Below are 57,671 nucleotides of genomic sequence, written 5' to 3'. Positions count from 1 at the left end.
CGCCGCCACGACTACTGGTTGCCCTACAAACGGCAACTGGTGCAGGAAACGGTGCTGGCCCTGCCCGATGGCTACAAGGTGAAATCCCTCCCGCCCGCGCTCGATGTAAACCAGCCCAACTACGCATTCAAAGCCACATACGAACAGCAAAACGGACAAGTCATTTACCGGAAAGAAATCATCATCCGCAATACACGCCTGCAACGCAAAGACTTCGCAGCCTGGAACGCCGGCATCAAAAAACTACGCCAATCCTATCTCGAACAAATCTCCCTTACCAAAAAATAATTCACCGATGAGGACCACCATTGCCATCATTATCTGCCTGTTGCTGTTCATCACCGGCATGGTAGCCCAGGAGCGGAAGCCCGAGCCCTGGGACGTGCAGGCGGAAAAAAAATATAAAAAACGGCAGGAGGAAGTGAAAGAGGAAGTCTGGAACATCAAACAGGCCGGCTTCCGCAACCGGACCGTGCCTCCGGAATATGCGAAGGAATCCGCCGTGATCCTGGCCCGGTACGTAGACCTCATGACGCCGCAGAAAGCCGTGAAACTCCATCGCACGGAGCGCAACCTCGTGGCGATCAATGATAAAGCAGCCCTCGAACGGTACTCCGACTTCGAGTTCAAACAATACGAAAACTACGACGACAGCTACCAGCTGGAGCCGTTCGATAAAATCACGAAAGTCGTGTACCTCGGTGTCCGGATTTATAAGAAAGACGGCTCCACGAAGGAAATCTACGGAGATGAAGCCGTGGTGACCGACCTGGTGCGCAACCGCTACAAATCCCGCAAGCTCGCCATTCCCGGCCTGCAGGTGGGCGACCTCGTGGATTACTATTTCCGGGAAGAATCTTTTGTGATCGGCGCCAACAACTTCTCGCGCGAGCTTTTCGTGTTCGGCGAGGAAGAGCCGGTTTTGGAATATGCGATCCACATCGGCGCGTTCAATGAATGGTTTTCGATGGAATACCGGTCGATGAACGGCGCCCCCAATTTCAAGGAGCGGTACGACGATCATCTCATTCACCTGGACATGCTCGTGCGCAACATCCCGCCCCAACCCGTCAACCTCTGGATGAACCCTTTCCGGCAATTGCCCATGGTGCGCGTACACCTCCGGCCCGGCGCCCGTAACGAAAAAGCCGGCCGCAGGAAAGAAGGGATGATCTACGCCAACCCCAATGCCACCAAAATCCGTGACGAAGCCGTCATGAACATCGCGCCGCTCCGTAACATGAAAGCCGTGACCACCCTGCCCTCGTACGATGAAGTGAACGACCGGGTGAAACGTTTCAAAAAGGAAAACCCCAACGCCTCACAAGCCCAGCTGGCGGAATTCATTTACCACGTAGTACGGTTTGTGGTCGTTTACCACATCTGGCCCAACGATCCCATCGTGGTGGACCGCCGCCGCAATTTCAACGCGCTGCGCGAAGCGAATTTCCTGCTCTATGTGAATTATGTGCTCGATAAATACGATGTGCCCGCAGAATTCGTCTTCACGACGGTGAAAGACGGCCCGGCATTGGCGGACGTATTCGATTCGGACGATTTCCGCATGATGCTCCGCACCACGGGCGACAAGCCCGTCTTTATGAGCGTGGACGGCCTTTTCGCGACCACAGACCACATCCCGGCCGATTTCGAAGGGCAGAAAGGGGCGCTGCTGCCGCGAAACAGTACGCATATAGACGGGCAGTGGGACATCCCCGAAAGCTCCGCAGGCCAGAACCGGCAGACCAACCTCATGAAGATCGGCTTTGCGAAAGACAACCTCCAGCAGCTGGAGATCGACCGCGAAACGACGGTTACCGGCCATTTCAGGAAGCGCACCCAGCAGCAGCTTTTGCTGTTCGAAGATTATTACGCGGAGGAAAGGAAGCTCCTGGGGATAGAAACGTCGTTCATGGACGATTTCAAAAAGAGCCGGAATACCCGTGCTCTGCATGACGAATACCTGAACGCCTTCGACAGGGCCCGCCGCGCGGTGAAGGATTATTTCCGGGAAGAAGTGCAGCAGCAGTTCGAAGACGCCATCCCCACGCTCGATACCTTCGGGATCAAAGCGATGGGCCTTCGCACCGAGAACCCCGACCTGGTGTACAATACCCGCTTTTCGCTGGATGGCCTGGTCAAAAAAGCCGGCGCCGACTACATCCTGGACGCCGGCCGGCTCATCGGCGGACAGGTTGCCGTGAAGCCCTCCCAGCGCAAGCGCACCGCGGATATCTATATGTCTTTCGCCCGGTCGTTCGCATATGATATCGAATTCGACGTCCCGGAAGGGTATGTGGCCGAGGGGATAGAAAAACTTCCCAGGCAGGTGGATAACGAATGCGGCAGCTTCATCGTGAAAGCGGAACAAAAAGATGGAAAGCTCCGCCTGCAGATCACGAAAACATATAAAATGGCCCACGCCGCCGCCGCAAAATGGCCGCAGCTGCTGGAAATGATCGATGCGGCGGAAGCCTTCAAAGACCAGAAGATACTCTTCAGAAAAGCGGGATAACAAAAAGAAAATCCAGTGGAAACAATTTTTTAATAAAAAATATTGCGAAAGAAAAAAAATAATTTTCTATCTTTGTTGACGTAAACAAACGCTAAATAACAATGTCACGCAATTGTACATTTAAGATGAAGGTCGCAAAACGCATGCAGAAGCAGGCGGGTGGCCATATGCGGGCAGGTTATAGCAGGTAACGAAGCAAGAAGTTATCCGAAAGATATAACAGAAGGGTCCCGCAGAAAATGCGGGACCTTTTTTTTAGTGCTGATGGACATACAACTGAACAAAACAATCGCGCAAGTGCGACGCCGGGCAATGGCGTACGGGAAGTGCCTTTCATGGTACCCTCCTGGCGGGACCGTTATGTATTGATGTGAACGTAATGATTACGAACGTTATTCATAGCCCGGTCCGCCGCCCATAGCCGACCGGGCTTTATATTTTAAGCCCCAGCAACGGAAACGAACATATAATATAACATGGTAAGTGCTTTTTAGAGAAAAAGTGATTTGCCCCAAAACGAGACCCAATGAGAAACGTTGTACAATTTGTAAGAGAGGCCCTGATCAACAATTTCCGGGAATTGGACCAATGGTTCCAGGAAGATTCAGTATTACTGCATTTTAAACCGGAACGCGACAGCTGGAATGCGCGGGAAGTGATTGAACATATATGCCTTACCAACTATTTTCTGCTCCTGACCATCAATAAAAGCACCCGCCGCGCGCTGGAACGCAAGGTGGAAGGGCTGCACATCATGCCGGGATCGGATTATGAAGAAAAATTCCGGCAGATCGAGGTCGTGAGCAGCAAATCCTTCGGATGGGTAAACCCCGCTCACCTGGAACCCTCCGGCACCAGGGACCTCGATGAGATCCGCATCCTCCTCAAACAACAATTTGCGCAGTGCATGTATAATCTCAGCCTGCTCAAAAACGGGGAAGGAAAACTCGTCAAAACGATGATGACCGTCAATAACCTGGGGAAACTGGATATCTATCAATATATCTTCTTCCTCACCAAACATATCGAACGCCACATCGCCCAGTTACACGAACTGCGCGACCAGTTCGAAGAAAGCGCGGTAATGATCTGAACGATTTATACAAAGCAAAAGAAAAGAGTCAACCCCGGCTCCCGCTTTTGCGGGAGCTTTTTTTAACATTTAAAAATGCCAACGATGAAAAAGAATCACACATCCACATACCAAAACCTCAAACCGGACCGCGTAGCGATCCTATCCACAAACTATAACATCAGGTATGATGGACTATACGACGACGGCGGAGGAAAGCTGCTCCTTGCGCTCCTTCCGCATACGGTGCCCGCGCTCCCGAAAGCGCGCCGTGCGGGCCGACCGGGAAAAACGACTGATTAAGCTGGAAAATGAAAGAACGAAACTATGGTACATCAAATACCATGAAGTCGTTTATGTGCCGCTCGATCCACCCATTCAACGCGGTTTTAAACGCAGTTTCGTGCTCCGTGAAGATGTGGCCCGCTCGGCCGGTGCCGCATTTTACCAGGGAATCCTGGACAAGATCAACACCACGCTCATTCAGCCCGATCGTTTTTTCCTTAAAAAAGTAAGAAAGAACGGTAAGAAGAAAATACCCATACCGCAATACTTGCTGGAACCGGATACCCAACGGTTCCTCAAGCTGGCTTTCACGGAAAAGGAAGCCAGTCTTTTTTACCTCGGTATTCCCTCCAACCCCCGGCACAGATGGGACCAGGAAGTCTGGAAGTTCAAAGAGCCCTGGCGCTTCCGGCTGAAAATCCGCCCCAATTTCATTACGGAACAGCGGGTGGAAAACACAGCCGTGGAACAACGCCTACAGGAAATCGATCAGATACAGGCCGATCCAAAAATTTACGGCCGGATGGAGAACCTGAAAGGGCGAAAGGTGAGAATTTGGGGATCACGAAAGTGGCCCCGGCCTTACCGCTCCCGGACTACAACCCGGCAATGGCTCATGGAGCTGGAAAAGGAACTATTATTTTAACAAATCTTATCCCTACCACGGTACCGTGGCATAAAAGATGCTGCGGTATCGTTAACTTGTCTGTCAGCAGACAGACGTTTTAATTCATCTATATGTCAAAACTCAAACTTCGCGGCAAAGACCTCCGGGCCATCGGTTACCCAGAATCCCCGGTGATCAGCGTCGCGATCGGTGTCATGGAGAAGCATTACAAGCATCACTCGCAAGACGCCGCGCTGGCCCTGCTTTCGCAGGTGCTGCAAGACCCCGCCGCTTTCGCGGCAGACGAGCATCTCGGTAAAATCGCCGAAAAGCTCATCGTGGAAGAGCCCACGGAAATCCCGCTGCTGGAAGAAGCGCTTCCTTACCGGATTTTCGGTGAAGAATTTATCGACGATTCGGCTCTCCGGCAAATGAATTACGCCATGCGCCTGCCGGTTACCGCCGCCGGCGCGTTGATGCCGGATGCGCACCACGGCTACGGCCTGCCCATCGGCGGCGTGCTCGGTGTCCGCAATGCCGTGATCCCTTACGCCGTCGGCGTAGACATCGGCTGCCGGATGTGCCTGTCCATCCTCGATATTCCGGTTGCGGACCTCGAGAAAAACGCATCGCAGTACAAGCGGGAACTGATCGCCCAAACGGCTTTCGGCGCCGGAACACCGTGGAGAAAGCGGGAAGACGACCCCGTGCTGGAAAATCCGGCGTTCGAAGAAATCGGACTGCTGAAGCACCTGCACGATAAAGCCGCTGCACAGCTGAGCACTTCCGGCTCCGGCAACCACTTCGTGGAATGGGGCGAAGTAACCATCACCGACCCCGCCAACGAATGGGGCCTGGAACCGGGAACTTACCTGGGTTTACTGTCGCACTCCGGTTCCCGTGGCCTGGGCGCCCAGATCGCCGGGCATTACACCAAAGTGGCACGTGAGGTTTGCCAGCTTCCGCGGGAAGTGCAGCACCTCGCCTGGCTGGATATGGATTCCGATAACGGACGGGAATACTGGATGGCGATGAACCTCGCCGGAGATTATGCTTCCGCGAACCACCATCACATCCACCGCCGGCTGATCAAGGCCATGGGCGCTACTTTGCTGGCAAGGGTGGAAAATCACCACAACTTCGCCTGGAAAGAAAACCATGGTGGGGAAGACCTTATCGTTCACCGGAAAGGCGCCACACCGGCGGGTAAAGGCGCGCTCGGCGTCATCCCCGGCTCCATGACCGAACCGGGATTCATCGTCCGGGGACGCGGCTTCGAAGCTTCGCTGGATTCGGCTTCGCACGGCGCGGGGCGGCAGATGAGCCGTTCCAAAGCCACGCAAACCTTCACGATGCACGAAATGAGCCGCCTGCTGCGCGATAAAGGTGTGACGCTCGTTGGCGGCGGGCTTGACGAAGCGCCGGGTGCCTACAAAGACATCCGCGCCGTGATGGCCGCACAGAAACCGCTGGTAGACGTGGTAGGTTCTTTCCTTCCGAAGATCGTCCGCATGGCGGACGGCGGACCGGGAGAAGATTGAACATCCGTCCACCGGAAAAAAAACGGGGGAGACAGTACGCTGTTTCCCCCGTCGTATTTTCAGCAAAGGCTGTCCTGTCAAGCCTTTTGCAGGAATTTTTCTTCATACACCTGCCTGATCCCCTGTTCCAGCGGGATTTGCGCTTTCCAGCCGAGGCTGTGGAGGCGGGAAACGTCCATCAGTTTGCGGGGCGTGCCATCGGGCTTGGTGGTGTCGAAAACGAGTTTCCCTTCATAGCCGACGATCTTTTGTACCATGCGGGCCAGGTCGGCGATACTGAGGTCTTCCCCCACACCGATATTGATCGGGCCGGGCTCGTTGTAGCCCTGCATGAGGAAGAAACAGGCATCGGCCATATCGTCTGCATGGAGGAATTCGCGGAGGGGCGAGCCCGTTCCCCAGATCACGACTTCGCTTTGGGCGTTGGCTTTGGCGTCGTGGAATTTGCGGAGGAGTGCGGGCAGCACGTGCGAGTTCTGCAGATCGTAATTATCGTTGGGGCCGTAGAGGTTGGTCGGCATAACGGAAATGAACTGGGAACCGTACTGGCTGCGGTAAGCGTCGCAGAGTTTGATGCCGGCGATCTTGGCGATGGCATACGGCTCGTTGGTCGGTTCCAGGGTGCCGGTGAGGAGGTATTCTTCCTTCAGTGGCTGCGGCGCCAGTTTGGGATAGATGCAGGACGATCCGAGGAACATGAGTTTTTTCACGCCGTTGAGATGGGCATGATGGATCACGTTGTTCTGGATCATGAGGTTATCGTACAGGAATTCCGCGCGATAGGTGTTGTTGGCCACGATGCCGCCCACTTTGGCGGCGGCGAGGAACACGTAATCGGGTTTTTCTTCCTGGAAGAAAGCCGCTACGGCGGCCTGGTCGCGCAGGTCGAGGGTGTCAGAAGTGCGGGTCACGAAGTTGTGGAAACCTGCTTTCTGGAGCCTCCGCGTGATGGCGGAGCCCACCATGCCACGGTGCCCTGCGATGTATATTTTGTCGTTCGGTTGCATGCGTTATTCGAATTGGTTCAGGACTTTGTACCCTGCGTCTTTCAGGAGCTTTTCGCGGCGGAAAAGTTCGATATCGGCCTGCATCATGTCTTTCACGAGGCTATACAGGTCGTGTTCCGGCTTCCAGCCCAGTTGGGTTTTGGATTTGGTGGGGTCTCCGATGAGGAGGTCCACTTCCGTGGGGCGGAAATACCGCGGGTCCACGGCTACCACTTCCGTTCCGGGTTTGAGGGGGAAATCGGGATGGGTGGCGGATTTGACGATGCCTTTTTCTTCCGCGCCGGCGCCGGTGAATTCCAGTTCCACGCCGATCTCGGCGAAGCTGAGACGGATGAAATCGCGCACGGTATTGGTTTCGCCGGTGGCGATCACGTAATCTTCGGGTTTATCCTGTTGGAGGATGAGCCACATCGCTTTCACGTAATCTTTGGCATGGCCCCAGTCGCGCTTGGCGTCGAGGTTGCCCATAAAGAGTTTATCCTGCATGCCGAGGCCGATCTTGGCGACGCCGCGGGTGATTTTGCGGGTCACGAAGGTTTCGCCGCGGAGGGGAGATTCGTGGTTGAAGAGGATACCGTTGCAGGCGTACATGTTGTAGGCTTCGCGGTAGTTGACGGTGATCCAGTACGCGTACATTTTAGCGACGGCGTAGGGAGACCGGGGATAGAACGGGGTTTTTTCGGATTGGGGGATTTCCTGCACCAGGCCGTACAATTCAGACGTAGAAGCCTGGTAAATGCGGGTTTTTTCCGTCAAACCCAGCAGGCGAACGGCTTCCAGGATGCGCAGAGTGCCTACGCCATCCACGTCGGCGGTGTATTCCGGCGTTTCGAAACTTACCTGCACGTGGCTCATGGCGCCGAGGTTGTAAATTTCGTCTGGCTGTACTTCCTGGATGATGCGGATGATATTGGTGGAGTCCGTAAGGTCGCCGTAATGCAGTTTCAGGTGGACGTTAGGTTCATGAGGATCCTGGTACAGGTGATCGATCCGGTCTGTATTGAACAGCGAGGTGCGGCGCTTGATGCCATGCACTTCGTACCCTTTCTTCAGGAGCAGTTCCGTCAAATAGGCGCCGTCCTGCCCGGTGATCCCTGTAATTAAAGCTTTTTTCATCTGTTTGGGCGGATTTTATCCCGGCAAAAATAGCATTATCCCGGGGATCGGCGGGGGAAAAATGAAACCGCCCGGACAAATCTGCCGGGCGGTCCGCAACTATCGGTCGTTACACACGTATATAAATTTTCTTTCTATCCATCCACCATCCTACGAGCCATAGCAGCAGCACATGGAACAGCGCGAAGGCTAGGGAGCCCGGGTAATCGCCCAGGGCCGGCTGGAAAATGTGATGGTACATCCAGCTGTAAAGCCCTTCATGATCAGGGCCGAGCCGGAAATAGGTGTAAGTGTCTACCAGCATGCCAGACAGTACGTAAATGAACAGCGGGTTTTTCCCGAACACTTCGAAGAAGTAGGTCCCTTTGCCCTGCCAGCCTTTCATTTCGATGAGGTAAATGAGGACGGAAAGCACGAGGGTGGCCAGGCCTACGGTGTAAAGCACATAGGAGCTGGTCCAGATCTTCTTGTTGATGGGGAAAACGGAGCTCCACAGCAGCGCGATGGCGATGAGGGCCGATCCGGCGATCACCAGTTTGAGGAGCATGCCGCGGGCATGACGGTTCTTCTGAACATACGCACCTACCAGGAAGCCGAACACCACGTTCCCGACGGCGGGCAGGGTGCTGAGGAGCCCTTCCGGCTCGAAAGCCACGCCTTCGCCATGGTACATGTGCGATTCGCCGAGGATGGCGAGGTCGATGGCCTGGCCTGCGTGGCCGGTCATGCTGTAAGGGTCTCCGGGTGCGCCGAAGAAATACATCACGGCCCAATAGCCCAGCAGAATGAGGACGGTGGCGATGGCGGCGCCCTTTGGTTTCAGGTAGTGAATGAGCAATGCCCCGATGCAATAGCACAGCGCGATGCGTTGCAGCACGCCGAGAATGCGGAGGTTATTGAAGTCCAGGAAATTGAAATGCCCTTCCGCGTCGTAGCGCCCGAACGGATACATGTTCAGGAACAGGCCGATGAAGAAAATGAGGGCCGTCCGCTTGAAGATCTTGCCCAGCACCTGCGCATTGTTCAGGGTGTTGAATTTCTTCATGGCAAAGCTCATGGCGTTGCCCACGGCAAAAAGGAAGAACGGGAACACCAGGTCGGTAGGCGTACAGCCGTTCCATTTGGCGTGGTTGAGCGGCGCATACACGTACTGCCAGCTGCCCGGTGTGTTCACGAGGATCATACAGGCAACCGTCAATCCGCGAAATACATCTAAGGATAGAAAGCGTTGATTTTGGTTCATTGGCACGGGTTTATCCGTTAAATCTAAACCAAAATCCCGAAAAATGCTAGTCCGTTAACGTTACCGTCAGCCCGCCATTTCGCTGAGCTCCAGCCATCGCATCCCTTTTTCGTCCAGCAGCTCCATGACTTCTCCCACGCGTTTGGCGGCCTGCTGGAGCTGGTCGTACGACAGCGACCCGGTGGCCATCTGATCGTCGATCGATTTTTTCTCCTGTTCCAGCGCGGCGATTTCTTTTTCGAGGAGCTCCAGTTCCCTTTTCTCCTTGAAAGACATTTTTTTTCCCTTCTGTTCCACGGGTTGAACGGGCGCCGGGGCGGCGACTTCAGCGGGCTTGGCGGGAGCGGCCTTGATTTTTTCCTGGTCTTTTTCCCATTCGCGGTACTGGGTGTAGTTGCCGGGGAAGTCCCTCACTACGCCGTCTCCCTCGAAAACGAAGAGGTGATCTACCAATTTGTCCATGAAATAGCGGTCGTGGCTCACGATGATGATGCAGCCCTGGTAATTGAGGAGGAAATCCTCCAGGATGCTCAGCGTGGGCAGGTCGAGGTCGTTGGTGGGCTCGTCGAGCACGAGGAAGTTGGGGTTGCGGAAGAGGATGGAAAGGAGGTGGAGCCTTCTTTTTTCCCCGCCGCTGAGTTTGGATACGTAGGTGTATTGTTTTTCGGGGGGGAAGAGGAAAAGTTGGAGGAATTGTGCGGCTGAAACCTTTGTTCCGTCTGCGAGGGGGAAGTTTTCGGCGATATTTTTCACGAATTCGATGACGCGCATGTCTTCCTTGATCACGAGCCCTTGCTGGGAGTAATTTCCGAAAACCACGGTGTCTCCCACGTTGATTTTGCCGGAATCGGGCTGTTCGGAGCCGAGGAGCATGTGGAGGAAGGTGGATTTGCCGACGCCGTTTTTGCCGACTACGCCGACCCTTTCGCCTTTTTTGAAGGTGTAATCGAAGCCGCGGAGGATCTGGAGATCGCCGTAGGCTTTATATACCTTCTTGAGTTCCAATATCTTACCCCCGAGCCGGGTCATTTTGACGTTGAGTTCGAGTTGTTGTTGTTCGAGTCGTTTGGCGGCTTTTTCCTTTACGTCGTAGAAGGCGTCTTGCCGGGATTTGGATTTGGTGGTGCGGGCTTTGGGTTGTTTGCGCATCCATTCCAGCTCTTTGCGGTAAAGGTTGCGGGCTTTTTCGGTGCTGGACCGGTCGGATTCCTCGCGGGCGGCCTTTTTCTCCAGGTAGTTTTCGTAATTCCCTTTATAGATATAGAGCTCGCTGTTGTCGATTTCCATGATCTCGTTGCAGACGGAGTCGAGGAAGTAACGGTCGTGGGTAACGAGGAGGAGGGTAACGTTTTCCTGGTCGAGGTAATGTTCCAGCCATTCGATCATGGAAACGTCGAGGTGGTTGGTGGGCTCGTCGAGGATGAGGAGGGTGTGTTTATGTTCGAAGCCGATATCGATGAGGACTTTTGCGAGGGCCACGCGTTTCTGCTGGCCGCCGGAGAGTTTGTCGACCGGTTGGTCGAGGTGGTGGATATTGAGTTTGCCGAGGATTTGTTTGACTTTGGCGTCGAAATGCCAGGCGTTGAGGGCGTCCATTTTCTCGATGGCGGCGGAGAGGGCGAGCGCGTCGGGCTCGGGGCCGTCTTCATCGGTGAGGGCTTCGTAGTCCTTGATGGCGTTGAGGATGGGATGGTCGTGGTCGAAGATGTTTTCGAGGACGGTTTCTCCGGGTTTGTGCCGGCTCGATTGTTCGAGCATAACAACCGTAACGTCTTTATGGATCCATACTTTGCCTTCGTCGCCGTGTTCGGTGCCGGTGAGGATCTTGAGGAGGGTCGATTTTCCCGTGCCGTTGAGGGCTACGAGGGCGATTTTATCGCCTTCTTCGATATGGAAGGAGATGTTTTCAAAAAGGGGCTTCTCGCCGAATGATTTGGAGAGGCCCTCCACCGTTACGTAATGCATGGTGCGAAGTTAAACCCTTTTCAGAAAATTGGTTTTTTCAATATTTTTTTCGTATATTCATAAAGGGAATAACAGATGGGATTTTTTTCGATGGGAACCTTATTACAGCCTTCCAGCAATACTATAAGAATCAACTCATACAATGGCATCCCGTAATTGCTTCGGGTGAAAATGATATAACAGGGGAGCTCCGGCAGAAGCAGGCTCATCCATCGCTTGCCCCAGACACGGCCTTTTTCCATTTTTTTGTGGTATCTTTTGTTTGTCTCCCCTGGTTGAAGGAGAATAAGAAATCCTGCCTGTATGGGCGGGATTTTTTTGTTGGGGGGGTGAAGGGAAAGGAAAAGCCTCCCCTGGAGAGGGAGGCTTTAAATCGATTTTGCTACAGAAAATGATGTTTAGGTTAGGTAGGGATTACCGGGCTTTTTCCACCTTCTTCATGATCCATGCGAAGGAGAAGAGGCCTACGAACACGATCCCTCCGGAGAGAAAATTCAGGAACAGGCTAGTCATGACAATTAGATTAAAGTACTGTTCCTAAGATAGGAAATATCGGGACAATGTTATAACACCATTTTCGTGTTATTTTTTGAAACAAAAAGAAAGCCCCTCCGTGCGGAGGGGCTTTCATATATTTTTTAATTCCAATTTTTAAAAATCGTAATAGAATTGACGGAAGGTGCTGCGGAGGCCGAAAGAAAAGATGTATTCATTTCTCGAGTATAGTATATTTTTTTGTTGACGGGCGGCCACGGAAGCCTCAATGCGCAGATGATATTTCGGGTTGAGGATAAATGCTATCGTGCCTTGTGTATAAAGCAAATTGTTTTTTAACCCCTGGCCGATTTTATTGCTGTAGTCTTGCATGTGGGTGTCATATGACTTGAAAATATCCCCCCCCCAGTTTTCAGTTGCATTTTGATCAATACCTTGTTGACTGTAGTTCAGCTGTCCACGGAAATACCAACGTTTGAAGGTATAAGAGGCGATTCCTAATATTTCTTGAAAATTTGCGCCTAAGGGATGAGCGAGTGATTGTCCATAGTGAGCGTAATTCGCCAGATTGTTTCTAAAGCTGTAAGTATATGGGCGAACGATATTGTATTCTGCCTGTAGATCAAGTTGGCGAACTTTAAACAGGTCAAACGATCGAAAACCGGCTTGAGCAGCCCATTTATTAGCCCACCAGCCATTGCCTCCTACAAATTCTTTCAATTTGAATTCGTCGAGTACAAATTGTCCGTATACTGTCGTTTTAGGTAATAATTTGTACTTGATATTCGCGCCAAGAATCGAATTATCTGAGGAGCCTACAGAATACTCAGAGGGCCTGAGGAAAATTATCGGGTTTAGATAACTCCAATCGAAGCCTCGCTTCCTTCCGGAAGTGTCGATATCTCCCCATATAATGGCATCAAAGAGGCCTATTGTAAGTTTTTTTGATGCATTCCAATCAAGAAAATGAAATACGCCCCATTTTTTAGGATACCCGATCCCCTGATATGCTTGGCTAAAGGTCCTTTCATGAGTATCCATGAATTGTGTCCACATTGAGGTATATTGGAATTGTCCAAGTTTGCCGGTAATGCGGAAGTAGGGATAACTAAATCCGATATCAGACAGAATCAAGGAGCGGTATCCATCCCCGAAGAAGTTCGTGCCATAACCCAAGGTAAAATTTACGTATTTGCTTGGTGTATAAGAAAGAAACGAATTCACGTAGGCGAAATCATACCTTTTGCCAACTACATCGTTGTTTTTAATCATACCCTGGCCAGGAATAACACGATGATATCGAACAAAGGTGTCAATATATGCAGGAAAAAGGCCTTGATTTTCATAAAATGAAGATTCAAAATAGAATTTGGTGCCGATATTCGCCTGTACTTTGACGCCACGTGTATTTAACCAGAGGTTTTTATTACGGCTACTTTTACCAATTTGGAAATCCGGAAGAAAGTCTATAAAAACGTTGAAATCTTTTTCACGGAATTCAAAAAGGTGCTCTTTAAAGAGCTTCCGATGGATCCATGTGCGTTTTATACTGTCTTCGCTAGCAAAATCATACGTTGAATCTACGTGTAAAATACTTTTCAGGGCCGTATGATGATTAATTGTATCTATGTATAATTGCCGGATATTCAAATGGTTAAATGGAGCGATGACAGGAGTTTTTTCCTGAGCACCGGCTGAAATTGCCGTCAACAACAGTGTAAAGAAAAGCGGCAAATTTTTCATATGGGATTAATTTGGGTTCCGGTGGGCAAAAACCATGCCCGTAAAGTGTTTGCGGGCATGGCGGTAAAATTATTGATCGTATTCGGAAGGGCGCTTGGGAAGATCTTTGAACACTGTATACACAATTTGTGATTCGGGACGTAAAATCACCCAACCTGTCATAAACATGATCAGGAAGTCAGTAATAACACCCTTACGACGATTGTACCACATTTCCAGTTCGCCTTTATATGGTGCGATCATCTTTTCATAATACTCATGCGGGGGCATTTTCGCGTTGGAGATCAATTTTTCTTCATCCCGAAAGACGATGGAACCAATGCCTGTGATGCCTGGCTTACTGTTGTAGACCTTGTCTCTGATTTCTACAGGATAAGCATTGAAAGTTCTGTCTACCAGAGGGCGAGGACCAACTATACTCATATCACCTTTCAAGACATTGATTATTTGCGGCAATTCGTTAATTTTTGTCTTCCTCAAAAAGCCGCCTATTGGTAATACCCTCGGGTCGTTTCGAAGTGTGATCGAGCCTGTACCGATATTGGGACTGTTCTTCAACATTGTTGCAAACTTCCAGATGAAGAAGTAGCGGTTTTTATAGCCTATCCTTTTTTGGAAATAGAAAACTTCTCTTTCTCCGGTAAATAGAAGAATAATGGTAACAGGAAGCAAAACGGGCAATAAAATAATAAACGCCAGCAGCGCGAGAAAAAAGTCGATGATTCGCTTTAAAAAATTATACATATTACATTCTTTGATCTAAACCTTTTCCTTTTTCAATATACTGGAAATTCGGCAGGTAAGATTGGAGTGCCTGAACTACTTCGTTTTTTTCTACCGGTGCATCGGTTTTGTCGAAAAGTAAGCGCAGGTCTGTCAAAATCTCTTCCAGGCGTGAAGCATCATGTGTGGCCTGGCTGTTTTTGATAACGCCGAGATTGGGGAAAGAAGTCAAATCAAGTTCTTCGTCTGAAGTGTAGAACTCCTCAAATGATTTTTCGCCTGAGGTGTCTGAATCGAAAAAGAATATCGGGTACTTTTTTGAATCGTCGGTGAGGTTTGCAGCTTTCTCCTTCGCTTCCTCTTCGCTGACACAAACATCCGCTTCATATCCCAGCGCTTTGAGAAAATCGGTTGCGATATCTGAAAATGCTACAAGGCCGTTTTCCATGTCCAGTTTCGGAAAAAAAATATCGCCGGATTTACCTAGGATGGAGGCTAGTAAACAGATTTGACCTGATTCGTCGGGAGAAACGAAGTAACGCTTGATTCCCAAAGGGCAAGACAAGGGTTGCCGCTTATTGATGCGTGTAAGAAAGCCGGCTGGCAAACTGCCATTGGAAAATGCCACATTTGCGAAGCGCGCGGTTTTAATTGGGAGTTTATCTGTATAAGACAAAATAACGTCTTCCATCAGTTTTTTGCTGGCCCCCATGAGATTCACGGGGTTGGCAGCTTTATCAGTCGATACGCAAAAGAAATGCGCAGGCGGTCTTTTTTCAAGGAGCTCCAACAGGTCCATCGCTTTGAAAACATTATTGTCCACCATCGCCTCAATCGAATATCCATCTTTTTCACTACGAACGTGCTTATGCGCCGCGAAATTAGCCACGACATCGAATGGGCCATGATAAAAGAACAACTTTTTAAACACCGGATCGCCGAAATTAATGGGGTAGGTCTTCAAATCGTCGGGAACAAGTAACTCACTATTACTACGGATATCCCTTACGAGTTCTGTCAGTTCATTTTCATTTATGTCAATTACAACGAGTTTACGGATTTTGAATCTCAGCAATGCTCTTATATACGATGAGCCGATGGTGCCTGCACCTCCGATCACCAGGCAGGATTTGCCGTCAAGCTCTTTACGCAGCTCTGCATCAAATTTCCGCAGATCTTCAGCAAGCAGGCTTTCCTTCCTTTGTATAATATGATCACGAATAAATTGAGCTGTGTTGAATTGAGGAATCATATGTTTAGGTTACTTGTCTTTTTGTGATTATTTAATTTTAAATCCTTGGAGAACCGGTGTGGGCTTCCAACCCAAATGGGTTCTTGCACGGGTGTCTTCGAAGGTTAAATCTAGGGTTATTTTCCTGAATTTCAATGAATTGATGGGAAGGCCCCCTCCGGTTAAATCGCCGGCCAGCGATAGTATCCTGGCCAACCAAAAGGGGATGGTGGGTACTTTCCTCCGGCCCAGCTGTTGCGCGATATGCATGCTCAGTTCACAGAAAGTTGGATGGTATCCATCGGTCAAATTATATATTCCGGGATTTTCAGCGGCGGTAGCGATAATGGCTGCCACGTCTGATGCCAACACGATGCTCTTTCTCGCGGAACCATTCCCAATATTGGCATACCTTCCTTTTTGAATTCCGTTAATCATTTCATTGAGATTTCCGGGAGGGTTTGGGCCAGCAACCAGCGGAAGCCGCAGGATACTGCATTTTACGTTCCTTTCCTCACACCAGCGTCTGACGGCTTTTTCTGCTTCGATCTTGCTGCTGCCATAAGGGTCCGAGGCGAGCAGAGGGGCATCTTCAGAAATGTTATTGCCTGTGTCCACACCATACACCGCTACAGTGCTGATAAGCACAAAAGCCGCGGGAGGTTGCGAGTCCAGCGCACTTAACAAATGCATTGTTCCCACTGTGTTTACTTTTCGGAAGTCCTCGGCCGGATGTGCGGTTGAAACTGCAACATGAGCTTTGCCTGCTGCATGAACGACCAAATCGAACGCTTCGTCAAATCCAGGAATCTCGTTAATCAGATCGAAACGGTATTCCGAACACTCGGATCGTCCCAGTGTCGCCACCCGAAAGCCACTCTGCTCGAGCGCTTCCGATATCCATCTGCCCAAAAAACCGTTAGCGCCGGTAAGGAGTGCTTTTTTCATATAAAATATTCGGACCTATGCGTTTATTGCCTCTACATATTTTTCAGCAAGGATTTTAATCGAATGCTCTTTCAGCACATAATCCCGGCCTTTTTCTCCCATTTTCTTTCTTTCTTCCCGTGTCATGCCATGAAAAAGAAGAATGCCTTCCTCAATAGCGCGGGTCGAGTCTGGCTTAACAATAATGCCACAATGGCAAAGCTCTACAGGATCCTTAATATAGTTGATGGAATCCAGGATCGGCTTGCCCGCAAGCATGTAGTCAAAATACTTATTTGCGGAAATTCCATGTTTGTATAGCGGGGTATCATTTCTTCCCACAAAGCATACGTCGAATCTGCCAAGCATGTTCTGTACCTGGTCTTTTTTGATTTTTGGAAGAAAGTGAATCTGGGGGCAACCTTCGCTTGCCTTCATCAATTCCTCTTTCAGATAACCGTCGCCGACCAACACATAGTGTATGTCGGGATGGGTGGCGGCAACATTGCGTGCCGCTTCTACAAAGTACTCCAGCGCATTCGCTTTCCCCAACGTTCCTGTATAACCAATTATCATACCTGCGTTCTGGGGCAGCAGCGCCGCTATTTCGTCTGGCAGCACCTCGTCCTTTAATTGGTCAGGGTCTATTCCGTTAGGTATATATTCAAAATTTACAGGACGTTTAGCTACGTTTTCAATATGTTCCCTGGCATTAGGCAGCAGAGAAACCACGATATCGGATTTTCGGTATCCAAATTTTTCAAACCAGCCGATAAAAAGCGCAAGAGGATGGTATTTAGAGACGTTTGCAAGCTCAATTAGGGATAATGGCCAGATGTCACGAATTTCGAATAGGAGCTTCCTGCTTTTGTATTTTTTCTTCAAGAAGTAGCCAGTCAAGACTGGGAAAATCGGCATAGACGAGACGATAATGTCATCCGGGGTTTGATGGAGGTGTTTTTTTAAAAACAGTACTCGCCAGGCGAAAACCAACATTGCGAAAAATCGTTTAACCGATTTGGGATCATATTTGGGGGTGTTCACCCAGCAAAACCTTATTCCGTTATATGTTTCGATTTTACATAAACCTTCCACTTCGATCGTTTTCCGAAACATATGGTTAAAAGATCCTGAGATGATTGTCACATCATAACCTTTCTCCTGCCAATATTTTGCGAAATAAAAATGACGCTCGCCCCAACCCGATTCGGGGGTACCGGCGAACTGGTTGATGACCCAGATTTTCTTATTCATTGTTAATAGATAGCTTCGGGTTTAGTTGGTTCGAAAAACGCTATTATTAAAAATTCCCAGCGTTTTTTTTGAGTATTGTTCTACCTGCGATTCTTGTTTTACTTTTGTATCCTTGCTGATCTGGCCCGCCTGGTACTGCCTGAATGCTCTTTCTTTATCGCGCACGAGGATATATTCGTTGTTACGAATGTTTGATTGCTGTTGAGGCACACCGCGGATCCGGATCGCCGGGCCGGAAGTTACAAAGAACAGATTGTTTGAAATTTCGACTCTGTCGCCTGCCAGCTTTGCTCCGTCTTTACGCATGGCGCTCCCATGCATATCAAAAATATGGCTTTGCAGTGTGGAGTGGGGCAGTGCAATATTGTATGTTGCATTGTAGCTGGTTCCAACAGCTCCGGTACCGGCAATGGCATGGCGATTGTAATCGAAAATATTGGCGGTAATATCGGCATTACTGCCGTCCAGGCAAATCCCATATCCAAGGCCATAGCGTTGATTATGATGAATGTAGTTATGGTGAATGTCGGCAGTGGAGGATGGGAGCATGTAAATGCCGGCATGACTCCAGTTCCAGATTTCGCAGTTGTCCACAACTACATTTTTCCCATTTATTTGGATGCCACGGGAATTGGGAATTCCATATACAGTGAACTGGTCTTCATCAATGATCTTAGCCGGAGATTTTTTCCGTACCTCCAGTTTTGCTTTTTGTAGTTCCTTGGTGTTGACGGCAAGGCCATCGGGCCCCTTTATCCTGATTCCCGAAATCCGAGCATTGTTACCGTTTACATATAACATCGGAATCGTTTTCAGTGTATTTGAAAAGACCAGTGCGCCTTTACCTTTATTCAGGCCTCTTCCACTAAAAAGCGTTACTGATGCCGGAATTAACAGAGGCGCCTCGCCGCTGAGGTCAAAAGTACTATTATCGTCAAGATAGATTTTATCGCCTGGCCTGGCCGATCTGATTGCTTGTTTCAATGATGCGACTGTATGGACCGTAACTGTTGGCGTGCTGATACCACTTTTATAAACGGTAAAGGAGGCCGGATCGAAATTATTAAATCCACCGATGAAATTTCCGTCTACAATGCCATTTCCAATACCCGGCCTTGCGTCTCGGCCGTCCTGACGAGTGGCACTGTAAGCGTTAGTGCTGGACGATAATAGGTTTAGACCAGCAAGTATTGTAATGAGTAACAGTTTCATAAACTCTCAGTTTATCTTTGATGATGAGCCAGCAAGACGTCTATGATCCTTTCTCCTGTATTGCCCTGACCGTATAGCGGCAGCGAGAAATCAGCTTGCCTGGACTGAAGTGAGTGATACTGCCGGATTATTTCATCAAAATCTGCGCCAACGAGAAAATTTAAGCCGTTTTCAGTAAGCTCAACCCATTCGGTCTGATCTCGCAGCGTTAGGCAAAATTTCTTGAAGAAAAAGGCTTCTTTTTGAAGTCCGCCGCTATCTGTCAGCACAAATGCGCATTTCTGCAACATTCCGAGCATGTCGAAATATCCAAGTGGATCGATGGTATTAAAATGTACCGGAGTTCTTAATTGATTGATTATGTTACGGGTCCTGGGGTGGATTGGCAGAATTACGGGAATTTCTTCGTGAATGAGGTTCAATGCACGCACGATATTTTCCAGTCTTGAAAGATCGTCTGTATTTTCTGCCCGGTGTAATGTGCAGAGTGCAAACCCATTCTGCTGATATTGATTTGCGATTCGGGCCCTTTCGGAGATTTTTGAAGAATAGTACAATACAGAGTCATACATAATATCGCCGACTTTTTCTATTTGATGTCCTGCTGTATTCATCCCTTCGGCTATCAGGTTTTGGACTGCGGTATCGGTCGGGCAAAACAAAATATCACTGATGCGGTCTGTAAGTATCCGATTGATTTCTTCCGGCATGCGCATGTTGAAAGATCTCAATCCCGCTTCGACATGTGCAACTTTGATGTGTAATTTTTTGGCCGCCAGTGCACCGGCAAGTGTGCTATTTGTGTCTCCGTAAACAAGGACCCAATCTGGTTTTGTTTCCAATAGGATTTTTTCAATTTCTTCCAGCATTCGTCCCGTCATGGCTCCGTGAGATAGACCATTGATTGACAACTTATGGTCAGGTTTGGGGATTTCCATTTCGTCGAAGAAAATATCGCTCATGTTGCTGTCGAAATGTTGGCCGGTGTGTACGAGTACTTCTTCGATGCCTTCCCTTTTCGCAATCAATCTGCTTAAAATAGCAGCTTTCACAAACTGGGGGCGTGCCCCAACTACAGTCAGAATTTTCATATTACGTTTGAAACCTGTTTATTTACCTCGGAGGTAGGTGAATCGAAATTGTATGCTTCTAATAATTTTTTCTCCTCAATCTGCCAGTTAATTTCTCTATAAACACGTGCGAAATTCGGTTTAACTGCTTCCAGCGCGGAGCGATCCAAATCTGATAAGAGCTTGCCGAGGCTTTCAATGTCCGGATTTACCGCCCATCCGATTTTATAGGTATTCACAAAATTACTCATTTCGGGGAAATCACTGACGATCAAAGGAACGCCTGACATAGCATATTCAAATACTTTGTTGGGCAGTGAATAGTAGTAACTCAGGCTGACATTTTCAATCAATGAAATGCCGCAATCCGCTGTCCGCGTGTACGCAATGAGCTGGGCAGGAGGCACCGCGGCTTTGACATGTATGTTTTTGCACCGTCTTTCATATTCAGATATCATATTTTGATAAGGCCCATATCCGATGAAAACCAAGTGTTTATCTGTATTTTTCTCAAAAACGCTGAGCATTGTTTCGATGCCGCGGCCCCTGAAGAAACCGCCCTGATACACAAATAGGAGATGGTTTTCTGGGACGGCGAACTCCCGCTTTAGATTTGCATCGGGAATTGACTCCGCAGTGATTGTATCGGGCACGTTCCGGATGACGGTGATCTTACCCTTAAGAAATGGATAGGCCTGTAAGTACCATTCCGCGATTTTGTCACATACTACAATGATCTTATCACATCTCCTGATCAGGGACCGTTCGAGAATTTTTGCCAGCTTTTGCCTATAACCATGCACGCCGCTGCGTTCTGTTTCAAGTTCGTGGGCGTCGTAAATCAGGCGTGAGCCGTACAAAATTTTAAAAATAACCCCGGCAAAAAGTACCGAAAGGCTGTGACTGTTTACAATTTGAGGCTTGCGTTTACCACTATAGCGTAAGATAACCTGTACCATAAATGCCAGGTATCGCAATATATCACAGATGCCGCCTTTTGGGAACCGATTAAATACGGATTTTTTTCGGTTGACGACAATATTGTCCGTTATTTGCTCTGATTCTGGTAGTCCTTTTTCCCAAGTCGCGGCTATCAGGATCTGATTCGCAAGCCCCAGGGAGAGAATGCTTCGTGCCTCTCGTAGAATGCGGCTTTCGTTCTTAAACGCAGAAGGGTATATATGCAGGTTCCTGATCATGTTCTTATTTTGAGAATAATCCTTTTGAGCGGAGAAGATTAACTCCTTTGCGCATCAATTGGATCCAATATTCCAGATTGGGATAATCCTGATATGACTTCACAGGTAACTTCATGATTTCATCAAATTCCTGCCGTGAAATCTGAAGTTTTTTCGTTGTGAATTCGATATCTTCGGCTATAATCTTGGGATCACATGTCGGCTTTTTGAGCTCTTCCAATGCTTCATCACGGGTGACCTGGCCTGATAATATGAGGTTGGACAAGTGAGCTCTGCGCTTGTCGATGTTAAATTTTTCAGGAAGTACATATGATTGGTAAAAGCGGGTATAAACGGATTCATAGTGTTTGCCCCCGTAATACTTCCAGCCGAGTTCGTCTTGCAGAACCCGCATTACTTCGGTCTTTTTATAATCGATGTAGTTGAGGATCGAGATATACTTCGTCCTTTTTATTCCCCATGCATAAAAAAGGTTTCCAATAGTAATATGCGGGAAAGTGCGTAACGGTTTTCTACCAAACTGTTTGTTTACCGATTTTACATACCTCCAGTCAAGGTGACCTTGCGCCCATGATTTTGGCAAAATCGATTCCGTCCTGTAGTTCATCCCGGTAATAATATGTTTAATTCCCCGCTTTTTCGCCTCCTTAAAGAGCAATGCGAAAATTGCATGGTCGGATGGGATTTCGCCATCTGGAGTAGATGCTTTAAGAAATGCCAACTGAAGTGACCTGAACTCCTCCCAGTTAATCACATACGTGTAGAGGTCAATGTTCATTTTCGTCAGCACGTTTTCGATATTTTTTACGGCCAGCTCGGAGTTCCAACCGTTGTCAAGGTGTACGGCTAAGGGCCGCAGGCCCAGCGTTTTGACTAGGTATGCCACATATGTACTGTCAACACCGCCACTAACACCGATCAAGCAGTCATAATCCTTTCCTTTTCCATGGGCCTTGACTTGTGTTACAAGTTGTTCGAGTTTTACTTTGGCGGTTTCGGGGTCAAAAACACGATCAACAAGTGACTGTTCATATTTATGGCAATGGTTGCATTTTCCGTTATCGTCAAAAGTGATATCAGGGTCACTGGTATCCATTACACAGTTAGTACAAATTCTGTAAGCTTTCATTATATGCCGAATATTTTATTTAACGCTTTCTTTTCCGGATAATTAATAAGGATGCCTTTCAGTCTTCCATGGAATACGAACATACTTCCTGCGGAAACAGCTGACGCACCGGCCTGAATGGCCTCCCCAAAATGCTCGAGTGTACCTGCTCCGCCATTAGCAATGACTGGAATGCTGACGGATTGGGAAACGGCTTTTAACATTTCTATGTCGTAACCACTCATCGTTCCTTCCCTATCAATGGACGTGAGATAAATTTCCCCGACACCTAGACTATCGAGTTCGCGGGCGTAATTTATTGGATCAAGACCCGTATTTTTTGTGCCGTTTTGAGTGAAGACTTTTACTTTTCCCCAGAGATTTTTTTTATAATCTATGGAGACTACGACTGCCTGGCTTCCAAATTGTGCTGCGAGTTTGCCGATAAGCGATGGATTCTCTGCTGCAGCGCTATTTAATGCGATCTTATCCACACCGAGACGGAACAATTGCCTGGCCTGATCAACAGTTTTAATACCGCCGCCATAACAAACCGGCATGAAAGACTCACTAACAATCCGCTCAATTAACTGATAATCAGGCTCATTTTTCTGGCTCGTAGCTTCGATATCGATCAAAATCAATTCATCCACTTCTTTCTCATTAAAAATGCGAACAGCATTAGTGGGATCTCCGATATAAACCGGGGAATTAAATTTTTTCGTTTTAACCAGCCCGCCATCTTTTAATAACAGCGTTGGAATGACACGAACAGATTTCACTGATATAGATTAATAAAATTTTCTAATATTTTCATGCCGAATTTATGGCTTTTCTCCGGATGAAATTGAATTCCAACAATATTTTCCTTCTCCAACGCCGATACGAATCGGTATCCATATTCGGAAAAAGCGAGAATTTCGTCGTTATTTTCCGTTTTCATATGGTATGAATGAACGAAATAGAACCTTGGATCTTCATGCATATCCGCAAAAATCTTCGACTTGCGGTTATATAGTTCAACCCCGCTCCATCCCATGTGCGGAACTTTTATGGAAGTTGAAGACGGTTTAAATCGAACGGTCTCAGCGCTAAACCAACCCAACCCAGGAGTTTTACCTTCCTCGCTTCTCTGGGTGAAAAGCTGTGCGCCAAGGCATATACCCAAAATTGGTATCTTATCTTCCAGGACGCGTTGATTCAAAATCGGGATAAGGCCAGTTTCGATCAGATTTCCCATTCCATAATCAAAATGGCCCACGCCTGGGAGAATTAATTTGGTGGCCTTTCGCACCAGATCAGGGTCTGATGTTACTATAGACTCGCCTCCGATCTTTTTTATCATGTTTTGTATCGAGCCGATATTGCCGGCGTTGTAGTCAATGATGGTGATCATGGTATTTCCGGTTTAATGTTTTTGCCACGGAGGGAACGATCGCCTGCCGCAGTGTTGAGAAATTGCGTTAGCCCCCAAACCAGGAGAATAGGCATATATGCAATGATGACATCAAGTGGATTAAGATTGGTGAAGTCCACTTTGGGATATAAGGCAATAAAAGTCAGAGATACGATCACAAGCGCCACGTAATGCCAGAAGTTACGGGATCGTATTACAAAGGAGAACCATAACTTTATCAGCATCCCGACGGCGAACATACCCAGGAATACTCCCAACGGACCGAAATTCATATACATTTCCCCTACCGCAGTTGTGGGCAATGCTCCGCCTTTCGCTACATTGGAATACCACAGGTCGCGAACCATGAAACTTGTGGCGTTTACATCATCAGGCCTGATTGCCGATGGTAAATTGTTCAGGACTCCGGAATAAAGCGATTTGCCAAATATATAACCATGGTCCACGGACCATGCATCAATGATTTTCATAAAAACGGCAACATTCGGGGTATTGCCTTTATCGATGGCATAAAATCCGAGCAAATCCGAGAAATTGCCCATTATTTCAACGACGCTGTCGTCCGTCGTTCCGCCGGCTATCATACCGCTGACTATCCGGAGAAAATAGAATGCAAGACCGATCAGGGGCAACGGGAAAAGATACAAAACGTATTTCCGGGTATTGGTGTTCCCGGTTTTAAGATAGCGAACATAGTAGAATATTGCCACAAAGGACATCAGGTAAGCCAGGGTGGCGTAGATACGGCCAGAGCTAGCCATTAGCAGTACTCCACCCAAAATGACACCATATAACAACAGTCCTGCCTTTCTTCCCAAACGCACATAGTGATACGTAATCAAGTACGAACCCATGTAATAGAATTGATAGCCCAATGCCGTACCTCCTTCCTGAAATTCTTCTTTGCGCAGGGCTACATTGCTCATATAACTGATAATATTTCCGCCAGCGAGCGAGAATACATTGTAGACGAAATTTAAAATACCAAGGCCTAATAAGCCAGCGGCAACGATCAGCAACACATATGAATTGATCGTCCGTTCGGAACTGAATTGAAGGGGCTTTACGGGGGGCTGCGCTATAATTGCGTAGCCGGCCAGCAACGATAGCAATCCCGCCAGGTAATAAAAAGACGCCATTTCAAAAAGGTAAACATAATCATGGTACATGCTGATCCGTTCCATGAAAAGTGCACTTTCGAAGTCAGTAGCGATATAGTAAAAGTTGGTGAGCGGCACGGTAAGATAAACCAGACAAAACATATTGACCGGCGAAAACAAAATAACCTGGCGTTGAAGCCTAAAATGGGCATAGATAACAAGGATCATTGACCAGGAGAAGCATCTGACCAGGTAGAATTTATCGCCATCCATCCAGCAAGACAGACAATAACATGCCATTACGATGAATGGCATCGTAAGTTCTATGATAAGTCTGGTGCTTGTTTTCATTTTCCGGAAGATTATTTTATTTTACTTCTAAGGCTGCGCTATTTACCGTTTTGACCAGTGTTTGTGCCTTTTGAAGTACAGATACTTTGCTGTAAATTTGCCTTAGTTTCTCCCTGTTTTGTCGTATTTCTTCAGCGGTTAGCGCTGTTGCCAGTGCTTCTGCCGTCAGATCAGACTGGAAGGAAAATATATTTATACCGCTTCTGCGGAAGAACGAATAAACCGGACTTTTTTCAGACAGAAATACTTTACTGCCCAGCCAAATCAGCGAAATCAAGTTACCAACGGCCTGTTGACGTTCATGGTTCATGATGGCGACGTTGCATTTCCGTAATAAAGATGCATAGTCCTCGGGTTTCATGAGTTGTAGTATAGGCTGGAAAGTTTGTGGAAACCATTCCTTGCCTTTTTCAAGTACCACTGCCCTGTATTCAAGTCCTTCCCCATAATTCATGGGCAGGATCAAATGACGGTCCAAGATGTTCAACTGTTTGAGTTTCAACAATACGTCAAGATGATTGGAGGTCGCATCTATGGAATTCCCGATCAGGATTGAATTCCCGTCGACTGTATCTTCCGATTTGATATTGCGCAGATTATCTTCGATGGTGGCATATGCGAAAGGAATTTGCTTAGCTTGGAAAAAATCCCAGTTCTCCTTAAGCATGTCGAATTCATCGGGGATGACGGTCGCGCAGAAATCCACTTTTGCCACCGCCTTACGGTAGGAGGTGGAAGCAGTTGCCCCTGTGGAAAAAAAGTAAAATACTTCCCGGAGGAAGCTTTTAACGTTGCGTTTCCACGCGGGATATAATCGTCGTACTATTTTATCTGTTTCTGGCTGATACAGCTTTCCGGAAAGTAGGGCGCCGTGTATGTCCCCACCCCAGGCAAGCCAGATCAGCAACGGATTTTTCTTTAGTTTGTTTATAGCCACCGCCTTAAAATCATGCAAGAAGTGAACGATCAGAACATCGTAATGGGCATGTTGGAGGAAGTCATAGTATCCGACCGATCTGATTTTACGAACATGCACATTCTCGCCACTTTTTGAATGCCGGAGTTTCCCGCTATCGTCGTTTATCCCGATCAGGTATTCATTTTGACCGGGATTAACTTGCTCGAATAGCTCGAAAACAAAGTTCGTAAAAAGTGAATCGTTTATCAGGTGCAGATACTTCATATTCATATATATTACAGCCTTATTGCAGGCTTTTCCTTGATTTTCCTTGCAGGTGCTCCCACAACCACCAAATTATCCGTCACATTCGTGGTAACGACTGCACCGGCCCCCACTGTCACATTGGTGCCGATCTGTATTCCGGGCAACACAATGGCGCCTGCTCCAAGACAGCTATACGCGCCGATTTTACTGCCACCAAGTAACTGGCTTCCGGGCGATAATTCTACATATTCTCCTACCATGACGTCATGATGCAGTGCCGTTGCTCTATTGATCAGGGCGCCCTTTCCAATAAAAACAGAATTACTGATAAAGGCAGAATGCATGATGTTTACACCTTCACCCATTTGCACTGCATGGTTTCCAATTATGGCGTTTTGGCTGATAACTGAGGTCAGCACTCCTCCGATCGATTCCAGCTCCAGGGTAAATTTCCTGCGAAGCAAAGGATTGCCTGTCCCCAGCACAAACTTTTTGTCTTTGGTAAAAAGCTCCATAACTTCTGTCAAAGTTCGCAAAATTGGAAATTGGCCATACAGTATAGTTTCCAGATTGATATTATCGAAGAAAAACAGTTCTTCTGATTGGCCGTTCATTTCCAACACTTGTAATATCTCTTTGGCATGTCCTTTTGCGCCTGTTATCAGCATGGATTTATCAGCCTTTAATATTCTTGATAATAACTTTGGCGATCATATCCTGATCTTCCTTCCGCAAAGTATGATACAGCGGAAGACATAGAATTCGCGGTGCAATCGACTCAGAATGTTGGCATGCGGCCCGATCGACGAATGACAATGTATTCAACGAGGGATAGAAGTAGCGACGAGGGTAAACATACTGAAGGTTCAACATTTCCGTTACTTTTGTCAGTACCTTTTCGCTTTCAAGTACGATGGGGAAATAAGCGCCGTTAAAGGTGCAGCCATCGGTAATTTTCAGCAGCTGCAGGTTTTTCTGTCCGGCCAGCAATTCTTTATAATGTTGCCACTGTTCGGTCCTTTTTATCATTATTTCTTCGATATGATCAAGGCAGCACAGGCCCATCGCGGCGTGAAACTCGGAATTTTTGGCATTTATGCCTATGCTTCCGAAGGTGACGGGGGAGGTATGGCCGAAGTTCCTCAGCAATCCCATTTGTTCCATCAGTTGATTATCAGTGGCAAAAACTGCTCCTCCTTCAGTTGTATGGAACAGCTTGGTTGCATGGAAACTGCACGTGCTGATGTCTCCATACTCAAACACGGAGCGTTTCTTGTATTGCGTCCCAAAACAATGTGCAGCGTCATAAATAACTTTCAGCTGATGTTTGTCGGCTATTGCCTGAATGGCATCGATATCACACGCATTTCCAAAAACATGGGTTGCCAGGATGGCGGAGGTATTTGGAGTTATGGCCGCCTCGATTTTTTGAGGATCGATGTTAAATGTAGCTGGATCAATATCAACGAATACTGCTTTGCAATTTTCCCAAAGAATGGAGGATGTAGTGGCAACGTAAGAGAAAGGGGTGGTGATGACTTCTCCTGTTAAGTTCAGTGCTTTTATGGCAATCTGGATCGCAACGGTCCCGTTGGATGTGAAAAGTAAATTGCTGACTTGCAGGAGTTCCTTTAAGCGAGCTTCCAGATCATTAACGAGTGGCCCGTTGTTGGTTAGCCAATGTCTTTCCCAAATATCATTCAGATATCGGTTGTATTCTTCTTTTGAAGGGAGGTATGGTTTAGTAACAGGTATCATCGTTTTAAGATTAATTGTCTAAAATCATTCAGGGCTGGAACTCTTAAAAGGAAACTAACCGACAGATAAAATATAGCGAAGGCCGCGCTATTAATAATTATTCGCGTTACATCGTGAATGCCGGTATAATAATCGATCAGAAATACATCCAGACGCCAGATGCAGAGGCCCGATAAGAATGCCATCCCATAGAGAGGAAGGATGTCCCTCAGCTGTTCCATGACGGGATAACTGATGAGCCGACCGCTGAAAAAAGAATTTATAAAGAAAGCAAGGATGGAAAAAAACACCTGGAAATAGAGGAGGCCATATATACCATAGCGGATTGATAAGGCCACTCCAATCCCAATAATTATTTTTTTAATGACTTCCAGTTTTAAAAACAAATCACTTCTGCCAAGTACATTAAGTATATTCAGATTGTATAACTGTAGAGGGTAAAGGATGCCTACGGCGCACAAAATCCGGAAATACGGTACTGCAGGGATCCATTTTTCGGTAAGGACAATCCTGAAAAGCGGCTCTGCGATAATGGCAAGAAAAATCATGAGCGGTGTTAACCAAAATACGACCTGTTGCATGATTTTTTTATAGGCGTTTTTCAGTTTCGACAAGTCATTTTGAATTGTGGCAAACATAGGGTAGGTCACCTTGTTCAGCGCCGTCGATATGTTCTGAACAGGGAAGAGTTGCAGTGTGTCTGCCCTATTGTAATATCCGAGTTGAGTGGCACTGAAATACTTACCGATAACCAGGTTGTAAATATTGGTGAAAACCGCATTTAGAATAGCGGCTAACGTTAATTTATAACCGAATCTGAAATGATGTTTAAGTTTTCGTGTATCTATTATGAATTTGGGGCGCCATTTTGATCGGAGCCAATAGAGGCAGACGAGTATAAAAGTTTGAGAAAGGTAGAAACTGACCAGGCTCCAGACTCCGCTTTGCAAATATGCCAGCGTAACTCCTACTATACCTCCGACCATAACTGCGGGAAGCTGCATAAGCATCTGGGCTTTAAAATTCATTTCTTTCGTCAGACGGGTGGCTTGCACTGCCATTAGGGCCTGTAGAATAAATGTGATTGTATAAACCCTGATTACAGCTGTCAGTTCCGGCTGCTCATAGAAAGATGCTATTCCTGGGGCACTGACGAATATTACGGCATATATGACGATGCTGCTGATCAGGTTGATGAAAAAAACAGTTGTATAGTCCGTCTCGTCGGCTTCGTGCGTCCTGATCAGTGAAGAGGTAAGCCCGCTATCCACTAGTGCATTACCAACGGAAATGAATACGGTCAGCATGGCGATGAGGCCGAATTCTGCGGGCAAAAGCAACCGGGCCAGCAGAATTTGTACGGCAAAGTTTATTAATTGCACGCCAAACTGCTGGCCAACGGTCCAAATAATTCCTGAAACAGTTTTTTCACTAAGACTTTTCAACGGCTATCTTTTCAAAATATGCAAACTGTTACGTCCGGCTTATCCTTTAATGTTATTGCTGCTATAAATCCGCTCTATGATATCAACGACTTTAAGTCCTTCCAACGCGTTTGTTGTAATGGCTGTGCGACCTTTCAACACATCCACCACGTTCTCAATCACGTAATGATGGTTTGCAGCCGAACCTTTATAGGCACCGTAATCATTTCCGGGATTCGTTGGCGCCAACTCGGGCATTACGTAATCTTTTATATGACAGTATTCAACCTCATTCATGTATTGCCCGCCGATTTTTACCGAACCGTTTTCTGCAATAATTGTAAGTGAGCTTTCCTGATTCTGGTTCCAAATGGCGGTAGAATAGTTAAGGCATCCCATTCCTCCATTAACAAAATTAAAGTTGATCAGGCCGGAATCTTCAAAGTCGGTAAGCGTCTCGTGGTTGAAGTCTGCGAATCGTGTCTGGATATTCTCTATATCCCCGAACAGCCAGTACATTATGTCAATGAAATGGGAAAACTGGGTAAAAAGCGTGCCACCGTCCAGCTCTTTTTTGCCATGCCAGCTTTCCGGTTTATAGTATCTATCGTCGCGGTTCCAGTAACAGTTAAGTTGAACCATGAAGATTTTCCCGAGTTTTCCGGATTCCACCAGTTCTTTGATCCATTGCGAAGGAGGAGAGTAACGGTTCTGCATTACAGCAAATACATGTTTATGTACGTGCAAAGCCTGATAGATCACCTTCTCCGCATCTTGTTTGTTAAGGGCCATGGGCTTTTCGATAACAACATGCTTCTTTGCATTGAGGGCATCGAGCGCCTGGCGGGCATGAAATCCATTCGGGCTTGCAATATTGACAACATCTACGTCCGGTGATGTCGCCAGGTACTCTTCCAAGGAGGAAAAGAAAGGGACTTCATACTTTTCTAAACCAAGGCTGCTTCGTTCCTTTATGTCGATCAATGCGACAAGTTCAGATTCCGAATTACGGTTAATCATTTCTGCATGCCTTTTCCCGATATGCCCGCATCCTACAACTGCGAACTTTATTTTTTGGTCTTTATCTACCATCTACTTGATTTTTTTAACAACATTATTCTCCAAAATGTATTCTTGCTGGCTTTCATGGCAAATCGCCCTGCCATTTACAAACGTAAGCCTGTTTCCATACTCGCTCATCCAGCCAATTTGCTTTGCGGGGTTTCCTACAACGAGCGCGTAATCGGGGATATGCTTAGTTACTACCGCTCCTGCACCGATAAAGGCATATGCACCAATGTCATGCCCACAAACAATCGTTGCGTTGGCGCCAATTGATGCTCCTTTGCCAACATGTGTTTTAAGATATTCGTCCCGACGTTTGATTGCGCTACGGGGATTGGTAACATTGGTAAATACGCAAGAAGGCCCGAGGAATACATCATCATCGCAAATAACACCGGTGTATACCGACACGTTATTTTGAATTTTAACATTTTTCCCCAGGATTACTTCGGGGGAGATTACGACGTTTTGTCCGATATTGCAGTTCTCTCCGATTTTACACCCAGGCATTATATGGGAAAAGTGCCAGATTTTGGTTCCTTGGCCAATTTCTGAACCATCGTCTATTACGGCGGTAGGGTGAGCAAAATAGTTCGTTTCCATAATTAGTTTTGGGAGTTGAAGTAATTTTTTATCGCTTCCACGATGTATTCCTGTTGAGGCTTATCGAGTTCGGTATGCATGGGGAGCGACAAAACAGACGCGCAAAGTTTATGGGTAACCGCTAAACTACCTGACACTTTGCCTATTGCCTGAAATGCTTCCTGTTCATTCAAAGGAACCGGATAGTAGATCATCGCGGGGATACCTTGTTGTTCAAGGTGCTTCTTCAGTGAATCCCGGTGCCCTTCCGCTATTTGCAACGTGTATTGATGGAAAACGTGTGTGGACTTGGGGTCGCGTATTGGCGTTTTCAGCTGTGGGATTCCCGCCAGAGCTTCGTCGTAATAATTTGCGGCCTGCAACCGGGCATTTGCATATTCATCAAGATGAGACAGTTTGATATTCAGCACGGCAGCTTGAATTGAATCCAAACGAGAATTGACCCCGATATATTTGTGTACGTACTTCTTTACCTGACCGTGGTTGGCAATCATTTGAATCTTTTCGCCAAGCGCATCATCATTCGTATACAGCGCTCCGCCGTCTCCATAACATCCCAGGTTTTTTGATGGGAAGAATGATGTACATCCTATATTACCGATCGCTCCTGCTTTTGTGCGCCTCCCGTCTGAGAAGATATAGTCCGCACCGATAGCCTGTGCCGTATCTTCAATAACAAAAAGATTATTTTTTTTCGCAATAGGAATGATGGCTTCCATATTTGCGCACTGGCCGAAAAGATGCACAGGTACGATGGCTTTGGTTTTGGGCGTAATAGCCGCTTCCAGCGCCGCTATATCGATATTGAACGTATCCGGATCGGCATCAACCATAACCGGTGTGAGTTTAAGTAGGCCTAATACTTCGGCTGTGGCAACATATGTAAATGCAGGAACGATGACTTCGTCTCCCGGTTGCAGATCTAATGCCATCATGGCAATCTGAAGTGCATCCGTACCATTTGCGCAAGGAATGACGTATTTTACATTCAGGTAGTTGGCCAGCCCGGCGCTAAATTTTTTAACTTCCGGCCCGTTAATAAAACTGCCTTCCTGAATGCACGCGGCAATCGCGCTGTCAACGCGGTCCTTGATTTTTTCGTATTGGGACTTAAGGTCCACCATTTCAATTTTTTGCTGGATCATAAACGAGCGTCTACAAGGTTTCTGTCGATGAAGGATTTGGTATCAAAAATTACGGTATTATGCCCGTTGGCGAGTTTTTTAAAGTCAATCTCCTTAAATTCTTCATGTGCTACTGCGAGAATGATTGAATCGTAGTTGTTGCCTATCTCGTCTATCAGCTGGATATTGTACTCGTGTTGGACCTGTTGATGGTCGGCATGAGGGTCATACACCTCTACTTTTACACCAAACTGCTCTAGTTCCTGGTAAATATCAATTACGCGCGAGTTGCGGATGTCCGGGCAATTTTCCTTAAACGTTATGCCAAGGATCAGCGCGCGGGAGCCGTCTACTTTATGCCCCTTTTTGATCATCAGCTTAACAACTTTATTCGCGACGAACATTCCCATGTTATCATTTACACGGCGACCAGATAGAATTACCTGCGGGTGATAACCCAGGGCTTGTGCCTTATGGGCAAGGTAATATGGATCGACCCCTATACAATGGCCTCCAACCAATCCAGGTTTATACTTAAGGAAGTTCCACTTGGTGCCGGCGGCTTCGATAACATCAGTTGTATCGATGCCGATCCGGTCGAAAATCAAGGCAAGCTCGTTAACAAAGCTTATATTAACATCCCGCTGTGCATTTTCGATGGCTTTCGATGCTTCAGCTACCTTTATACTGGAGGCTTTATGTGTACCTGCCTCAATAATGCTTTTATACAGATTGTCTACAACATCTGCAATCTCGGGAGTTGAACCCGAAGTTACTTTTCGGATTTTAGTAAGTGTATTGATTTTATCTCCAGGGTTGATTCTCTCCGGAGAATAACCGCAGAAAAAATCAGTGTTGAACTTTAAGCCTGAGACCTTTTCCAGTACAGGAACACAATCCTCTTCCGTGCAGCCCGGGTATACGGTAGATTCATATATTAATATGTCGCCTTTCTTTAAAACACTGCCTAACATTTTGGACGCTTGCAGAAGAGGGGTAAGATCAGGGGCTTTGAATTGATCAATCGGTGTGGGTACTGTGACAATATATACATTGTATTGTCTTAATTCTTCCGTATTACTGGAAAACCATAAGCCTTTTCCGGTCCCCCGCTTGGACGTTGCTTCCTGCAATCCTGCCTGATCCGCTTCTTTGGTATGGTCTTCACCGCGCGACAGCTCCGAAATTCTATTTTCATTAATATCAAATCCAAGAACGTCGTATTTTTTGCCGAATTCTATAGCAAGGGGTAATCCAACATAACCTAGGCCAATTATGGCGATTCTGTGTTCTGAAGACATAGATGTAGTTTTGAACTTAATTCATTATTTCTTTATAAAATTTTCGGACCAGCAATATCATTACAATTAAAAAGCCTCCTAAAAAACCACCGATTATCAGACCTTTTAACTTCCCGAATTTGGATATTTCCAATGGCAATATTGGGGTATCAATAATTTGAATGATAGGTGTTTCCTGGGCCATTGCCATTTTGCTCAGCTCCAGGTTTTTGATGATTTCACCGTACATTGTAGATAACACCAGTTTATCCCGTGTGATAAGCTCTGACGTTACGCTGGTTACGCTACGAGCCGGATTAAAATTCAGGTCCTGTGATTTCGCGGCAGAGTAGGTCTTTTGGTTCAGCAGTCTTTCAACAGAGTCGGCTTTCAATTGCAATTGATCTACCGTGAATTTTGAACGCTTCGTTCTGGTTTCAACATAAAAAGCAGTCGCTTCTCTAACCAGGTTTTCGGTGAAAGCTTTAGAAAAAACTTCGTCAACAGACTGGGTTTTAACCAAAATGAAACTCAGCTTTTTATCTGGTTTCGTTACAATAAGTTTTTCTTTTACAATATTTGCATAGAATACCTGTAAGATGCTGTCCTGGATCAAGGTAAACTTATCCCTCCCCAGATTAGCAGGAAAGGATACCCCAGCCAGCCGAGGCTTCTTATTCCATTTCTCGCGGAGATCATATGCGTCCATGAAGCAGTCGGCCAGCGTCACGGACTTTCCATTTTTGTTTACCACAGTTAGCAGGGCTTTTTCGACCATGAGTCGTGACTTAAGGAATTCCACAATATTGTCACCCGAAAAAACCCCATTTTCGCTCATCGAGCTTAAGTCAATTCCGAACTGGCTGGCGATCCCTGCATATGCCATCATCGGCGACGCTTTACTGTCTTCAAGTACAAAAGTCAACCCTGCGACATAATCCGGCTTTTTAAGCAACGAATACGTCAGGCCCAATCCTGCTCCAATCACGCCAAATATGCATATAATTATCCATTTTGACCAAAGGTACCTTATCCATGCCCCAAATGTAAGAATCAGGTCTTTCATGGACACCGTATTACCTGATTGAGATTCGTAAGATGGAGAATTCATAAATGGGCGCTTTGTCGTTTGGTACTTTTTTAGTTATAATTATTTATTAAGAATTGTCACAATAATTAAGGCCAGCGATGCAATTCCTGTTGATAAACCAATGATTTCCTGCGTATTCATGCCTCTGTGATCGCCTTTTTTAGGAATATAGATTTCTGCACCTGCCTTTACCTTGGGGTAGCTATTAAAAAACAGAATCCTTCTGGTCGCCTTAACGTCGCCATTCGCGTATACAATATAACTCCTCCTTTTCAGGGCAGACTTTGTGAATCCTCCTGCGCTACGGACGTAGTCCCGGAAACGGATTGATTTATCAAAGCGGACTTTTTTGGGGAAGTAAATTTCTCCGAAAAGTTGAATGGTCTGGAGCTTCTTGGGGATAAAAATCTCATCACCTTCTTCGAGATAAAGATCATATTTGGAGCCCGGTTTCCTAAGTATTTCCGGGAGGTTAATTCCCAGTAATTGGTGTTGCTGGGAAGCTGCATATTGAATATTTGAAATATCGGAACTATCTTTTAGTTTGTTTATATACAACTGAAGCTTATTGCTCAGCAGTATACTGTCTGTTTTATTGATGAAAGTTTTACGCCTGAGTACGGCACCTTCCAGGTATGCAGTATTCATTAAACCGCCCGCGCGATTAAGGAGATCGGATATTTTTTCTTTTTTGTTGTTGATAGAATAGCCCCCAGGGTAAAGGACCTCACCGTTGATCGTAGTATTAACCTGAGTCTGGTAAGCAGGGGCTTTACGGACCGTCACTTCGTCAAAAGGTTGCAACACAAAGTCTGCAGCATCGCCTAAATCTTTTTCAACATTGAAATATGCTATGATGGTAGTAGTAGAATCTTGGGGATTGAATTCCTTATCTCTGATCCTTCTTGCTATCTCGATTTTTTTCATGGAGGCAGCATCCCGGAACCCACCTGCCATAAGAATCAAATCTTCTATCTTGAGTGAGTCGTAATAATTAAAGTATCCAGGGTTATTAACTTCACCGCCGATTTTTAACTGATATGGTTCCCGAAGTCCGAATTTTGAATATATGACTACGGAGTCTTCCCGAATAAGTGGTAATTGGCTGCGTCCGGAAAGCACATCCTGAACATCAAAGCTGAGCGTCAACGGAGTCAGGTCTTCACTTAATCTGAAAACGAGTGCGCGACCTTGAAATGCTTCTTCACGTACGCCATCTGCTTTTTTTATTAAATCGGACACATACATGTTTTTTTCCAATGCATATTCTCCCGGGTGAAAAACTGATCCTGAAATCATTACGCGGTTAGAAAACCTGTTGAGTATTGCGTCGATAAAGAACTTATCGCCCGAACTCAGTTGAAAGTTGGGCACTTCAGCCGCATTGACATTTACTACTGCCCGTTCTTTGTTATTAATTCGGTAGGCTCGGATAATGTCTTTATACGCAATATCAGTATACCCTCCTGCCAAATCAATGACATCTTTCAGGGTTTCATCGGCCTTTACCTCAAAAATAGCCGGGCGTTTCACTTCACCGGTCAGTTCCACCCTCTTGTCATACGGGTTTATTTTTACGATATCCTGATCTTGAAGGACAATATTGTTAGTTAAGTCCCCGCTGCGGAGGAAATCATATAAATCGAAAGTTGTTATAATGGACCCGTTACGGATTACTTGAATTTTACGAAAGGACCCGTTATTGTTCGGGCCACCGGATACATAGAGAGCGTTGGCGACTGTCGAGAGCGATGTTAAAGTATAGGTTCCCGGGCGCATGATTTCACCTATCAGTAGAATCTGAATACTCCTTATATTACCAAGTGATACCTGAACGAAAGTTTTACCTGAATTAATACCACTATAAATGGTCGATAACTGTTTCGATATCCTGGTTTTCGCTTCTTCCATGGTCAGGCCACTTACATATACGGGCCCTAATAGAGGGATGCGGATATAGCCTTCCGGCGATACTTTCAGCGTATGTTGCACTTCAGAATAACCATACACGTCTATCATCAGTTCATCTCCTGCTGCCAGCCGGTAGTTCGGAGGCGTAGGCATACGAAGGTTGGGCTCGAATGTGAGATTTTTATTACTAAAGAGTTCAGACCCAAATACTCGTGAACGAGCGATTCCTCTCTCGGTTAAAGCGCCTGCATCCTCCATTTTCACCGTATTTTCATCATTCATGGAACGATCGGCAGTAACTTGTTCAGCAGATGACACGTTTTTATACCGAAGCTCTTTCTCCAAATTCAATGCCGTGATGCGGTTTTTTAGCTTGGAAACTTCTGTAGACGGAATCCCTTTTTGTTGCGCTATGGTGCTAATTTCGTTTAACCCCACCCTGTTTTTTTTCATTTCTTCGACAATTTGCCGAACTTGATCATCCGTCAGATCATCAACTTTAATTTGTTGTACCTGCATAGGACTTATGACCTGAGCATAAGTGCCACATATGGTCATTAAAACAAGGATATGAACGAATAAGATCTTCTTCATGTAATAATCTGTAAAGCTTTCTCGAATTTCTGGGCATTTTATGCAAACTCCCTGCCAATAAAGGGTTTACAAAAAATGATCGGCAAATTTATTAAAAATAACATATAAATGTTAGCCAACTGGAAATCAGCGGCCAATCCGGGGCCAATTTTTTTTGCGAAATTACAAACCATCCTCCATACTTATGCGTATATACTTGAGTCGCACGTGGACTTTTTGTGTTATATTCCTATAATTATATATTTGTTTTAAACCTGAGCCTTCTTTGATTAAACAGTTTTCTCCCCGTTGACCAGTAAAGTATTGTGAATGTATACTCCCGTTTCGTTGCTAAATGCTGATTATTAAATTGTTAATGTCGTGGTTTTTGTTGCCTCAACGAAAAAAAATCGCAGAAATTGTTTGGAGTAACGTCTTATTTTGTTTAAATTAGTCTAACAAAAATTAAACAATATGTCATCCGCTGAATTTAACACCCTATTGCTCAGCAATGCTGACTTCCTAAAGCCCTTCGCCATTACGTTGACCAAGGACGCCGAATCCGCCAAAGATCTTTATCAGGAAACCATGTTCAGAGCGCTTTCAAACCAGGAGAAATACCTGGCAGGCACGAACATCCGCGCGTGGCTCTACACCATCATGCGCAACATCTTCATTAATAATTACCGGCGGAAATCCAAACAACACGTTTGTTTCGACAATTCAACGAACGACTTCCTCCTCAACACACAGCAAGTGATCATCGGGAACCAGGCCGAAAGCGGTCTCCGGATCAAAGACATTCAGACTTCCGTTCACAACCTGCCCGTCATTTTCAAGAAACCCTTCATTTTGTACCTCGACGGATTTAAGTATTTCGAGATCGCAGAAATTCTGGAAGAACCCTTAGGAACCATCAAGAGCCGTATCCATTTCGCCCGTAAAATGCTGAAAGCCCAGGTAGCCCGCTATTAATCGCTGTTTTGTTCGAGTTTCCCTTTTCTACCACGATATCCGACTGAGCCCCGGATATTATCCATCTGAACCACAATCCCTTTTATACCTCTGATTATTCCCCGCCCGCTAAAACGGTCCCGGAGAAGCTATGTCCCGGCGCGAACACACACCCGCCCATCAACGCTTTCCCGTCCAGACCGCCGCCCAGGCGCAGGAAACCCGTTCCCATATTCGTTCCCCCGCTGCCGGTAGGCCGCAGTAGGGCACGCCAAACCCACCATTCAACAAGAATGCTGTCAAAATGCAAGGAACTTGCCCTAACTTGAGGGCCGAACCATTTCCGGCATCAGCATGTCTTTACCTCCCGTCATCCTCGTCAATGAAAAAGACGAGCCCGTGGGCACCATGGAAAAACTGGAAGCACACCAGAAAGGCCTCCTCCATCGCGCATTCTCCGTGTTCGTCATCAACGACAAAGGGGAAATGCTCCTGCAACAGCGCGCGGCGGATAAATACCACTCCGGCGGCCTGTGGACCAACACCTGCTGCAGCCACCAGCTCCCCGGAGAAGACACGCCCGCGGCCGCACACCGCCGCCTCGCCGAAGAAATGGGCTTCGATTGCCCCCTCGAGGAAATTTTCAGCTTCTCCTACCGCGCCGAATTCGATAACGGCCTCACCGAAAACGAGTTCGATCACGTGCTCCTCGGCACGTATAACGGCCCCGTCCGACCAGACGCCGCCGAAGTACAGGCGCACAAATTCCTTTCGCTGGACCAAATCCGCGAAGAGCTCATCGCCCATCCCGGTATTTACACCCACTGGTTCCATATCGCCTTCCCGAAAATCGCGGCCTTCATCGAGGCACGGGGTAACGGTTGAGGCCCAGCCTGAAACTGTCTGCCGCCTGGCGGACGTACCGGATGAAATCGTAATCGGATGCTTCCAATGCAAATTTGTAGGACGGGGGGTAACGGTTGATGAAGAAAATGAGGCTGTCGCCCCGGAGCCCCGTATACCGCGCCACCAGCGTATCGCTGAAACGCCCGCTGGTAAACTGCGCCTGCTCGTATTCGATCAGCCTTCGCCGGAACGTGGCTTTCGACCGGTTATTGGAAAAGGATAACGCTTTATATAATTTATGGATGTTGACGCCGATGCCCGTGGGCGTGATCATGACCACTTCCCGGAACTTCGGCCGCCGGAAATTGAACCCCGCCCGGAAATTCTCCCGGTCTTCCAGCGAATCCACCCGGCGCTTCCGCTGCCGGACCTCCACCCCTGCCAACTGCTCGATCTTCGGGTACAGGTAGATAATCAGCGCGCCCGTGCGCACGGTCACCGACGAGGGCAAATGCCCCAGCGCCTGTATCAGCAGCGTATCTCCGGGAAGTGCGGCGATGACGAAGCGGCCCGCCTGGTCGGTAAGTATGGTGACATGATTGCGGATATTGGTAACGGCCGAGCCCGGCAGCGGCAGCGAATCGTGCGCATGCACCGTGCCCTGCGCCTGCTGCGCGGAGGCCAGGCCTGCGGGGAGCAGCAGGATCCCGGTACACCAAAGGAGATAGAAGGGCTTCATCACCGTAAGATATTCCACCCGGTTCTAAGGAAAAGTTAAAAACGCAAGGGGTTAAGCCCCGCGGTCGGACTTCAGCGAACGGATCATTTCCCCGTAGTTCATCCGGCGCTCCAAAGCGTTGAGCGACGCGGCGATGCGCTTCGCCCTGGTCTCCTCCGTTTTGGCATCGTCTATCCATTTCGAGAAATAGCGGCGATGGCTTGGCGCCAGCGATCCGAAGAATTCCTGCGCGGCCGGCAGGTCTGCCAGGCAATCGGCGAAATCGGCGTTCATCGCGTAAACCTGCGTGTCTTCTTCGAGGCTCAGCTGTACGGATGCACCCTGCTTCTTACCGATCGCTTTGCGCATACCGGCGTTCACGGGCAGGATGAAAGAGCCGTCGCCGGCGGGTAAAATTGCCGTTTGGGCGATGGTGTGTTGATCGATGCGCCCTTTCACCCGGTAAGTTTGCTTCATGCCCGGCTTCAGTTTCGCGGCGATTTCTGCCGGGATCTCCAGGTACGTCCAGCCGGTTTTGTCTCCGGCTTTTGCAAATTTTTTCAGGATTGCGGTGAATCGGGTCATGCCCCAAATTACGTCAATTCCGTCAGTAACCGTATCGTTGCCGGCGGTATTGGCCTGCGGTGTCTGGCTGGTGGCGGATCTGGAGCTGCCCGCCTTTCACCCGCCTGTCGAACTTCCGGTATTCCACGATGCTGGAATCTTTTTTCGTGAAGATGATCTGGCCGGTCAGGTCTACCCCCACGGTGGTTTCGCGGTTCACCGGCGCAACGTATACCGGGTAATGCGCAAAATCGATGACCATGGAATCGAGGTACTGGTAGGAAATATAGAGATAGTTGAAACCCGCTTCCCGCATAGACTGCATGCCGGTCCGCGTGTAATCGCTATAGTATTCGAATTCTTTCAGATCGAAAGGGAAATGGCCTTTTTCTTTCGTGTACCGCTTCACGGCACTGGAAAAAGCATAAGTGGGATAGATTTTCCGTTTCTTTTTCTTCTTTCCGAACGGCAGCACGGACGCGGGTTTCGAAGCGTCGAACGTATGCGTGGAAGAAGTGCAGGCCGAAAAAAGGAAGCAGCCCATACCCAGGTATAGCACGTATTTTTTCATCATGTGGGATTAATGCCACAATATTAACATATGAACTGTTAACTAAAATCCAAAATGGTCATTGCATGTGTGCGAGGTGGCATGGGTCGCTCCCAAAGTGCCGGATATAGGCGCTGCGAAGTGCCGCCGGCGTTTCGAAACCGCAGCGGATGGCGGTGATGAGCATCGATTTGCCGTTACGGTGAAGCAGGTGGAAGGCGTGGTACATGATCAGCATGTGATGGTAGTCTTGCGGAGAGATGCCGAATTCCTGCAGGAAACCGTTCTGGTATTTATACCGGCTGAGGTGAAACTGTTCGGTGAGCATCTGCACGTCGGTCAACAGGCCCACGTCTTGCCGGGCCTGCGTGAAAATATCGTGCAGGGCCACTTTATCGGCCGGGGTGAGGCGTACTTGCCGTTTGATGGCGGCCATCCTGTTTTGCATAGCGGCGGCCAGCAACAGGTCTATGCAGATGCGGCGGAGGAAGCATTGCGCCACGTCGCCGATGTAGCTGCAATGCAGCACCTGGGTCAGCAACATGTTCACCAGCTCGTTGGCGCGAAGGTCCACCGCGGGCTGTGCGCCATGGAGCCAGGCGGCGGCTTTGCCGGCGAGGGTAGACAGTTGCGGCCAGGTGGCGGAGAGGCGGACGAGGTCTTCCGGCCGGATGTCTGCCCGGAAAGCGCAGTAATACACATCGGCGGAAAGACGGTGGAATTTTTCACCTGGGTCTTCTTCCTGGTACATGCCGCATCCGAAGAAAGCCGTTTTTTCAGCGTGCTCGCAAGGCATGACCCTTTGCAGTACCTGGATGGAGCAGCAGGGCTCCTTTGGTTCTTCCGGGCTCAGCTGCAGCGGTTCGTGGGTGATGACGTCGTGGATCCGGATGGTGAACGGCGCTACGCGGATCACCTGGCTGATACGGTCGTGGGAGCTGTCGCGGAAAAAGTGCTTCAGCGCGCAGGGGATTTGCAGCGGCCAGTAATCCTGCGGGACATGGCGAAGGTCTTCCGTTGCCACGGCGGCCGACAATACCGGCAGCGGAATGGCGCCGGGCGGTGGTGGCGCGGGGATCACCGTTTTACGGTGGGGCCGTGTTTCGTGGAGGAAGTAACGGTATATATTCCGCATGTTGAGCCGGAAGTGGGGCGCCCGGTAGTGGCGCGCTTCCAGGAGGTACATCATGCTGTAGCGTTCGTGCCGGAAGAAAAGGTCTTTGAGCCGGAGGTATTCGGTGAGGGAATACCGCGGGGCGGGGCGGATATCGCGGGCTGCCTGCCAGGTTTTGAGGAACGAGGGCACTTGCCCTGCGTCGGTGAAGCCGGGCGGGAACACGGCGGGCAGGGGGTGGAAAAGGAGGTCGTGCAGCAGGATGGCGATGTATTGTTTGACGGGTTTGTGCTTGCGGCGGTCTTTTCGGGAGCGGGGCCGGCGTATCCAGCTCCAGAATTTCAGGCACTGGAGGGTGTGCAGCCAGGCGGCGTGGTAATGTTCCCGGTATTGCAGGGCCATGGCTTCCAGCCAGCGCTGTTCCATGTCGGGCAACGTGCCGGGTGGGATGAAGTTGCGGAAGCTCCCTGCGCCCAGGCCCAAAGAGGTGAGCAGCGAGCTCCCTTCCGGGGTGATGCGCATCCATCCGCCCGTTTCCTGCAAAAGATAATGCCTTTCCAGTTGTGTGAGGGCCGCCAGCGCAGGTTCCGGCTGAAGGGCACTCCCCGCCAGGGCTTCTTCGCGCGTGCACATGCCGCTCCGCTCCATCCAGGACAGCATCCGGACGTGATCCTTCGACAGCACGCCGGCGTAACGGCCCGCCAGTGAGCTACCGGAGGTTTTCATAACGCTGGGTTTGCGGGTGGAGGAACAGGCACATACTTCTCGATTGAAGGGGTCAGCAGGTGAAAAATTTCGGTTGATACATATAATAGATGCACCCCGGGCACGATGGGGGTAAAGTGACCGGGGCTTTTTTACTGACAGGATTTGCACAAACTGGTTTGCCTACTCTGCGGTCTCCTCCGCCGATTTCAACCGCAACTTTTCCTCTTCCAGATCCAGCAGCCCCAGGTATTTCCGGATCACCCCGTCGTCTGTACTATACGACGCCGCATTGATCTCCAGCAAATAATTCCGCTGCACCTCCAGCAGCTCGAACGCCACTTTGCGGTACACCTCATGATCGCCGTCGGCCACATTCCCCCGCGCCAGTTCCTCCGCCACGTACCGCGCCCGCAGATGCTGTAGCGGAACGTTGTTCGCCAACTCGTTTGCGTAATGTTCGTCGAGATACCGGATGCCGAGTGCCGCCAGTTTTTCGCGGACGATATGGTCTTGCTCTTCCACCGGTTTGGGATGGTCCGCATCTTCCATGTCCAGTTTTTTCACGAGCCAGGGGAGCGACAGCCCCTGCACCACGAGCGTGAGCAGGATAACGGTGAACGTGATGAACAGGATGAGGTTGCGCTGCGGGAAGGAGAACGGCAACGAAAGTGCCGCCGCCAGCGATACCACGCCGCGCATGCCCGCCCATCCGAAGATCAGCGGGCCTTTCCAGCCGGGGCTGGGATCCGCCGTGGTGATGAACCTGCTGATGAACACGGTGAACACGGAAGCGAAATACGTACAGGCCAGCCGCGTGACGATGAGCACCATCGTGATAAGCACGCCGTAACCGATGGCGCTGCCCAGCGAAACGGGGCCCAGGTCGCGGATGACGACAGGCATCTCCAGCCCGATGAGCAAAAACACCAGCCCGTTGAGCACGAAGGCGACGGCGCTCCAGACCGATGTGCCCCGCAAGCGGCTGCCGGCCGACAGGAATTTGTGGCTGCGGTAGGAAAGGAACAATCCCCCGCTCACCACGGCCAGTACGCCGGAGAAATGGAACATTTCCGCGGTGAGGTACATCACGTACGGCGCGGTGAGCGTGAGCACGATGTCCATATTCGCGGAAGTGGGGAGCTTGCTGTGCAGGAAATAATAGACGATGGCCACGGCGATCCCGATGGCGATGCCCATAAAGATCACGGTGACGAAACTAATGGCGGCTTCCTGGAAAACGAACCGGCCGGAGTCTACCGCCACGAGCGCGAAGCGGAAGACGATGAGGCTGGATGCATCGTTCAGCAGGCTTTCCCCTTCGATGATGGCCGAGAGCCGTTTGGGGACTTTTACGTATTTGAGCACCGAAGTGGCGCTGACGGCATCTGGCGGCGATACGATCCCTCCCAGCAGGAAACCCAGCGCCATGGTGAATCCCGGGATGAAGGAGCTGCTCACCCAGGCTACGATGAAGGAGGTAACGATCACCATGATGAAGGCGAACGAACCGATGACGCGGCGCCAGCGCCAGAGGTCTTTCCACGAAGTGTACCAAGCCGCTTCATATAATAATGGAGGGAGGAAGATGACGAAGATGTACTGCGGATTGATGGCCACGGCCGGGATGCCGGGAATGGCGCAAAGCGAAAGCCCGCCCAGCAGCAGGATGATGGGATAGGCGACGCGGACTTTCTGCGACAGCATAACGAGCAGCTGGATGAAAATTACCAGCAGGATGAAGAGGAAAAACTGATGCTCCATATCGTATTATAGGTTTTGCGGCCTGAATTTTTCGGGCCGGGCGATGTTGCGGCCGGATTCCATGAACACCCCGTTGCCGCGATAGTGCACGGTGCGGGGGTACCTGGGCCAAACGGCCGCCGTTGCTCTCTTGACTTCCAAAATAAAGAAATTATACTTCTCCAGCATTTTCCGGTCGGCCACGCGGCACTCGAAATGCGCGTAGCATTCTTCGATAACGGGAGCAGATACGGTGGCGACTTCGCCGGGTGTGAGGTGGAATTTTTTGAATTTGTCGACGCTCCGGCCCGAAGTGTTGCCGATGCCGATGATGGTATCCAGCATATCGGCGGTGGGGATGTTGATGACGCATTCCCCGCTTTGGCGGACCATATCGAAACTGTGATTGGTGGCGGTGATCATGCAGCCGATGAGGGAAGGCGAGAATTCCATGACGCAGTGCCAGCCCATGGTCATAATGTTGTTACGGTTTTGCCACCGGGAACTGACGAGCACGATGGGCCCGGGCTCAAGGAGCTGCCGGATTTGTTCGACGGGCATGTCCGTTTTTCGGTAGGAGCGTTTCATGCGGAGTTTTTATTATTGAAACAGAGGAACCGCAAGCAAGTTTGAGTGGATGGGAATTTTTTTTGAAAAGGGATGGTACCAAAGGGGAAGTGGCACGTCTCCGGATAAGGTGAGCCACATCCGGGGCCGGAATAGCGTAGCGCAGGCAGCAATGTTGGTGCGGCTTCCGGAAGAATCGTCTGCCGATCGTCAATTAAAGCTATGTTTATAAAATCGGGCAGAAGATTTTATCGCAGTGCTTGGATATGTATAAAAGATCATGTACTTTTATTAAATACTAATATTATTTGAACGAGAAAAATTCCACCGTTACTGGAAACGCATGAACCTCATGCATTAACCCTCCGCCATTCTATAATCCAGCAACGTCCCTGGGATGTCCATTTTTATCAGGTTAGATCGAATATGTCCATTCACTAAAAAACGTTTTATGGGAACCGGCTCAAGAGAGAAAACCAAAAATCAGAATCGATATAGTTGAACCACGTCAGTTCAAACCAGTCTTAATAGTCCATTCTAAAAACCGACGGCAGGCCCGTATCTGCAGACGTATGCCTGTTTGTGACCGGTGTAGACGGTTGTGCCGTGTACGCGGCATTTTATTCACTTTTAAAATCCCATGTTATGACAGATAAATAGGCTTTACACATAAAACCGGCAATATGGGAGTATTGCCGGCAGGCAAAGCCGGGAGAAGCTTTGCCGAGATACAGTTCAAAAATCTTCGCTGAACTATAACGCATCAAAAATATGAAAAAAAAGAGGAATATTGCTTTTTTGACAAAAGCGATAAGCGGAACCTTTTTCCTTACCGCCGCACTATCCGGTCCCCTTTCCGTTCACGCTTCCATAGCCTCCGGCCTGTATTTTCAACAGGTACAAACCGTTAAAGGCAAAGTGATCAGTGAACAAGACAAGCAGCCTGTTCCCGGCGCCGCCGTGCAAATCAAGGGCACGAGCAAAGGCACCGTCACCAACGAAAATGGTGAATTCACCATCCAGGCCAACACCGGAGACATTCTCATGATTTCCAGCATCGGCTTCACTGCCCAGGAAGTAGCCATTGCGGCGGGCAAATCCTACGACATTACATTGGCATTTTCCAATACTTCGCTCGATGAAGTAGTGGTAACGGGTTATTCCGCGCAACGCGTGAAAGACCTTACCGGTGCGGTGGCCGTAGTAAACGTAAACCAGATGAAACAGCAGCCAGTGGCCAGTCCCGTGGAATCACTCCAGGGTAAGGCCACCGGTGTTCAGATTATCAGCGACGGCGCCCCCGGTGCCACGCCCCAGATCCGTATCCGCGGTTTCAGTACCATCAACAACAACGATCCCCTGTTCGTAATCGACGGTGTGCCGTATGAAGGCAAACTTTCGTGGCTCGATCAGAACGACATCGAAACCATGCAGGTACTGAAAGATGCATCTTCTGCATCCATCTACGGTGCCCGCGCCAACAACGGCGTTGTGATCATCACCACCCGCCAGGGCGTGAAAGGCCCGCCGAAGATCAATCTCAGCTCTTATTTCGGTACGCAGGTGCCCAACAAGAATGCCTTCCCCAAAATGATGAACCCGCAACAATACGCGGAATACGTCTACGAAGCATTCCGGAACTCCGGCCAAACCCCGGGCCAGGAAGGCACCACCGGCAACAACTACGGCACCGGTGCCACGCCGACGCTTCCCGAGTACCTCGTGGCCGGAAAAGTGACGGGACAGAAAGTAACCGCTGCCGATGCAGACCCTTCCCGCTATAACTACAGCCGCGCCAGCGAAACCTTTTACCAGATCACCAAAGCGAACAAGCAAGGTACCAACTGGTTCGACGAAATCTCGCAGACCGCGCCCATCCGTAACGTTCAGCTGGGCGTAAACGGCGGCGGCGATAACGCCACCTACGCCATCGGCGCGGGTTACCTCGGCCAGAAAGGCACCATCCGCCACACCGGCTATAACCGCTACAACGGTCGCGCCAACACCCGGTTCTCCGCGTTCAACAACCATTTCCGCTTCGGCGAAAATATGCAGTACAGCTACGAAGAATTTGTGGGCGTAGGTGTGAACCCCAACGTTTCCGGCGACTACCAGGGCGAAGGCAGCGCCCTCGGCTTTGCATACCGCATCCCCGTGATCATCCCTGTATATGATATTATGGGCAACTTCGCCGGCAGCCGCGGCGATAAGCTCGGCAACGCCCAGAACCCCCTGGCGCTGCTTTATCGTGCTAAAGACAATGTCCAGAAAAGAAACTTCTTCTTCGGGAACGTATTCGGTGAAGTGGACCTCGTGAAAGGGCTCGTGGCCAAAACCTCTTTCGGGTTACGCTACGAAAACTACAGCGGCATTTCGCTCACCTACCCGAACCTCGAATTCTCCGAAGGCAGCGCGGCCAACGGCATGTCGGAAAACCAGGGCTTCAACACCGAATGGACCTGGACCAATACCCTGACCTACAAATGGGAAGTAGCCAACGTACATTCACTGACAGTGCTCGCCGGTACGGAAGCGTTCCGCTCCCGCAACCGCTTCCTGTCTGCCGGTCGTAACGATTACTTCTTGCTCGGGCTGACGGATTATTATTATCTCCCCGCCGGTGCGTCCAACATCAACAACACGTCCAGCGGCGGTGTGGGCTCCCTGTTCTCCATCTTCGGCCGGGCGGATTATTCCTACCGCGACCGTTACCTCCTGAGCCTCACGGTACGCCGCGACGGATCTTCCAACTTCAGCAAAAACAGCCGGTATGGTACCTTCCCTGCAGGAAGCGTGGCATGGCGCCTGTCTGAAGAAGATTTCCTCAAAGGCAACAAGTTCATCACCGATCTGAAACTGCGCGCAGGTTACGGTATTACCGGTAACCAGCGTATCCCCGCGTTCCAGTACATCGACCGTTACGAAAGCCTTATCGCCAACGCCTTCTATCCCTTCAACGGGAAGTCGGTTACCGGAGGCGTTTGGCAGAAAGCATATAAAAACGAGAACGTGAAATGGGAGGAGCTCAAATCCTTCAATATCGGTCTCGACTTTACGTTGCTTGACGGTGAATTCGACGGTGCCATCGACTGGTATAACCGTAAAACCACCGACATGCTGTACCCGGTTCCCCTGCCGTCGGCCTCCATCGGTATGGGCGCTGCGCCTTTCGTGAATATCGGCGATATGAAAAATACCGGTATCGAACTGGGATTGGGTTATCATTACGGTCAGCGTGAAAACAAACCCTTCAAGCTCGACGTGAACGTGAACGTTTCCCGTAACGTGAACCAGGTAGTAGCGCTGGCGCCTTCCGTGAAGGAGCAGGTGTATGGTACTTTCCGTAGCCTTCAAACCACGATCCTCCGTCCGGGTGAGCCCTTCGGTTCCTTCTACGGTTACAAATGGGATGGTGTTTATACCAGCGCGGACGATCTCGCGAAAAGCCCGAAATACAGCGGTGCGCGCGTAGGCGGCCCCAAATACGTGGATGTTACCGGAGACGGACAGATCACCCCGGCCGACCGTACCATCATCGGCAACCCGCACCCCGACTTCCTGTACAGCTTCGGCATCAACGCCAAGTACAAAAGCTGGGACCTGGCCATGTTCTTCAACGGTTCGCAGGGCAACGACCTGTATGAAGCCACCCGTTACTTTACGGACTTCAGCACGTTCGACGGTACTGCCAGCGTGCGTATGCTCGACCGCTGGTCTCCCACCAACCCGAACTCCAGGATCCATACGCCGAACCGCAAAGCGTCTGACTACGAACTGGCGTCTTCCGGATATTATGTGCAGGACGGTAGCTACTTCCGCATGAAGAACCTCCAGATCGGTTACAACTTTAAGGTTGACAACTGGTTCAAGGGCAACATGCGCACGCTGCGTGCATATGTAGGCGCATCCAACCTGTTTACGCTCACAAAGTACACTGGTCTTGATCCTGAAGTGAGCCAGACCAACTCCACTTTCTCGGCTTTGGGCGTGGACTTTGGCGTGTACCCCGTGTCTCGCCAGTTTTTAATCGGTTTCAGTGCAGGTTTCTAATTTAAAAGTATTTGAACATGAAAAGGATTCATAGCATCATATTAGTGGCATGCGCTACAGTACTGGGCTCCTGCGGCTCAGACTTCCTGGAAAGAAATCCCCAGGGAGAATTGAGCCAGGATCAGATCAAATCCGCCCGGGGTGTGGAAGGTATGCTGACAGGCGCATACGGCCTGGTAAACGGCAACGTTTCCGGTACCTGGGGCAACTATTCCTCCGCACCCAGCCAGTGGCTGTTCGGGGAAGTAGGCGCCGATAACGCCCACAAAGGCAGTAATAACGGCGACCAGCCCAACATGAACCAGGTAGAGCTGCACGATGTGTCGCCCACCAACGATAATACCGAGATCATGTGGAACCGGTATTACGAAGGCATCGCCCGTTGTAACAACACGCTGCGGCTGCTGAAACTGGTACAGGCCGGTTCTACCGACAAACTCTCCGACACAAGGGCCAAGGAAGTAGAGGCCGAAGCCCGCTTCCTCCGCGCGCACTATTACTTCTTCCTCCGCAGGACTTTCTCCAAACTTCCCTATGTGGATGAAACGATGTCGCCTGAAGACGCATTGAAAGTCACCAACGAAGGCGAAGTGTATCCGAAGATCGAAGCCGACTTCAAATTCGCGATGGACAACCTTCCGGTTACCATGGCGGATCCCGGCCGCGCCAACAAGACGGCTGCGCAGGCGTACCTGGGCAAAGTATATCTCTACCAGAAAAAGTACGACGAAGCATTGCCGCTGTTCACGGCCGTTATCGGCGCAAGGCCCGACATTACGACGCTTCCCTTCGACGATAACTTCAACGTAGTGAAGGAAAACGGCCCCGAAAGCATCTTCGCCGCACAGCACGCCATCAACCCGGACGGTAGCGGCGATAACGCCAACGTGGGCGATATGCTCGGCGGTTTCTATGGTACCGCGCCGGTTTCCTGCTGCGGATTCTTCCAGCCTACTTTCGACCTGGTGAATTCCTTCCGCGTAACCGCCGCTGGTCTTCCCATGCTCGACGGCAGCTACCGCACCAATCCGTACCTGTCCGATTTCGGCCTGACGGGTGCCGCCAAGGATAACTACCAGGTGAATAAATCCCTCGCATTCGATCCCCGCCTCGATTATACCGTTGGCCGCCGCGGCGTTCCTTACCGCGACTGGGGCATCATGCCAGGCGACGCCTGGATCCGCGACCCGGCGTATGCTGGTCCGTTCGTTGCCGTGAAACACATGGTAGACGCATCGGCCCGCGGTACCGAAACCGTTGCCGGCGCCAACTACGTGACGAGCCTGAACGTGAACATCATCCGGTTGGCAGACGTGTATCTGATGGCAGCGGAAATCTATGTCGAGAAAAACAACCTGGCGGCGGCGCTTGCGCTCGTGAACAAGGTGCGCGCCCGGGCCGCCAATCTGCCGGGAAGAACGGTGGGCGGCACGCCTGCAGCGGCTTATAACGTGAAGCCTTACCTGGCGTTTACGTCGCAAGACATGGCGCGCAACGCGGTCCGCTTCGAGCGCAGGCTGGAGCTGGCCCTGGAAGGCCATCGCTTCTACGATCTCGTGCGCTGGGGCATCGCCAAGCAAACGATCGAAAGTTACTCGGGCTTCGAAGGTAATATCCTGTCTGCCTTCGAGAACATTACTTTCGACGCCAAAGACGAAACGTTCCCCATTCCGCAACAGCAGATCGACCGGAGCCAGGGAGCGCTCAAGCAAACGCACTAAGCCTATATTCCTTTGTCATAACCCTCACGGCGCCTGTTGCAGACGGGCGCCGTTTTTTTATGGGCATAAATTTATCTTTATGTGCATTATACCTATCATATATGCACAAATTCATTATCACGCTTTTCATCCTTTCCACTTGCATTCAGCAGCAGCTATTTTCGCAGGAACTGAAATCTGAATTTATTTTCGACATGGAGCTCGAATTGTCGGCGCCGCAAATGGTGGGCAAAGTGTTGCCCGGCACGCGCGTCATCTATCCCGCCACCGGCGGAACCGTAAAAGGTAAAGTCAACGGGAAAGTGCTGCCCGGCGGTGGGGAATGGGGGATTGTTGCCGACTCCCTCACTTTTAAAATGGACGTTCGCGCCACGATCCAGACAGACGACGGGGCGCTGATCTACATCACATACCAGGGATATCTGTTCGCCGACGCGAAAACCAACGCCGTTATTGGCGCTGGGAAGGGACATACACTATCGCCGTCGGATTACTATTTCCGCTCGAACCCCGTTTTCGAGACCAGTTCCCCGAAATACGCCTGGCTGAACCGTACCGTTGCCATCGGGGTGGGGCGGTTGACAGACGTGGGGAAAGTTGCGTACAGGATTTATGCAATCAAATAGTGAGGGAGTGATTGGAAAACATTTTCGAAAAAAAAGCTGACCGGGTTAGATCGGTCAGCTTTTTTTGTAGTGAAGCGTCGGTGTGTTGCACCGAACGTTCCGCTATTAACAGTTTTTCGCAATAAAAACGTTTCCGGATTCAATTCGATGAGAATGGGATTCCTGCGATCGGATCAGTTGCCGGATTCGTTGGGGACAGTGCTCTGTTTTTCGTCGATCACCAGCGTGTTCGTCCATTTGTCGTGCCAGGGGTAGCAAGGGCTGCCGAAGGCGCTTAATCCGTTGAAAGGGACCATGCGCACAAGGCCGCGCTTAAATCCATGTGCGAAATCAACGGGACTGCCGTCTTCTTTCACGGCGCGGGTTTTGGTGATCAGTTTGCCGAGGGTTTTTCCTTTACAGAGCCCTTCGACAAGGCCGAGGAAGATACCGTAAAGGATCAGTGTGATCAGTCTGTCGATCAGTGAGTTCGCGGAAGTTTCTTCATAATCGAATACTTCCGGGCCGAAAATCACGGCAACAACGAGGGCGATCAGGAAAATGGTGGCGTAAAAAACAGCCAGGTCGATCAGGAAATTGGCGAATCGCTTGCCGGTGGAGGCTTCGGTTAACACGATTTCTTCGCCGAGTACGTTTTCTTCAGTTTGGGTATACATGGGTATAGGAATTTGGGCTTAAATGTAATGATTCCGGATGTAACAGGCCCGGAACTTTCGGGCCATATGTGGTGATTGGGGGAAAAGTAAAACCCGCAAACAGCGTTTGCGGGTTTTTTTGGTAGCCTCGACAGGAATCGAACCTGTATCTGGAGCTTCGGAAACTCTTATACTATCCATTGTACTACGAGGCCGGGCCTTTTGAAGGAATGCAAATGTAATGGAAAAATGAATATTTAGGAAGAATTTTATAAAGTGCCGATGTTGCTTTTGAAAATACGTACCGCAATGGCCAGCAATATCACCCCGAAAAACTTGCGGAGCACCATCAGGCCTGCTTTTCCGAGGATGCGCTCGATGTAGCTCAGCGACCGGAGCACGATGTAGATGATCAGCAGGTTCAGGACGATGCCCACCAGGATGTTGTAATCCCCGAAATCGGCTTTGAGCGACATGATGGTAGTGAGGGTGCCCGAGCCTGCGATGAGGGGGAAGGCGATGGGAACGAGGCTTCCGGTCTTGGTGTCCTGGTCGCTTTTGAAGAACTCGATCCCCAGGATCATTTCCAGGCCGATGATGAAGATCACGATAGAGCCCGCCACGGCGAACGATTGCAGGTCTACACTCATCAGGTTCAAAAACGCCTTTCCACCCAGTAAAAACGCCACCATCAATACGCCGGAAGCCAGTGTGGCCTTCACGGCATTGATTTCCCCGATCTTTTCCTTCAGCGACAGCAAAACCGGGATAGACCCCAGGATATCGATCACGGCAAACAGGGTAAAACTAACGGTAACGATCTGGTCGATACTGAACATATGATGAAATTTTGGCAAAAGTAAGGTTTTCTCTCAGCCGAATATGCCTTAAAATAGCTAATTTGGCGGGAATATCGGCGAATTTCATCCAGGTAAAACGAACACACGATGCAGGAAGACATCATTATTCAGATCAGCAATAAAATCAAGGAAAAACGGAAAGCGAAAGGCATTACGGTGCAGGAACTGGCCAATAAAGCCGACGTGAGCAAAGGCCTCATTTCCCAGATCGAGAACAACCGCACCGTTCCCTCCCTGCTCGTGCTAGTCAATATCATCCGGGCCCTCAACCTGGACATGAACGAGTTTTTCAACGACATCAACCAGCAAAAACAGGCGGCCAAGGTCCTCATCATCAAAAAAGACCAATACCAGCACTTCGAAAAGGAAAACGCGAAAGGATTCCTCTATAAAAGGGTCCTCACCCGCAACCTCAAAGGCGGCCCTACAGATGTGGTGCTCCTCGAACTCAAACCCGGCGCCCGCCGCAACCAGATCGTGAAAACGGACGCTTACGAATACAAATACGTGATCTCCGGCACCGTGGAATACCTCATCAACAACGAAAAATACATCCTCGAAGCCGGCGATTCCATCTTTTTCGACGGCCGCCTCGGCCATAAACCCTCCAATGTGGGCGACGATACCGCCCTGCTCCTCGTTATTTATTTCTTCCAAGAAGGGGAAAAATAATTTCCCCAGCGGAAATCATTCATAAAAAATTAACAGCGGACTTGTGTAAAAATGTTTACTTTTACTACTCAATAGTTAGCATTTATAAACTCAGTCATATGTCAATTTCCACCCGATCCTTCACCGTAAACGGCAAAACCTACACACCTCCGGCGCAACCGGTAGTCGTAATCTGCCTCGACGGCTCCGCCGATGAATACCTCGACATCACGCTGGCGCACGACCGGATGCCCAACCTGAAAAAAATGACCCTTTCAGGCTACCGGGGCATGGTCCGCGGCGCACTGCCGTCGTTCACCAACGTCAATAACTCCTCCATCGTAACGGGCGTAACGCCGGCCGTGCACGGCATTTGCGGGAATTTCTTCTATGACACCGACCGTAAAGAGGAAGTGATGATGAACTCCGCGGAATACCTCCGCTCAGAAACCATCCTTGCCGCCGCCGCCAACGCCGGCCGCAAGGTAGCGGTGGTTACCGCCAAGGAAAAACTCCGCGACATCCTCAGCCACAAGATGACCGGCATCGCGTTCTCCGCCGAAAAAGCCAACCAGGCACAGGAAGCCACTCACGGCATCGGCAACGTCGAAACCGTGCTCGGCCTCCCCACCCCCGCGATCTATAGCGCAGACGCCAGCCTCTTCGTGCTCCGCGCCGGCGTAGCGCTCATCGAAAAAGGCCTCGCCGATTTCCTCTACCTCTCGCTGACCGACTACATGCAGCATACCTTTGCTCCCGAGGATGGTCCCTCGCTGGCGTTCTACGAAGCCATCGACCATGAGCTGGGAAGGCTCCTGGCGGCAGGTGCCGTTATCGGCGCTACGGCAGACCATGGCATGAACGCCAAACAGAAGGAAGACGGCACGCCCAATGTGCTGTACGTGGAAACGATGCTCACCGAAAAATTCGGCCCCGGCTTCCGCGTGATCTGCCCCATCACCGACCCTTACGTGAAACACCACGGCGCCCTCGGCTCCTACGTGGCCGTTCACCTGCCCGAAGGTGTGAGCGAAACGGAAGTGGCCGGCTGGCTGCAGGCACAGCCTGGTATTACCGAAGTGCATAATAGGGACATGGCCGTTCACCTGCTGGAGCAGCCCGCCGACCGCATCGCCGACCTGGTGGTACTTTCCGCCCGCGACGTAGTGGTAGGTCGCACTCCCGCGCACCACGACCTCTCCGCGCTCGACTCCGGCCTGCGCTCGCATGGCGGCCGCTACGAAGAAATGGTGCCCCTGCTCATTTCGCACCCGCTGAAAGCCGCCTACCGCAGCAAAGCCGGCGGCGACCCCCGCAACTTCGATGTCTTCGATTTTACCGTAAACGGTACCACGCTCAATTAATACCTGTTATGTCAAACACCATTGCACCAGACGCAACTTTGTCGCTCACAGGATACATCGCCGGCGAGCCCGTCATTTCCGCGCAAAAGCTGGAAGTGCGCAGTCCGTACAACGGCCGCCTGGCCGGAACGGTATCGCTGGCTACCCGGAAAGACACCGAAGCTGCTATCGTAGCCGGACTTTCCGCCAACGTAAAACAAACGCGCTACGAGCGCTTCGCGGTGCTCGATAAGGCACGGCAGCTGCTCGAGGAACGTAAAGAGGATTTTGCCCGGCTGATCACTTCCGAAGCAGGGCTCGCCCTCCGCGAGGCGCGCTATGAAGTGGGCCGCGCGCGGGATGTGCTGCACTTCGCGGCACTGGAATCGCTCAAAGACGACGGACAGATCTTCTCCTGCGATATTTCCCCGCAGGGCAAGGCCCGCAAAATATTCACGACCCGCGAACCGTTGTCGCTCGCGGTGGCCATCACGCCCTTCAACCACCCGCTGAACCAGGTGGCGCACAAGATCGCGCCGGCCATCGCCACGGGAACACCCGTCATCCTGAAGCCTTCCGAAAAAACGCCGCTTACGGCCGTTCGTTTCGTGGAGTTGCTGTACGAAGCAGGGCTGCCGCCGGCCATGCTGAGCGTATTGCTCGGACCTACGGCGGAAGTAGCCGAAGTGCTGGTGACAGACCCGCGCGTGGAGCTCGTGTCTTTCACCGGCAGCGTGGCGGTGGGAAAGATCATCGCGAAGCAGGCAGGATATAAGAAAGTGATCCTCGAACTGGGCGGCAACGATCCGCTGATCATCCTCGAAGATGCGGATATGGAGCTCGCCGTAACCCTCGCCGCCGAAGGCGCGTACCGCAACTCCGGACAACGCTGTACCGCGGTGAAGCGCATCCTCGTGCAGGAAAGCATTCACGATGCGTTCGTGGAAAAACTGATCGAGAAAACGAAGGAATACCTGGCCGGCGATCCCGAATTGCCCGAAACGCGCGTTGGTACGGTGATCGACGAGCCCGCGGCAAAATATCTCGAAGATGTGGTGAACAAAGCCGTGGCCCAGGGCGCGAAAGTGCGCATCGGCGGCCGCAGGACCGGCGCGCTCCTTGAGCCCACCGTTATCACCGACGTTCCCCGCGACGCGCAAATGGTTGTACAGGAATCTTTCGGTCCGCTGGCGCCCGTCATGAAAGTGAAAAACCTTGAAGACGCCATCGAACTGGCCAATGGTACGGCTTTCGGGCTATCCTCCGGTATTGTTACAAAAGACATGGAAAAGGCGCTCCATGCGGTGAAAAACCTCCGCATGGGAACGGTCAACATCAACGAAGTGCCCGGTTACCGGATCGAAAGCTCGCCCTTCGGCGGCATCAAGGATTCCGGTCTGGGCATCAAGGAAGGTGTGATCGAAGCCATGAAATGCTTCACATACGTCAAAACGTTTTCACTGCCCTGGTAACAAGGCTCAGTTATTGTTTGCATGATTACGGCCGCGGATTTCCGTGGCCGTTTTCTTTTTTGCGGAAGATGGAAAAGGCGCACCCGGTGATGGATGCGCCTTTTTTTAGTTGCGTTGAAAAATGGTTATTTGGAAAGAGCAGCTTCTTTTTGCATGATCTCGCCGATGGCCTGCACGAGCGCGGAAACGTCTTCCGGGAAGATCTGGCCGATGTTGCCGATGCGGAAGGCATTGGTTTTGCTCAGTTTGCCGGGATAGATGACGAAGTTGCGGTCGCTGAGCGCCTGGTAAAATGCTTCGAATTGGAAGGAAGGATCGTCGGGATAGAGGAACGACGTGATGATGTGCCCCTGGATTTCCGGGCGCAGGTACTGCACGAAGCCGAGGGCTTCCATTCCCTTGTCGAGCGTTTCCTTGTTTTTGCGGTAGCGCGCCTCGCGTGCGGGGATGCCGCCTTCTTCCTCCAGTTCGCGCATCGCCTGGCGGAAAGCCATGATGCTGAGCGTGGGCGGAGTGAAGCGGAACTGTCCGTTCGTTTCGAGGCCGTTCCATTGTTCATACAGGTCGAGGCTGAGGCTGCGGGCCTGGCCTTTCGTTTTGAGGAGCGCAGCTTTTTCCGCGATCACGAACGCGAACCCGGGGATGCCTTCGATGCATTTGTTGGAAGAGGATACGAGGAACTGGATATGGGCCTTGCGGATGTCGATCTCCACGCCGCCGAAGCTGCTCATGGCATCTACGATGAACGTTTTGCCGAGTTCCGCGCAAATGGCGCCGATGGCTTCGATGGGATTGAATAATCCGGTAGTGGTTTCGCTGTGGATGCAGGCCACATGCGTGATGTGGGGCGCCTGCTCCAACTGGTGGCGCACGGCGGCGGGGTCTGTTATTTCGTCTTCTTCGAAGCGGAGCACGGTGTGCGGCAGTTTGTGGATGGCGCACATTTTTACGATGCGCTCGCCGTAAGCGCCGTTGCTCAATACCAGCAAATGGTCGTTTTCGCCGATGGCGCTGCTGATGACGCTTTCCACGCCGAAGGTGCCGGAACCCTGCATCAGCACGGTTTCATACCCTTCTTCTTTCGACACATGGCCCAGTATAGGCAATGCTTCGCGGATCTCTTTCACGGTGGTCACGAACGCGGTGTCGCGCGAGCCCATGTCTTCCATGGCAGCGGCTTTTACGGTGTGCGAAGTAGTGAGCGGGCCGGGTGTGAATAACAGTTTCTTCATAAATGTATTGTAAAGTTGTGCAGGTCCGGCGTTACGGGCGCTTCCGTTTTACGGAAGAGGTTGCGGATGCCGTGTTTGCGGTTGAAATATACGAAAGCGGTGATTAACAGGGCAAGACAGGCGAAGCAGAGCAGGTAGCTGAACTG

48 protein-coding genes and 1 tRNA gene (1 of these 49 running past the window's edge) are annotated in these 57,671 nt (G+C 49.6%); 13 read left to right on the top strand and 36 right to left on the bottom strand.

Going from position 1 to position 57,671, the window contains the following annotated elements:
- From ACQKLP_RS02895 to ACQKLP_RS02875, 5 genes are all read left to right on the top strand, one after another.
- Positions 1 to 288 carry the final stretch of a transglutaminase-like domain-containing protein gene (locus ACQKLP_RS02895; RefSeq protein ID WP_427319886.1) on the top strand. Its footprint begins 1,620 nt before the window's first position, so the window shows 288 of its 1,908 coding nt (coding positions 1,621–1,908); its start codon lies off the left edge, out of view; it ends in the stop codon at positions 286 to 288.
- A gap of 7 nt (positions 289 to 295) precedes the next feature.
- Entirely contained in the window at positions 296 to 2,515 is a 2,220-nt protein-coding gene (locus tag ACQKLP_RS02890) for a hypothetical protein (protein ID WP_427319884.1), read from the top strand.
- 526 nt (positions 2,516 to 3,041) lie between these two features.
- The gene (locus ACQKLP_RS02885; RefSeq protein WP_427319882.1) at positions 3,042 to 3,608 is read left to right on the top strand and encodes a DinB family protein; all 567 of its coding nucleotides are present in this window, start codon (positions 3,042 to 3,044) and stop codon (positions 3,606 to 3,608) included.
- 166 nt (positions 3,609 to 3,774) lie between these two features.
- A complete protein-coding gene (locus ACQKLP_RS02880) occupies positions 3,775 to 4,518 on the top strand; it encodes a hypothetical protein (protein ID WP_427319880.1) in 744 nt (247 codons plus the stop codon).
- Positions 4,519 to 4,610: 92 nt separating this feature from the next.
- A complete protein-coding gene (locus ACQKLP_RS02875) occupies positions 4,611 to 6,020 on the top strand; it encodes an RtcB family protein (RefSeq protein WP_427319878.1) in 1,410 nt (469 codons plus the stop codon).
- Positions 6,021 to 6,097: 77 nt separating this feature from the next.
- Here ACQKLP_RS02875 and fcl read toward each other — a convergent pair whose 3' ends face one another.
- The 26 genes from fcl to ACQKLP_RS02745 all read right to left on the bottom strand — a co-directional run bounded on the left by fcl (position 6,098) and on the right by ACQKLP_RS02745 (position 37,195).
- Positions 6,098 to 7,027, bottom strand: coding sequence for a GDP-L-fucose synthase (fcl, locus tag ACQKLP_RS02870; protein WP_427319876.1), 930 nt, complete (start codon positions 7,025 to 7,027; stop codon positions 6,098 to 6,100).
- Positions 7,028 to 7,030: 3 nt separating this feature from the next.
- Complete coding sequence (gmd, locus tag ACQKLP_RS02865; protein WP_427319874.1) at positions 7,031 to 8,143, bottom strand: GDP-mannose 4,6-dehydratase; 1,113 nt, start codon at positions 8,141 to 8,143, stop codon at positions 7,031 to 7,033.
- Between the two features lie 109 nt (positions 8,144 to 8,252).
- The gene (locus ACQKLP_RS02860; RefSeq protein WP_427319872.1) at positions 8,253 to 9,386 is read right to left on the bottom strand and encodes an acyltransferase family protein; all 1,134 of its coding nucleotides are present in this window, start codon (positions 9,384 to 9,386) and stop codon (positions 8,253 to 8,255) included.
- Positions 9,387 to 9,452: 66 nt separating this feature from the next.
- Positions 9,453 to 11,351 carry an ABC-F family ATP-binding cassette domain-containing protein gene (locus ACQKLP_RS02855; protein ID WP_427319870.1) on the bottom strand — a complete coding sequence of 633 codons (1,899 nt, stop codon included), beginning with the start codon at positions 11,349 to 11,351 and terminating at the stop codon, positions 9,453 to 9,455.
- 651 nt (positions 11,352 to 12,002) lie between these two features.
- Positions 12,003 to 13,589, bottom strand: coding sequence for a hypothetical protein (locus ACQKLP_RS02850; RefSeq protein WP_427319868.1), 1,587 nt, complete (start codon positions 13,587 to 13,589; stop codon positions 12,003 to 12,005).
- Positions 13,590 to 13,658: 69 nt separating this feature from the next.
- Positions 13,659 to 14,333, bottom strand: coding sequence for a sugar transferase (locus ACQKLP_RS02845; protein WP_427319866.1), 675 nt, complete (start codon positions 14,331 to 14,333; stop codon positions 13,659 to 13,661).
- A 1-nt stretch (position 14,334) separates the two neighbouring features.
- Positions 14,335 to 15,564 carry a polysaccharide biosynthesis protein gene (locus ACQKLP_RS02840; RefSeq protein WP_427319864.1) on the bottom strand — a complete coding sequence of 410 codons (1,230 nt, stop codon included), beginning with the start codon at positions 15,562 to 15,564 and terminating at the stop codon, positions 14,335 to 14,337.
- 27 nt (positions 15,565 to 15,591) lie between these two features.
- Positions 15,592 to 16,491, bottom strand: a complete 900-nt coding sequence (locus tag ACQKLP_RS02835) for an NAD-dependent epimerase/dehydratase family protein (RefSeq protein ID WP_427319862.1) — start codon at positions 16,489 to 16,491, stop codon at positions 15,592 to 15,594.
- 15 nt (positions 16,492 to 16,506) lie between these two features.
- Positions 16,507 to 17,724: a glycosyltransferase family 4 protein gene (locus ACQKLP_RS02830; protein ID WP_427319860.1), complete on the bottom strand. Its 1,218-nt coding sequence runs from the start codon at positions 17,722 to 17,724 to the stop codon at positions 16,507 to 16,509.
- Positions 17,725 to 17,745: 21 nt separating this feature from the next.
- Positions 17,746 to 18,936, bottom strand: a complete 1,191-nt coding sequence (locus tag ACQKLP_RS02825; RefSeq protein ID WP_427319858.1) for a right-handed parallel beta-helix repeat-containing protein — start codon at positions 18,934 to 18,936, stop codon at positions 17,746 to 17,748.
- A gap of 11 nt (positions 18,937 to 18,947) precedes the next feature.
- Positions 18,948 to 20,027: a non-hydrolyzing UDP-N-acetylglucosamine 2-epimerase gene (wecB, locus tag ACQKLP_RS02820; RefSeq protein WP_427319856.1), complete on the bottom strand. Its 1,080-nt coding sequence runs from the start codon at positions 20,025 to 20,027 to the stop codon at positions 18,948 to 18,950.
- A complete protein-coding gene (locus tag ACQKLP_RS02815) occupies positions 20,024 to 21,205 on the bottom strand; it encodes a glycosyltransferase (RefSeq protein WP_427319854.1) in 1,182 nt (393 codons plus the stop codon). The genes wecB and ACQKLP_RS02815 overlap by 4 nt, the downstream gene beginning before the upstream one ends.
- A 4-nt stretch (positions 21,206 to 21,209) precedes the next feature.
- Positions 21,210 to 22,334: an N-acetyl sugar amidotransferase gene (locus tag ACQKLP_RS02810; RefSeq protein ID WP_427319852.1), complete on the bottom strand. Its 1,125-nt coding sequence runs from the start codon at positions 22,332 to 22,334 to the stop codon at positions 21,210 to 21,212.
- Positions 22,334 to 23,095, bottom strand: a complete 762-nt coding sequence (locus ACQKLP_RS02805) for an AglZ/HisF2 family acetamidino modification protein (protein ID WP_427319850.1) — start codon at positions 23,093 to 23,095, stop codon at positions 22,334 to 22,336. The genes ACQKLP_RS02810 and ACQKLP_RS02805 overlap by 1 nt, the downstream gene beginning before the upstream one ends.
- Complete coding sequence (hisH, locus tag ACQKLP_RS02800; protein ID WP_427319848.1) at positions 23,092 to 23,709, bottom strand: imidazole glycerol phosphate synthase subunit HisH; 618 nt, start codon at positions 23,707 to 23,709, stop codon at positions 23,092 to 23,094. Before hisH ends, ACQKLP_RS02805 begins: the two co-directional genes overlap by 4 nt.
- On the bottom strand, positions 23,706 to 25,181 hold the full coding sequence (locus ACQKLP_RS02795) for a hypothetical protein (RefSeq protein WP_427319846.1): 1,476 nt from the start codon (positions 25,179 to 25,181) through the stop codon (positions 23,706 to 23,708). Before ACQKLP_RS02795 ends, hisH begins: the two co-directional genes overlap by 4 nt.
- Before the next feature lie 16 nt (positions 25,182 to 25,197).
- Positions 25,198 to 26,364 (bottom strand): TDP-N-acetylfucosamine:lipid II N-acetylfucosaminyltransferase, encoded by a 1,167-nt coding sequence (locus tag ACQKLP_RS02790; protein WP_427319844.1) that lies wholly within the window; start codon positions 26,362 to 26,364, stop codon positions 25,198 to 25,200.
- A gap of 11 nt (positions 26,365 to 26,375) precedes the next feature.
- A complete protein-coding gene (locus tag ACQKLP_RS02785; protein ID WP_427319842.1) occupies positions 26,376 to 27,014 on the bottom strand; it encodes an acetyltransferase in 639 nt (212 codons plus the stop codon).
- A gap of 7 nt (positions 27,015 to 27,021) precedes the next feature.
- Positions 27,022 to 28,104 (bottom strand): DegT/DnrJ/EryC1/StrS family aminotransferase, encoded by a 1,083-nt coding sequence (locus tag ACQKLP_RS02780; protein ID WP_427319840.1) that lies wholly within the window; start codon positions 28,102 to 28,104, stop codon positions 27,022 to 27,024.
- Positions 28,101 to 29,549 carry a lipopolysaccharide biosynthesis protein gene (locus ACQKLP_RS02775; RefSeq protein ID WP_427319838.1) on the bottom strand — a complete coding sequence of 483 codons (1,449 nt, stop codon included), beginning with the start codon at positions 29,547 to 29,549 and terminating at the stop codon, positions 28,101 to 28,103. Before ACQKLP_RS02775 ends, ACQKLP_RS02780 begins: the two co-directional genes overlap by 4 nt.
- A 39-nt stretch (positions 29,550 to 29,588) precedes the next feature.
- On the bottom strand, positions 29,589 to 30,620 hold the full coding sequence (locus ACQKLP_RS02770; RefSeq protein WP_427319836.1) for a Gfo/Idh/MocA family protein: 1,032 nt from the start codon (positions 30,618 to 30,620) through the stop codon (positions 29,589 to 29,591).
- A complete protein-coding gene (locus ACQKLP_RS02765; RefSeq protein ID WP_427319834.1) occupies positions 30,621 to 31,196 on the bottom strand; it encodes an acyltransferase in 576 nt (191 codons plus the stop codon).
- Between the two features lie 2 nt (positions 31,197 to 31,198).
- A complete protein-coding gene (locus ACQKLP_RS02760; RefSeq protein WP_427319832.1) occupies positions 31,199 to 32,341 on the bottom strand; it encodes a DegT/DnrJ/EryC1/StrS family aminotransferase in 1,143 nt (380 codons plus the stop codon).
- Entirely contained in the window at positions 32,338 to 33,621 is a 1,284-nt protein-coding gene (locus ACQKLP_RS02755; RefSeq protein WP_427319830.1) for a nucleotide sugar dehydrogenase, read from the bottom strand. Before ACQKLP_RS02755 ends, ACQKLP_RS02760 begins: the two co-directional genes overlap by 4 nt.
- Positions 33,622 to 33,637: 16 nt before the next feature.
- On the bottom strand, positions 33,638 to 34,666 hold the full coding sequence (locus ACQKLP_RS02750) for a Wzz/FepE/Etk N-terminal domain-containing protein (RefSeq protein ID WP_427319828.1): 1,029 nt from the start codon (positions 34,664 to 34,666) through the stop codon (positions 33,638 to 33,640).
- An 84-nt stretch (positions 34,667 to 34,750) separates the two neighbouring features.
- On the bottom strand, positions 34,751 to 37,195 hold the full coding sequence (locus ACQKLP_RS02745) for an SLBB domain-containing protein (RefSeq protein ID WP_427319826.1): 2,445 nt from the start codon (positions 37,193 to 37,195) through the stop codon (positions 34,751 to 34,753).
- A 453-nt stretch (positions 37,196 to 37,648) separates the two neighbouring features.
- Between ACQKLP_RS02745 and ACQKLP_RS02740 the strand changes: the two genes are divergently transcribed.
- Both ACQKLP_RS02740 and idi read left to right on the top strand, forming a co-directional pair.
- Positions 37,649 to 38,149, top strand: coding sequence for an RNA polymerase sigma factor (locus ACQKLP_RS02740; protein ID WP_126245698.1), 501 nt, complete (start codon positions 37,649 to 37,651; stop codon positions 38,147 to 38,149).
- A gap of 333 nt (positions 38,150 to 38,482) precedes the next feature.
- Positions 38,483 to 39,013, top strand: coding sequence for an isopentenyl-diphosphate Delta-isomerase (gene idi / locus ACQKLP_RS02735; RefSeq protein ID WP_427319823.1), 531 nt, complete (start codon positions 38,483 to 38,485; stop codon positions 39,011 to 39,013).
- On the opposite strand, the gene ACQKLP_RS02730 is transcribed toward idi, so the two are convergent.
- The 6 genes from ACQKLP_RS02730 to ACQKLP_RS02705 all read right to left on the bottom strand — a co-directional run bounded on the left by ACQKLP_RS02730 (position 38,988) and on the right by ACQKLP_RS02705 (position 44,956).
- Positions 38,988 to 39,713 (bottom strand): carboxypeptidase-like regulatory domain-containing protein, encoded by a 726-nt coding sequence (locus tag ACQKLP_RS02730; protein WP_427319821.1) that lies wholly within the window; start codon positions 39,711 to 39,713, stop codon positions 38,988 to 38,990. The two genes, idi and ACQKLP_RS02730, sit on opposite strands and share 26 nt — an antisense overlap.
- Positions 39,714 to 39,764: 51 nt before the next feature.
- Positions 39,765 to 40,277, bottom strand: a complete 513-nt coding sequence (locus ACQKLP_RS02725; protein ID WP_427319819.1) for a YdeI/OmpD-associated family protein — start codon at positions 40,275 to 40,277, stop codon at positions 39,765 to 39,767.
- Positions 40,278 to 40,299: 22 nt separating this feature from the next.
- Positions 40,300 to 40,827, bottom strand: coding sequence for a hypothetical protein (locus tag ACQKLP_RS02720; protein ID WP_427319817.1), 528 nt, complete (start codon positions 40,825 to 40,827; stop codon positions 40,300 to 40,302).
- 58 nt (positions 40,828 to 40,885) lie between these two features.
- Positions 40,886 to 42,646 carry a helix-turn-helix domain-containing protein gene (locus tag ACQKLP_RS02715; RefSeq protein ID WP_427319815.1) on the bottom strand — a complete coding sequence of 587 codons (1,761 nt, stop codon included), beginning with the start codon at positions 42,644 to 42,646 and terminating at the stop codon, positions 40,886 to 40,888.
- Between the two features lie 162 nt (positions 42,647 to 42,808).
- A complete protein-coding gene (locus ACQKLP_RS02710; protein ID WP_427319813.1) occupies positions 42,809 to 44,389 on the bottom strand; it encodes a Na+/H+ antiporter in 1,581 nt (526 codons plus the stop codon).
- A gap of 6 nt (positions 44,390 to 44,395) precedes the next feature.
- Positions 44,396 to 44,956: a flavin reductase family protein gene (locus ACQKLP_RS02705; RefSeq protein WP_427319811.1), complete on the bottom strand. Its 561-nt coding sequence runs from the start codon at positions 44,954 to 44,956 to the stop codon at positions 44,396 to 44,398.
- 777 nt (positions 44,957 to 45,733) lie between these two features.
- On the opposite strand from ACQKLP_RS02705, the gene ACQKLP_RS02700 reads away from it, so the two are divergent.
- From ACQKLP_RS02700 to ACQKLP_RS02690, 3 genes are all read left to right on the top strand, one after another.
- A complete protein-coding gene (locus ACQKLP_RS02700) occupies positions 45,734 to 48,985 on the top strand; it encodes a SusC/RagA family TonB-linked outer membrane protein (protein ID WP_427319809.1) in 3,252 nt (1,083 codons plus the stop codon).
- 17 nt (positions 48,986 to 49,002) lie between these two features.
- Positions 49,003 to 50,706 carry a RagB/SusD family nutrient uptake outer membrane protein gene (locus tag ACQKLP_RS02695; RefSeq protein ID WP_427319807.1) on the top strand — a complete coding sequence of 568 codons (1,704 nt, stop codon included), beginning with the start codon at positions 49,003 to 49,005 and terminating at the stop codon, positions 50,704 to 50,706.
- 101 nt (positions 50,707 to 50,807) lie between these two features.
- Entirely contained in the window at positions 50,808 to 51,332 is a 525-nt protein-coding gene (locus ACQKLP_RS02690) for a DUF3237 domain-containing protein (RefSeq protein ID WP_427319805.1), read from the top strand.
- A gap of 173 nt (positions 51,333 to 51,505) precedes the next feature.
- On the opposite strand, the gene ACQKLP_RS02685 is transcribed toward ACQKLP_RS02690, so the two are convergent.
- The 3 genes from ACQKLP_RS02685 to ACQKLP_RS02675 form a co-directional block, all read right to left on the bottom strand.
- A complete protein-coding gene (locus tag ACQKLP_RS02685; protein WP_427319803.1) occupies positions 51,506 to 51,988 on the bottom strand; it encodes an RDD family protein in 483 nt (160 codons plus the stop codon).
- Between the two features lie 119 nt (positions 51,989 to 52,107).
- Positions 52,108 to 52,182: transfer RNA gene (locus ACQKLP_RS02680), tRNA-Arg, on the bottom strand.
- Positions 52,183 to 52,236: 54 nt separating this feature from the next.
- The gene (locus ACQKLP_RS02675) at positions 52,237 to 52,806 is read right to left on the bottom strand and encodes a MarC family protein (protein ID WP_427319801.1); all 570 of its coding nucleotides are present in this window, start codon (positions 52,804 to 52,806) and stop codon (positions 52,237 to 52,239) included.
- A 108-nt stretch (positions 52,807 to 52,914) separates the two neighbouring features.
- Here ACQKLP_RS02675 and ACQKLP_RS02670 point away from each other — a divergent pair, with 108 nt between their 5' ends.
- The 3 genes from ACQKLP_RS02670 to phnY all read left to right on the top strand — a co-directional run bounded on the left by ACQKLP_RS02670 (position 52,915) and on the right by phnY (position 56,293).
- Positions 52,915 to 53,499, top strand: coding sequence for a helix-turn-helix domain-containing protein (locus ACQKLP_RS02670; RefSeq protein ID WP_427319799.1), 585 nt, complete (start codon positions 52,915 to 52,917; stop codon positions 53,497 to 53,499).
- A 98-nt stretch (positions 53,500 to 53,597) separates the two neighbouring features.
- A complete protein-coding gene (gene phnA, locus ACQKLP_RS02665) occupies positions 53,598 to 54,842 on the top strand; it encodes a phosphonoacetate hydrolase (RefSeq protein ID WP_427319797.1) in 1,245 nt (414 codons plus the stop codon).
- Between the two features lie 8 nt (positions 54,843 to 54,850).
- On the top strand, positions 54,851 to 56,293 hold the full coding sequence (gene phnY / locus ACQKLP_RS02660; protein WP_427319795.1) for a phosphonoacetaldehyde dehydrogenase: 1,443 nt from the start codon (positions 54,851 to 54,853) through the stop codon (positions 56,291 to 56,293).
- A 125-nt stretch (positions 56,294 to 56,418) separates the two neighbouring features.
- Here the strand turns inward: phnY and ACQKLP_RS02655 are convergent, their stop codons facing one another.
- Positions 56,419 to 57,525 carry a 2-aminoethylphosphonate--pyruvate transaminase gene (locus tag ACQKLP_RS02655; RefSeq protein WP_427319793.1) on the bottom strand — a complete coding sequence of 369 codons (1,107 nt, stop codon included), beginning with the start codon at positions 57,523 to 57,525 and terminating at the stop codon, positions 56,419 to 56,421.
- Between the last annotated feature and the right edge of the window lie 146 nt (positions 57,526 to 57,671).

This window comes from Chitinophaga sp. NPDC101104, assembly GCF_050277495.1.
Lineage (GTDB): Bacteria > Bacteroidota > Bacteroidia > Chitinophagales > Chitinophagaceae > Chitinophaga.
The sequence above is the reverse complement of the archived record's forward strand: the minus strand, read 5'-3'. Positions and strand labels throughout refer to the sequence as shown.

Bases quoted from the DNA above. Each gene is read 5' to 3' on its own strand.
- ACQKLP_RS02890 (WP_427319884.1), top strand. From the start codon at position 296: ATGAGGACCACCATTGCCATCATTATCTGCCTGTTGCTGTTCATCACC.
- ACQKLP_RS02885 (WP_427319882.1), top strand. From the start codon at position 3,042: ATGAGAAACGTTGTACAATTTGTAAGAGAGGCCCTGATCAACAATTTC.
- ACQKLP_RS02880 (WP_427319880.1), top strand. From the start codon at position 3,775: ATGATGGACTATACGACGACGGCGGAGGAAAGCTGCTCCTTGCGCTCC.
- ACQKLP_RS02875 (WP_427319878.1), top strand. From the start codon at position 4,611: ATGTCAAAACTCAAACTTCGCGGCAAAGACCTCCGGGCCATCGGTTAC.
- fcl (WP_427319876.1), bottom strand. From the start codon at position 7,027: ATGCAACCGAACGACAAAATATACATCGCAGGGCACCGTGGCATGGTG.
- gmd (WP_427319874.1), bottom strand. From the start codon at position 8,143: ATGAAAAAAGCTTTAATTACAGGGATCACCGGGCAGGACGGCGCCTAT.
- ACQKLP_RS02860 (WP_427319872.1), bottom strand. From the start codon at position 9,386: ATGAACCAAAATCAACGCTTTCTATCCTTAGATGTATTTCGCGGATTG.
- ACQKLP_RS02855 (WP_427319870.1), bottom strand. From the start codon at position 11,351: ATGCATTACGTAACGGTGGAGGGCCTCTCCAAATCATTCGGCGAGAAG.
- ACQKLP_RS02850 (WP_427319868.1), bottom strand. From the start codon at position 13,589: ATGAAAAATTTGCCGCTTTTCTTTACACTGTTGTTGACGGCAATTTCA.
- ACQKLP_RS02845 (WP_427319866.1), bottom strand. From the start codon at position 14,333: ATGTATAATTTTTTAAAGCGAATCATCGACTTTTTTCTCGCGCTGCTG.
- ACQKLP_RS02840 (WP_427319864.1), bottom strand. From the start codon at position 15,564: ATGATTCCTCAATTCAACACAGCTCAATTTATTCGTGATCATATTATA.
- ACQKLP_RS02835 (WP_427319862.1), bottom strand. From the start codon at position 16,491: ATGAAAAAAGCACTCCTTACCGGCGCTAACGGTTTTTTGGGCAGATGG.
- ACQKLP_RS02830 (WP_427319860.1), bottom strand. From the start codon at position 17,724: ATGAATAAGAAAATCTGGGTCATCAACCAGTTCGCCGGTACCCCCGAA.
- ACQKLP_RS02825 (WP_427319858.1), bottom strand. From the start codon at position 18,936: ATGAAACTGTTACTCATTACAATACTTGCTGGTCTAAACCTATTATCG.
- wecB (WP_427319856.1), bottom strand. From the start codon at position 20,027: ATGAAAATTCTGACTGTAGTTGGGGCACGCCCCCAGTTTGTGAAAGCT.
- ACQKLP_RS02815 (WP_427319854.1), bottom strand. From the start codon at position 21,205: ATGATCAGGAACCTGCATATATACCCTTCTGCGTTTAAGAACGAAAGC.
- ACQKLP_RS02810 (WP_427319852.1), bottom strand. From the start codon at position 22,334: ATGAAAGCTTACAGAATTTGTACTAACTGTGTAATGGATACCAGTGAC.
- hisH (WP_427319848.1), bottom strand. From the start codon at position 23,709: ATGATCACCATCATTGACTACAACGCCGGCAATATCGGCTCGATACAA.
- ACQKLP_RS02795 (WP_427319846.1), bottom strand. From the start codon at position 25,181: ATGAAAACAAGCACCAGACTTATCATAGAACTTACGATGCCATTCATC.
- ACQKLP_RS02790 (WP_427319844.1), bottom strand. From the start codon at position 26,364: ATGAAGTATCTGCACCTGATAAACGATTCACTTTTTACGAACTTTGTT.
- ACQKLP_RS02785 (WP_427319842.1), bottom strand. From the start codon at position 27,014: ATGCTGATAACAGGCGCAAAAGGACATGCCAAAGAGATATTACAAGTG.
- ACQKLP_RS02780 (WP_427319840.1), bottom strand. From the start codon at position 28,104: ATGATACCTGTTACTAAACCATACCTCCCTTCAAAAGAAGAATACAAC.
- ACQKLP_RS02770 (WP_427319836.1), bottom strand. From the start codon at position 30,620: ATGGTAGATAAAGACCAAAAAATAAAGTTCGCAGTTGTAGGATGCGGG.
- ACQKLP_RS02765 (WP_427319834.1), bottom strand. From the start codon at position 31,196: ATGGAAACGAACTATTTTGCTCACCCTACCGCCGTAATAGACGATGGT.
- ACQKLP_RS02760 (WP_427319832.1), bottom strand. From the start codon at position 32,341: ATGATCCAGCAAAAAATTGAAATGGTGGACCTTAAGTCCCAATACGAA.
- ACQKLP_RS02755 (WP_427319830.1), bottom strand. From the start codon at position 33,621: ATGTCTTCAGAACACAGAATCGCCATAATTGGCCTAGGTTATGTTGGA.
- ACQKLP_RS02750 (WP_427319828.1), bottom strand. From the start codon at position 34,666: ATGAAAGACCTGATTCTTACATTTGGGGCATGGATAAGGTACCTTTGG.
- ACQKLP_RS02745 (WP_427319826.1), bottom strand. From the start codon at position 37,195: ATGAAGAAGATCTTATTCGTTCATATCCTTGTTTTAATGACCATATGT.
- ACQKLP_RS02740 (WP_126245698.1), top strand. From the start codon at position 37,649: ATGTCATCCGCTGAATTTAACACCCTATTGCTCAGCAATGCTGACTTC.
- idi (WP_427319823.1), top strand. From the start codon at position 38,483: ATGTCTTTACCTCCCGTCATCCTCGTCAATGAAAAAGACGAGCCCGTG.
- ACQKLP_RS02730 (WP_427319821.1), bottom strand. From the start codon at position 39,713: ATGAAGCCCTTCTATCTCCTTTGGTGTACCGGGATCCTGCTGCTCCCC.
- ACQKLP_RS02725 (WP_427319819.1), bottom strand. From the start codon at position 40,277: ATGACCCGATTCACCGCAATCCTGAAAAAATTTGCAAAAGCCGGAGAC.
- ACQKLP_RS02720 (WP_427319817.1), bottom strand. From the start codon at position 40,827: ATGAAAAAATACGTGCTATACCTGGGTATGGGCTGCTTCCTTTTTTCG.
- ACQKLP_RS02715 (WP_427319815.1), bottom strand. From the start codon at position 42,646: ATGAAAACCTCCGGTAGCTCACTGGCGGGCCGTTACGCCGGCGTGCTG.
- ACQKLP_RS02710 (WP_427319813.1), bottom strand. From the start codon at position 44,389: ATGGAGCATCAGTTTTTCCTCTTCATCCTGCTGGTAATTTTCATCCAG.
- ACQKLP_RS02705 (WP_427319811.1), bottom strand. From the start codon at position 44,956: ATGAAACGCTCCTACCGAAAAACGGACATGCCCGTCGAACAAATCCGG.
- ACQKLP_RS02695 (WP_427319807.1), top strand. From the start codon at position 49,003: ATGAAAAGGATTCATAGCATCATATTAGTGGCATGCGCTACAGTACTG.
- ACQKLP_RS02690 (WP_427319805.1), top strand. From the start codon at position 50,808: ATGCACAAATTCATTATCACGCTTTTCATCCTTTCCACTTGCATTCAG.
- ACQKLP_RS02685 (WP_427319803.1), bottom strand. From the start codon at position 51,988: ATGTATACCCAAACTGAAGAAAACGTACTCGGCGAAGAAATCGTGTTA.
- ACQKLP_RS02675 (WP_427319801.1), bottom strand. From the start codon at position 52,806: ATGTTCAGTATCGACCAGATCGTTACCGTTAGTTTTACCCTGTTTGCC.
- ACQKLP_RS02670 (WP_427319799.1), top strand. From the start codon at position 52,915: ATGCAGGAAGACATCATTATTCAGATCAGCAATAAAATCAAGGAAAAA.
- phnA (WP_427319797.1), top strand. From the start codon at position 53,598: ATGTCAATTTCCACCCGATCCTTCACCGTAAACGGCAAAACCTACACA.
- phnY (WP_427319795.1), top strand. From the start codon at position 54,851: ATGTCAAACACCATTGCACCAGACGCAACTTTGTCGCTCACAGGATAC.
- ACQKLP_RS02655 (WP_427319793.1), bottom strand. From the start codon at position 57,525: ATGAAGAAACTGTTATTCACACCCGGCCCGCTCACTACTTCGCACACC.